Source organism: Fluviibacterium sp. S390, from assembly GCF_049800695.1.
Classification (GTDB): Bacteria; Pseudomonadota; Alphaproteobacteria; order Rhodobacterales; family Rhodobacteraceae; genus Meridianimarinicoccus.
Map to the genome: position 1 here is coordinate 57,672 of NZ_JBNAFN010000004.1, position 57,671 is coordinate 115,342.

Genomic DNA, 57,671 nt, shown 5'->3' on the forward strand with positions numbered 1-57,671 from the left:
TTCTCGGCGGCCTCTTCATTGGTGATAATGCCCGCGCGTCCCACTTCCGAGCCGGTCCCGGCGGTGGTCGGCACGGCCACGACCGGCGCAATGGCCGCGGCATCGGCGCGGGTCCACCAGTCGCCAATATCCTCGAAATCCCACAAGGGGCGGGTCTGCCCGGCCTGAAACGCAACCACCTTGCCCAGATCCAGCCCCGAGCCGCCACCAAATGCGATCACCCCGTCATGGCCCCCGGCCCTGTAGGCGGCGACCCCGGCCTCGACATTTGCCCCGGTCGGGTTGGGATCCACATCCGAGAACATGGCGCGACCCAGCCCGGCGGCCTCCATCAGGTCCAGGGTCCGGGCGGTGATCTCCAGCCCGGCCAGCCCCTTGTCGGTGACCAGCAGCGGGCGCGTGATGCCGGCGACCGCACAGGCCTCGGCGATCTCGGAGATCCGGCCGGCGCCGAAACGGATGGCAGTGGGATAGGACCAATTGGCAACCGGGCTCATGGCTCAGCCTTTCTTGAAGTGAAGGGATTTCGGGCGGGTCAGGGCGTGGAAGCCCAGCACCGACAGACCGGCACCGCATCCGGTGTCCTTGCAACCGGTCCAGCACAGCGCCGGATCAAGATAGTCGCAGCGGTTCATGAAGACCGTGCCCGATTGCAGCTGATCGGCGATACGGCCCGCCGCCTCGGCATCGGCGGTATAGATCGCCGCCGTCAACCCGTACTGGCAGTCGTTCATCAGCGCGATCGCCTCGTCGTCATTGGCCACCGGCATGATGCCGACCACGGGGCCGAAGCTTTCTTCGCGCATGATCTCCATGTCGTGGGTCACGCCGGTCAGGATCTGTGGCGACAGGTAGGCGCCGCCGTCGTCGCCCTCGAAGGGTGCCAGATGGCTCGTGGCGCCTGCGGCCACCGCATCGGCGATCTGGGCGCGCACCGTGGCGGCAAAGCGGGCATGGGCCATCGGGCCGATTGTGGTCTCGGGGTCCAGCGGGTTGCCCAGCTTGTGGGTTTTCACCAGCGCGGTGCATTTCTCGACGAAGGCATCGAACAGGCTTTCGTGGACATAGATCCGCTCGATCCCACAGCAGCATTGGCCCGAGTTGAACATCGCGCCGTCCATCAGCCCATCAACGGCCGCGTCCAGATCTGCGTCGGCCCGAACATAGCCCGGATCCTTGCCGCCCAATTCGGTGCCCACCGGGGTGAAAGTGCCTGCCGCGGCCCGCTCCATCGCGCGGCCACCGCCGACCGAGCCGGTGAAGTTCACGAAATCGAAGGCCCGCGCGGCGATCAGGCCGCTGGTGGTGTCATGATCCAGCACCACATTGACGAAAACATCCTCGGGCACGCCCGCCGCATGGAAGGCTTCGGCCAGATGCTCGCCCACCAGCAGCGTTTGTGTCGCGTGTTTCAGCACCACCACATTGCCTGCCATCAGCGCCGGCGCGATGGTGTTGATCGCGGTCATGTAGGGATAGTTCCACGGCGCCACCACCAGCACCACGCCATGCGGTTCGCGGACGATCTTGCGGGTAAAGGCGGCGCTGTCCTCGATCACCATGGGCGCCAGCGTGCTGTCGGCGATGGAGGCCATGTATTTGGCCCGTTCCTCGAACCCGCCGAATTCGCCGCCATAGCGGATTGGCCGGCCCATCTGGCGGGCCAGTTCGTCGGCCATGCGGTCGGTCTGGCTGCCGATGATCTCGACGGCCTTCAGCACCAGCGCCACGCGCTCGGCCAGCGGTCGGGCGGCCCAGGCCGGTTGCGCCGCGCGGGCACGCGCCACCGTGGCGGCAGCGGCATCGGGGGCAAGGGCGGGACGGCGCACCAGCACGGCGCCGTCGATGGGGGAAATACACTCCAGAGTGGTCACGGAGGATCCTTTTCATTTGTCGCCGGAAGGCCCGGCCTGCCAACTGCAATTGCGTACGGAAAAAGCCGCACCGCCCTTGGCGCACGGGACGTTTTCCAAATCGTTACATCCAAGCCCGCCAGCCGGTCCAGTCCTGGCGCATTGCGCAGACGCGACGGAACGTCCGGGCCTTGGGATCGTGCCTCACATGCCGGCTATCACGCACGCTCGAACCCGCGGGCAATTTCCCAATCGGTGACGGCGGCATCGAAGGCTTCCTGCTCGACCTCGGCGCAGCGGGTGTAATGGGCCACCACGTCTGCCCCGAGTGCGTCTTTCAGCATCGCCGAGCCGCGCAGCGTCTCGATCGCGGCGCGCAGGGTCTGCGGGATCTCGGGGGCCTCCTTGGCGGCATAGACATCGCCGGCGGTCTCGGACGGCAGCGGCAGCTTTTCCTCGATGCCCGCCAGACCGGCGGCCAGCAATGCGGCCTGCGCGAGATAGGGATTCAGGTCGGATCCGCCGATCCGGCATTCGACGCGCACCGCCGCCGTGCCGTCACCGCAAACCCGGAAACCCGCGGTGCGGTTGTCCACCGACCAGGCCGCCTTGGTGGGCGCGAAGGTGCCCTTCATGAACCGTTTGTAGCTGTTGACATAGGGCGCCAGGAAGAAGGTCAGATCGGCGGCATATTTCAACTGGCCAGCCATGAAGGATTGCATCGTCGCCGACATGCCATGCGGGCCGTCGGGATCGCGGAACACCGGGGTGTCGCCCTTCCACAGCGACTGGTGCAGATGCGAGGATGACCCCACCTTGTCGGCGCGCCATTTCGGCAGGAAGGTCACGGCGCGGCCCGCCTGCCAGGCGATTTCCTTTACCGCGTGCTTGGCGATGGTGTGGTGGTCGGCACAGGACAGGGCGTCGGCATAGCGGATGTTCAACTCCCCTTGCCCGGTCTCGGCCTCGCCCTTGGTGTTTTCCACCGGGATGCCCGCCGCGAACAGGTGGTTGCGGATCGGCCGCATCACGTCCTCTTCCTTGGTGGTCTGCAGGATGTGATAGTCCTGATTGTAGCCCGAGAACGGCTCCAGGTCGCGGTACCCGCCCTTGCGCAGCTCGTCGAAGCCCTTCTCGAACAGGAAGAACTCCAGCTCCGAGGCCATCATCGGGGTCAGCCCCATCGCCTCGGCGCGGGCCACCTGCCCCTTCAGGATGGCGCGCGGGTCATGCGGCACCGGCTTGTGGGTATGATGATCCAGCACATCGCACAGCACCATGGCCGTGCCCGCCAGCCAGGGCACCGGCCGCAGGGTGCTCAGGTCGGGTTGCATCACATAGTCGCCATAGCCCTGCGCCCAGCTGGTGGCTGCATAGCCGTCCGGCGTCGCCATCTCCTGATCCGTGGCCAGCAGATAGTTGCAGCAATGGGTTTCCTTGTGGCCGTGTTCGATGAAGTTCGCGGCATGGAAACGCTTGCCCATCAGCCGGCCCTGCATGTCGGTAAAGCAGACCAAAACGGTGTCGATATCGCCCTCGGCGACAGCGGTTTCCAGCGCGTGAAAGGTCAGGGGCGAGGGCATTGCGGCACTCCGGTGTTGCGGCGGCGCGCGGCCGCCAGAGGCGATTGGGACAGGACAGGCGGGCGGTGGCCGATCACGGGGCGGCGCCCTGTGCGGCCGGCAGCGCCACGGCCAGGGCGGCGGCCAGCGTGTCGGCCATGGCGGCGCATTGCGCCGGGGTTCGCAGCAAGTCGTTGCGCACTTCGATCATCACGTTCAGCCGCTCCTGTGGCAGGGCGTGAACCTCCAGCGTGTGAAGGACTCCGTCGGAAGGACCGTAGGGGGCGTTCAGCGCCGATTGCAAGCCCGAGACGTCGCGCACGGCGGCCAGCATGGCACGGGCCAGCCGATCATCGGCCCCATGCAGGAACCCAAGCTCCACCGCGCGCGGTTTGCCGTGATAGACCGGGGTGAAACTGTGGAGGGTCACCAGCACCGGCGGCACCGGATGCGCCGCCAGAACCTTGCCCAACAGGGCGTGGAACGGGGCATGAACCGCGGCCTCACGCTGGCGGCGCGCCTCGGCCGTCAGATCGCTGTTGCCCGGCACGTCGATCACTTCCGAACGTGCCGGTATCGCATCGGCCGCCCCGACCGGCCGGTTACAATCATGCACCAGCCGCGACACCCGCGACAGGACCAGAGGCGCGTCAAGACGCTGCGACAGGGCCAGCGACAGATCCCGCGCGCCAATGTCCCAGGCCGCATGCGACGTCCTGTCCGCCACCGCCAGTCCCAGACCGTTCAGGCGGGCCGGGATGGCATTGGACGCATGTTCGCAGGCCAGAACCACAGCACTGCGTCCCTTTGGCCGGTGCAGCACACAGGCCGGCCTTTCGGCGGCAGACAACAGCGGTTGGGGGTCAGGGCTTTCCATTGATCGGATTCGTTACAGAAAATATATTTCTGTCAAGATTATTTCGTAGACCCCATTCGGGCACCCCGATAAATTTTCGCCATGCACAGCACCCAGGCTTCCCAACCCATCGTCAAGGACATCCTGCAGGCACGCCATGCCACCCTGACACTGGCAGAGCGGCAAGTGGTCAGCGCCCTGTTGCAGGACTACCCGGTGGCCGGGCTGCAGTCGATCACCGAACTGGCGGACACGGCCAAGGTTTCCTCGCCAACGGTGGTGCGGCTGGCCCGCAAACTGGGGTTCGACGGGTTCACCGGGCTGCAAGACGCGCTGCGTCGCGAAATCTCCGAACAGATCCGAAAACCGGCGTCCAAGCTGGATCGTGCCCAACGGGACCATGGCGACAGCCACACCCTGTTTCGCTTCGCCGAAGCCGCGGTGCGCAACCTGCAAGGCACGCTGGACCGGATCGACACCGAGGCTTTCGACACCGTCGCGACCCTTCTGGCCGACACCGGCCGCCCGGTTTATCTGGAAGGCGGGCGCATCACCCGGTCGGTGGCCGATCACCTTTACAATCACCTGCAGATCATCCGGCCCGGCGTCACCACGCTGGGGCGCGTCCCGGCGGTCTGGCCGCAATACCTGCTGGACATGGACGCCGCCGCCATCCTGATCCTCTTCGACATCCGCCGCTACGAAAGCGACCTGTCGAAACTGGCCCGCCTGGGCCGCGAAAGCGGCGCCACCCTCGTGCTCTTCACCGACCAGTGGAATTCGCCCATCGCCCGCCACGCAGATCATGTCTTCAGCACCATGGTCGAGGCACCTTCGGGCTGGGACTCCACCCTGTCGCTGCAACTGCTGGTCGAGGCACTGGTGGCGCAGGTCCAGACCCGGCTTCCCAACCAGGGCCGCGACCGGATCGAGCGGCTGGAAAGCATGTTCACGGAAACCCGCCTGTTCCGGGACTTCAACTGATCGCGCAGCGCAACTTCTTCTTGGCCGAAATACTCCGGGGTGAATGGGCCGCAGGCCCAGAGGGGCAGCGCCCCTAGCCGGCCCAGGGTGCCGGCCGCTTTTCCAGAAACGCCGCGATCCCCGCCGCGGCCTCTGCCGTTTCCCAGGTGTCAGCCAGCGCGGTGATGCTGGTGTCGATCGCCGCCGCATCGATGGGCGGCCCAAGCTTGCGCAACAGGGCTTTTGCGGCCCCCACGGCGCCCATCGCGGTTTTCAGATAGGGCGCGATCTCGGCCTCGATCGCCGCAGGCATCGCATCCGCCGCGACCACGCGTGCCACAAGGCCCAGGTCGCGCGCTTCGGCGGCGTCGAAGATCCGGGCCGACATGAACACGCGCCGCGCCATGCCCTCGCCCAGCCGCGCGGCCACATAGGGGCCGATGGTGGCGGGGATCAGGCCCAGCCGGGTTTCGGTCAGGCCAAACGCCGTGTCCGGGTCGGCCAGTACAACGTCGCAGATGCAGGCCATCCCGACGCCGCCACCGAACGCACCGCCGTGCAACTGCCCGATCAGGGGCTTCGGCATGTCGTTCAACGCCTTCAGCATGCCGGCCAGCTTGCGCGCCTCGGACATGCGTCCCGTGCGATCGGACTCGATTTGCGCCTTCATCCACTCCAGATCGCCGCCCGCACAGAAGTGACTGCCGGCCCCGCGCAGCACCACGACGCGGGTCGTACGATCGTCCCGCATCGCTTCGGCGAAAGCCGTCAGCTCTGCGATCATCTGCGCCGACAGGGCGTTGCGCTTCTCGGGGCGGTTCAGGATCAGGGTGGTGACGCCACGGGCGTCGGTCTGGATGTCGAGGGTATCAAAGCTCATCCGGGGTCTCCGCGCAGGGATGTGGCATAGGCGGCGCATTGGGCCAGCTTGTCTGGGTCTATGCCGGTGGCATGGCCGCGCCCGTGCAACAGGTCGACCACGGCCTCGGTGGCCACGTTGCCACGCGCCCCTGGCGCATAGGGACAGCCGCCAAGCCCCCCCACCGCCGCATCGAACACCCGCAGCCCGTGACCGAGGCTGACCTCGATATTGGCCAATGCCCTGCCCTTGGTGTCGTGGAAATGCCCGGCCAGATGCCGGGCCGGCACCGCCCCTGTCACCGCGCGCAGCATCGCATCCACGGTGTCCGGCGTGCCCGCGCCGATGGTGTCGCCCAACGAGATCTCGTAGCAGCCCATGTCGCGGAGCGCCTTGGCCACATGGGCCACCTGTGCCGGGTCGGTTGGCCCGTCGAACGGGCAATCGGTCACGCAGGAGACATAGCCGCGCACCGGCACCCCGTCCGCGCGGGCCGCCGCCAGCACCGGGGCAAACCGTTCAAGGCTCTCGGCGATGGAACAGTTGATGTTGGCCCGGCTGAACCCTTCCGAGGCCGAGGCAAAGACCGCGACCTCATCGGCGCGGGCCGCCAGCGCGCCCTGAAAGCCCTTCAGGTTCGGGGTCAGCGCCGCGTAGGAAACACCGGGGCGGCGGGTGATCCCGGCCAGAACCTGCGCCGCATCGGCCATCTGCGGCACCCATTTCGGCGAGACGAAACTGGTCACCTCGATCTTGCGCAGCCCGCAATCCGACAGCAGATCGACCAGCGCGATCTTGTCGGCGGTGGCGATGCTGGCCTGTTCGTTCTGCAACCCGTCGCGCGGGCCCATCTCGAAGATCGTGACCGGATCAGCCATCGCCCGGCTCCAGCACCAACAGCACCGCGCCATCGGTGACCTGATCGCCCTCGGCCACCAGAACCTCCTGCACCGTGCCGTCGCGCGGGGCGGTCAGCGTGTGTTCCATCTTCATCGCTTCCAGCACGAACAGCGGGTCGCCCTGCGTCACCGCCGCGCCCGGCCTGGCCGCCACCAGTTTCACAAGCCCCGGCATCGGGGCGGAAATCAGGTCGCCGCCAGCCTCGGTATCCTCGATGTCGGCCAGGCTGTCGGGCAGGCCAAAGGCGTAGGCCTGGCCATCATGGAACAGCGTCAGCGTGCTGCCATTGCGCACAAGATCCAGCAGGCTGGCATGGCCATCGGTCTGCACCGCCAGCCGTCCATCCGGCCGACGCGCGACCTGCAATGTCTGTCCGCCATCGCCGAGGTTGACCCGGAACCGCCCGCCGCCAAGGGCGCGCACCTGCGCGGCAATCTCCTGCCCGCCGTGTTCCAGCGTGACGTAAAGCTTAGCGTCGCTCCAGTGCCGCCAGCCCGACAGACGGTCCCAGGGATCGGGGCCGCTGCGGTCTTCCAGCAGGCCAAGGGCGGCCAGCGCCGCGACCGAGGCCACATGCGGTGCCGGATCGGGCTGGGCCACCAGCGCCGCCTGATCCCGCGCGATCAGCCCGGTTTCCACGTCACCCGCCACGAAAGACGGGTTGCGGGTCAGCGCGGTCAGGAACGCCAGGTTGGTGGTGGTGCCCGTCACCTGCGTATCCATCAGCGCCGCGCGCAACTGGCCGATGGCCGCACCGCGCGTCGGCGCATGAACAATGACCTTGGCGATCATCGGATCGTACCACGGCGAGATCTCGTCGCCCTGCCGCACACCGCTGTCGATGCGCAGGGCCCCGGGGCCAAAGCGCGCGCCGTCGGGAAACCGCAGGTGATCCAGCGTGCCGGTCGCGGGCAGGAACCCCTTGGCCGGATCTTCGGCATAGAGCCGCGCCTCCATCGCCCAGCCATTGATCTTCAGATCCGCCTGTGTGACCGGCAGCGGCTCTCCGGCAGCGACGCGCAGTTGCAACTCGACGAAATCAAGGCCGGTGATCGCTTCCGACACCGGGTGTTCCACTTGCAGGCGGGTGTTCATCTCCATGAACCAGAACCCGTCGGCGCGCAGACCCTTCGACCCGTCTGCGATGAATTCCACCGTGCCCGCGCCCTCATAGCCGATGGCCCGGGCGGCCTCGACCGCGGCGCGGCCCATGGCGGCGCGCACGTCGTCGGGCATGCCGGGGGCCGGGGCTTCCTCGATCACCTTCTGGTGGCGGCGCTGCAAGGAACAGTCGCGTTCGAACAGATGCACCACGTTGCCATGGCCATCTGCGAAGACCTGAATCTCGACGTGGCGCGGATGGGTGATGTATTTCTCGATCAGCACGCCGGGATCGCCGAAACTGGCCTGCCCTTCACGCTGCGCCCCGGCCAGCGCCTCGGCGAACCCGGCGGGCGTTTCGACCAGCCGCATCCCCTTGCCGCCGCCGCCCGCGCGCGCCTTGATGAGCACCGGGTAGCCGATCTTGTCAGCCTGATCGGCCAGAAACTGCGGATCCTGTTCGGACCCGTGATAGCCGGGCACCACGGGCACGCCGGCGTCCTCCATCGCGGCCTTGGCGGCATCCTTCAGACCCATGGCGCGGATGGCATCGGCGGGCGGGCCGATGAAGGTCAACCCGGCGGCCTTGACCGCATCGACAAAACCGGGGTTCTCGGACAGGAAGCCATAGCCGGGGTGGATCGCCTCGGCCCCGGTACGCCTTGCGGCCTCAAGAATGCGGTCGGCGCGCAGATAGCTGTCGGCAGCGGCGGCCGGGCCGATGTGGACCGCCTCGTCGGCCAGTTCCACATGGGCAGCATTGGCGTCTGCGTCGGAATAGACGGCGACGGTGCGCACCCCCAGCCGCCGCGCGGTGGTGATGACGCGCGCCGCGATTTCGCCGCGGTTGGCGATCAGGATCTTGGTGAACATCGCTCAACTCTCCCCGGATTGCAGATCTTCGACCAGCCTGAACCGCTCGCACACAAGCATCATGTCGGCGGCATAGCCGCCATGGCGCGCGAAATAGGCCCGGTGATCGGCGGCCCAGCCCTCGCGCGTGTCGTTTTCCCCTTCGGCCAGGGCGAAGGCCTCGGGCACATCGCAAAAGCGCATGATCTTGACCGAGACGGTTTCGATCACCAGCGCCGGGGTGCCGTCCCAGTTCAGCGCGATGTCGCGCCGCCCGGCCTCGGGCATCGCCTCGCCGCCCGGGCCGAAGTCGCGCAGGGCGCCGCAGGTCGCCGTCTTGCGCCCCCTGCGCACCAGGTCCAGAAGCTGCGCCGACAGGGCGGGTCCGTCCCCGAACTTGAAGGTCTCGGCCCCCGGATAGCGCTGTTTCACGTCGTCCAATGTCATCGGCTACATCCTGTAGAGCGCAAAGCGCGCGTCCGGGATCGGCGCGTTCAGCGCCGCCGACAGGCTGAGCGCCAGCACATCGCGGCTCTTGCGCGGATCGATGATGCCGTCATCCCACAGCCGCGCCGAGGCATAGAGCGGGTGGCTCTGTTCCTCGAACATCTCGATGGTGGGACGCTTGAAGGCGGCTTCTTCCTCGGCGCTCCAGCTCTCGCCCTTGCGCTCGATGGCCTCGCGGCGCACCGTCGCCAACACCCCGGCGGCCTGCTCGCCGCCCATGACCGAGATGCGCGAATTGGGCCAGGTCCACAGAAAGCGCGGAGAATAGGCGCGCCCGCACATGCCGTAGTTGCCCGCGCCGAACGATCCGCCCACCAACATGGTGATCTTGGGCACTTGCGTCGTCGCCACCGCCGTCACCAGCTTGGCTCCGTCGCGCGCGATGCCGCCGCTTTCATAGGCGCGGCCCACCATGAAGCCGGTGATGTTCTGCAGGAACACCAACGGGATGCCGCGCTGCGAGCACAGTTCCACGAAATGCGCGCCCTTCACGGCGCTTTCGGAAAACAGCACGCCGTTGTTGGCGACGATCCCCACCGGCATTCCCATCACATGGGCAAAGCCGCAGACCAGCGTGGTGCCGTAGCGCGCCTTGAACTCGTCAAAGCGCGAGCCATCCACCAGCCGCGCGATGACCTCGCGGATGTCATAGGGGGTCTTCAGATCGGCAGGCACGACGCCCAGCATCTCGGCCGGATCATAGGCCGGATCCTCGGGCGTGCGCAGGTCCAGCGTCTGTGTCTTGGTCCGGTTCAGGTTGGCCACGGCACGCCGGGCCAGCGCCAGCGCATGGGCATCGTCACGGGCCAGATAGTCGGCCACGCCCGACAGCCGGGTGTGCACGTCGCCGCCGCCCAGATCCTCGGCACTCACCACCTCTCCGGTGGCGGCCTTGACCAGTGGCGGACCGGCCAGAAAGATCGTGCCTTGATCCTTCACGATGATCGTCACGTCGGACATGGCAGGCACATAGGCCCCCCCGGCGGTGCACGATCCCATGACCACGGCAATCTGCGGGATGCCCTTGGCCGACATGTTGGCCTGGTTGAAGAAGATGCGCCCGAAATGGTCGCGATCGGGAAACACCTCGTCCTGGTTGGGCAGATTGGCGCCGCCGCTGTCCACCAGATAGACGCACGGCAGGTTGTTCTGCTCGGCGATCTCCTGCGCGCGCAGGTGCTTTTTCACCGTCATCGGGTAATAGGTGCCGCCCTTCACGGTGGCATCGTTGCAGATGACCATGACCTCGCGGCCCTCGACCCGGCCAATGCCCGCCACCGCCCCGCCGCAAGGCGAGGCCCCGTCATAAAGCCCATGCGCCGCGAACAACCCGACCTCAAGGAAGGGGGAGCCCGGATCCAGCAGCCGCGACACCCGTTCACGCGGCAGGATCTTGCCGCGCGACAGATGGCGTTCGCGGGCCTTCTCGCCGCCGCCGGCCATGGCGACCTGTGCGGCCTCGGCGATGCGATCCATCGCCGCCTGATGTGCCGTCCGGTTGGCCGCGAACGTTTCCGACCCGGTGCGGATCTGACTGGTCAGTTTCATGAGGCCTCTCCCGACAAAAGCTGCCGCGCCATCAGCCAGCGCTGGCGGTAGGCATATCGCGCGGCGCGCGCCACATCGGCCTGAAAACTGGCATTGACGGTGGCCGCCACCGCGCCGCCCAGTACCGGCACGACCTGTCCCGCCTTGCGCCCGGCCAGCGATACCCCAAGGGCGCGGGCCACACGTTCGGCCACCTTGTCGGTGACCCAGCCGCCGGTCTTTTCCAGCACCAGCCGCCCCTCGGGCGAGGCCAGATGCCGGGCCAGCGTGTTGAGGTTGTCCAGCGTCTCGCGCCGCTTGTCACCGGCCTGCACGGTGGCCACTTCCAGCACCATCAGCCGGAACAGACGTTCGTCTTCGTTACTGCCGTCCAGCCCATAGGAAATGCCGGTCGCCCGGACATTGCGCGCGGCCAGCGTCAGCGTGGCCGGAATATCGGCGGTCATGCCCGCCATGCCGAAGAAGCCCGCGACCCCGCCCGAGGCGGCGTTCATCCCCTGCGCCCAGGCCTGCACCTTCAAGGCTGTCGCCTCGCAGGCGGCCAGATCGGCGCTGTCATGGTCGAACAGGAAGTTCGGCACCGTGGCCCCCGCCGCCCGATCCGCCAGATCCAGCGCGCGGCGCACCGCCGAGGCCGGGATCGCCTTGCCGATCAGGCTACCCAGGGGCGCAGTGAGCTGTTCGGCCCCCTGCCCCATCCGGGTCGCCCGCGCATCCTCATAGGCGCGCTGTTCGTTCAGAACACGGGTGATGGCATCGGTCAGGGTCTGGGTTGTGCCGTGGGCCACCGGTTTGCTCACCCCATGGCCCCCATCAATTCGCGCCCGATCAGCATCCGGCGGATCTCGCTGGTGCCGGCCCCGATCTCCATCAGCTTGGCATCGCGGAACATACGGCTGACGACGCTGTCGTTCAGGAAACCGGCGCCGCCCATGGCCTGCACCGCCTGATGCGCCACCTTCATGCCTTCTTCGGACGCATAGAGCACACAGCCCGCCGCATCCTGCCGGGTGACCTCGCCCCGGTCACAGGCCTTGGCGACCTCATAGGCATAGGCGCGCGAGGTGTTCAGCGCGACATACATGTCGGCGATCTTGCCCTGCATCAACTGGAAGTCGCCCACCGGCTGACCGAACTGCTTGCGGTCGCGCATGTAGGGCATGACCTCGTCCATGCAGCCGGCCATGATGCCGATGTTCACGCCCGACAGCACGACCCGTTCGAAGTCCAGCCCCGACATCAGCACGCGCACGCCCTTGCCCTCGGTGCCCAGCACGTTCTCGAAGGGCACCTCGACGTTGTCGAAAATCAGCTCGGCGGTGTTGGAGCCGCGCATCCCCAGCTTGTCGAAATGCGGCGAGGTCGAAAAGCCGGTCATCGACTTCTCGATGATGAACGCGGTGATGCCTTTCGAGCCCGCTTCGGGATCGGTCTTGGCATAGACCACCAGCGTGTCGGCGTCCGGCCCGTTGGTGATCCAGTACTTGGAGCCGTTCAGCGTGTAGTAGCCGTTCTTCTTCTCGGCGCGCAGCTTCATGCCCACCACGTCGGACCCGGCCCCGGCCTCGGACATGGCCAGCGCGCCCACGGTCTCCCCGGAAATCAGCCCCGGCAGGTATTTTGCCTTCTGATCGGGGGTGGCGTTCAGCTTGATCTGGTTCACGCACAGGTTCGAATGCGCCCCGTAGCTGAGCGAGATCGACGCCGACACCCGCGCCAGTTCCTCGACCACGATCAGATGCGCCAGATAGCCCATGCCGGACCCGCCATCGGCCTCGGGCACGGTGATGCCCAGCAGGCCCAATTCGCCCATCTCGGTCCAAAGCTCGTTCGGAAAGGTGTTGTCGCGGTCGGTGGCCGCGGCCAACGGCTTGACGCGCTCTTGTGCCCAACGGTGGACCATGTCGCGCAGCGCGGCGATATCCTCGCCCAGATCGAAACTCATGCTTGCGGTGAACATGCCGCTCCCTCCCCTTGGCGGCCGTTCGCCGGACGCTTCCTCTGATTTAATTGTACGCTTGTTTAATTCTTGGGATCAAGTCCCAAACGCACGCGCGGCATCGCATCACCGCGCGCCGCTCCGCTGGTTGGGGAAAGGAAATTGCGCCTAGCGTCCGGCCAGCAGGGCCTCGATCTCGGCCCGGTCCGGCATCGACCGCGCGGCCCCGGGACGGGTGACCGAGACACCGGCGGTGGCGACGCCGAACCGCGCGGCCTCTTCTGCCCCGGCGCCGCCAGCAAGGGCCGTGGCAAAGCCGCCGTTAAAGGCATCGCCTGCGCCGGTGGTTTCCACCACGGGACCGGCGGTGACGGCGGGGATGTGCAGGCTGCGATCCCGCCCGTGCAGCAGTACGCCGTTTTCGCCCAGCGTGACCACGACCCGGCCGACGCCCTTTTCCAACAACGCCTCGGCTGCCTTGCGCGCATCCTCGACGCTGTGCACTGCGATGCCGGTCAGCCCTTCGGCCTCGGATTCGTTGGGGGTCAGGTAGTCGCACAACGCCAGCATGTCGTCAGGCAGGGAGGCCGCGGGCGCCGGGTTCAGGATCGTCACCGCCCCGGCCTCGCGCGCCAGTTCCAGCGCCCGATAGGCGGCATCAAGCGGCTGCTCCAACTGCGTCAACAGAACCGAGGCCTGCGCGATTTCATTGCCCCAGCCATCCACGTCGCCGGCCGAGATCGTCGCCGCCGCCCCCGGCGCCACGATGATCGCATTGTTGCCCGAGGATTCCTCGACATAGATGAACGCGGCCCCGGTATAAGATTCGGCGCTTTGACTGATGACCGGTGTGACGCCTGCCCCGGTCCAGACCCCCAGCGCCATTTCGGCAAAGTCATCCTGCCCCAGCTTGGTCAGCATCCGCACGTCGCCCCCGGCCCGTGCCGCCGCCACCGCCTGGTTGGACCCCTTGCCGCCGGGGCCCAGCACGAAGCTGTTGCCCAGGATCGTTTCCCCCAGCCGGGGCATCCGTTCTGCCCGATAGGTCGTATCCGCCACGAATATTCCCAGAACCACAACGCGCGCCGTCATGCCGACCTCCCTGATCCGATCATTCCGGGCCAGCCTTGCGCAAACAACGCCCGCCCGCAACTGCAACGGCCTATGCGCCTGCGGCATTCCGGGTTTGCGCTAGCATTCATTGTGCAGGTGCAGCATTCGCCTATATTCGTATGCAGAGGCAGACAGTGCTGCCCCGACAAACAATTATGAAAGGTCACACCCATGGCTTTTACCGCAGACATCCGCACGTATGAGAACTCCATCGTCAACCGCATCGAACGCGCCCTCGACGCGTTCCGGGCCCATCGCACCCGCCGGGCAACCTATCGCGTGACGATCAACGAACTGTCGGTTCTCAGCGACCGCGATCTGAACGACCTGGGCCTTTCGCGCTCGGACATCCCTGCCGTGGCTCGTGAAGCCGCAGGCATGAAGTAAGACCCCCTCTTCGCGCAGGCCCCTGACCATTTGGGGGCCGGCGCGCCACAGGCCCTGCGGACCATGCCCAATGGGGCTGCGTCCAGCAGGTCACGGCTTTCTACCGTTCTATCAATCACATACCCGGAAAGCGCGTCCGAACCATCGGCCCTAGCGCTGCGCCGTCTGCCACTCTGGATGAATCCACGGCCTGGCATTGGACGCCGCCAACATGCCTTTTCCCAGAATGTGATCCGCCGCTTTCTCACCCGTCATGATCGACGGCCCGTTCAGGTTCCCGTTGGGAATCCGCGGGAAGATCGAACTGTCGGCCACCCGCAACCTGTCCACCCCGATCACCCGGCACGCCGGATCGACGACCGCCTTTGGATCGTCGGCGCGCCCCATGCGACAGGTGCCGCAGGGATGATAGGCGCTTTCCACATGCTCGCGCAGGAACCCGTCCAACTCGTCATCGCTCTGCAACGCCGCACCCGGTTGAATTTCGTGCTTCACGAAGGGCTTGAACGCCTCTTGCGCAAAGATCTCGCGGGTCAGGCGGATGCAGGTGCGGAAATCCTGCCAATCCTCGGGCGTGCTCATGTAGTTGAACAGGATTCGCGGCGCGGCCGCCGGATCCGATGACCCCAAGGTGATCTCGCCGCGCGAGGCCGAGCGCATCGGCCCCACATGGGCCTGAAATCCATGTCCTTCCGCCGCCGCCTGCCCGTCATAGCGCACGGCGATGGGCAGGAAATGGTACTGGATGTCGGGATAACGCACCCCGGCCCTGGATCGGATGAAGGCCGCGCTTTCAAACTGGTTCGACGCGCCAAGTCCGGTTCGGGTGAACAGCCATTGCGCGCCGATCATCGCCTTGCCCCACAGGTTCCAATGCTTGAACAGGGTAACAGGCTGGCTTGCCGCCATTTGCAGGTAGATCTCAAGGTGATCCTGCAGGTTCTGGCCAACGCCGGGCCGATCCGCCACCACCGCGATCCCATGCGCGGCCAGATGCGCCGCCGGGCCGATGCCCGACAGCATCAACAGTTTCGGCGAATTGATCGACGAGGCCGCAAGGATCACCTCGCGCTGTGCGCCGATGACCTCAATCTTTCCTCCCCGGTCGATCTCGACCCCTACGGCGCGCCCGGCCTCGACCACCACCCGGCGCGCCAGACCGCGCACCAGATCGCAAATGGGCCGTTTCAGCGCCGGTTTCAGATAGGCATTGGCCGCCGACCAACGCTGGCCCTTCCAGACCGTCTGCTCCATCGGGCCGAAACCTTCTTGCTGGCGCCCGTTGTAATCGTCGGTGACCTGATAGCCCGCCTGCCGCCCGGCCTCGACAAAGGCCGTATGCAAAGGGTTGTCGCGGGGTCCACGCGTGACATGCAGCGGCCCGCCCTGCCCGCGCCAGCCCGCGTCGCCGCCCTGACCGCGGTCGTGCCAGTCTTCCATGCGTTTGAAATAGGGCAGCACATCGGCATAGGCCCAGCCCTCGGCCCCGCTGTCGGCCCAATGGTCATAGTCCCCGGCATGGCCGCGCACATAGACCATCCCGTTGATCGACGACGATCCGCCGATGACCTTGCCGCGCGGGGTGACCAGCCGCCGCCCGCCCAGGTGCGGTTCAGGCTCGGTCTTGAACCCCCAGTCATAGCGCGACATGTTCATCGGATAGCTCAGCGCGGCGGGCATCTGGATCAGCGGCCCGGCATCGGTGCCGCCATGTTCGATGACCAGAACCGAGGCCCCGGCCTCGGACAGCCGGTAGGCCATGGCACAGCCTGCCGATCCGGCCCCGACGATCACGTAATCCGCTTGCATGGCAGGCTCCTCAGTACGGGGCTTCGACATCGCCCATGCCGACATAGACGGTCTTGAGCTGCGAATAGTGCTCGATCGCGGCCTTGGCGTTCTCGCGCCCGACACCGCTGGCCTTGACGCCGCCGAAGGGCATCTCCACCGGCGTCAGGTTGTAGGTATTGATCCAGCAGGTGCCGGCCTCGAACCCTGCCGCAACGCGATGCGCGCGGGCCAGATCGCGGGTGAAAACCCCTGCCGCCAGCCCAAAGGCGGTGGCATTGGCGCGGGCCAGAACCTCGGCCTCCTCCTCGAAATCCAGCACCGACAGCACCGGGCCGAAAATCTCCTCGCGGGCGATGGCCATCGCGTCGGTCACATCGGCAAAGATCGTCGGCGCAATGTAACAGCCGGGACGGTCCAGCCGCGTTCCGCCCAGCACCAGCCGCGCGCCTTCGGACACGCCCCTGGCGATATAGTCCAGCACGATCTGCCCCTGCGCCTCGGTCGCCATGGGGCCGAAATTGGTGGCCTCATCCAGCGGATCGCCGATCACCGCCGTGCCGACTCGGGCGGCGAGTCGGTCCAGAAACGCCTCTTTCACCCCCTTGTGCACGAACACGCGGGTGCCGTTTGAACAGATCTGGCCCGAGGAATAGAAATTCGCATTGATCGTGGCGCTGACGGCGTTTTCCAGATCCGCATCGTCGAAGATCACCAGCGGAGATTTCCCCCCCAGTTCCATCGTCACATGCTTGATCCCCGCCGCAGCAGCCGCATAGACCTTTCGACCCGTGGGGACCGAGCCTGTGAGCGACACCTTGTCGACCCGCGTATCCCCCACCAGTGCGGCCCCCACCGCGCCCATGCCCTGCACCACGTTGAACACGCCGTCGGGCAGGCCTGCCTCGGTCAGGATTTCGGCCAGTTTCAGCGCCCCCAAAGGCGTGGTTTCCGATGGCTTGAAGATCATCACATTGCCGCAGGCCAGTGCCGGGGCGGCCTTCCAGCAGGCGATCTGGGTGGGATAGTTCCAGGCGCCGATGCCGACGCAGATCCCCATCGGCTCGCGGATCGTATAGGCGAAATCGCTGCCAAGCTGGATATGCTCGCCGGTCAGGCTGCCGGCCAGCCCGCCGAAGTATTCCAGCGCGTCGGCGCCGCTGGCGGCATCGGCCACCAACGTCTCCTGAAGCGGCTTGCCCGTGTCCAGCGTTTCCAGCACCGACAGGTCGCGGTTGCGGTCGCGGATCAGGTCGGCGGCGTGGCGCAGGATGCGGCCACGCTCGGTGCCGGTCATGGCGCGCCACGCCGGCAGGGCCGCCTGCGCTGCCGCAAGTGCTTGCTCCACCACGGCGGGTGTTGCCGCGTGCAGGGTCGCGATGGGGCTGCCATCGGCGGGATAGATCACCGCGATCGGATCGCCGGCGGTGTCCTCGACAAAGGCGCCGTTGATATAGTGGCTGGCACGGGGTTGGGCGGTCTGGGGCATCGGGTCACTCTCCGCGCGGGAAGCGCTGGTTTTCTTCGACTTTGTTCAGGTCCATGTGGTTGCGCATGAACCGTTCAGAGGCTTCTTGCAGGGGCTGGAAGTCCCACGGGAAATAGCGGCCGTTGCGCAGCGCCTCATAGACGATCCAGCGGCGGGCCTGGCTTTCGCGCACCTGCACATCGAATTGCGCCAGATCCCAGCGGTCGGCGGCCAGGTCGCGGAAATGGGCCAGGGTTCCGGCATGGGCCGGGTCATCGGCAAGGTTGGTCAGCTCGTGCGGGTCGGTGTCCAGATCGAACAACTGTTCGGGGTCCAGCACGCAGTTGGTGTATTTCCAGCGCCCCGAACGCAATGCGATCAGCGGCGCGTTCGAGGCTTCGGCGGCGTATTCCATCGCCACCGGCTTGCCGCGCACATCCCCCGGCCCGACTTGCGCCAAAGACACCCCTTCGACCCAGGGGGAGACCTCCTGCAGGTCCACGCCCGCCAACTCGCACAAGGTCGGCGTCACATCCAGCGTCGAGACCGGATCGTCCACCCGACCGACCGCCATGCCCGGTGCCGCGATCATCAGCGGCACCCGCGCCGAGCCTTCATAGAAGCACATCTTGAACCACAGCCCGCGCTCGCCCAGCATGTCGCCGTGGTCGGACACGAAGACGATCACCGCCTCTTGCCGGGTGGCCTCCAGCGCCCGCAGGATCTCGCCAATCTTGTGATCCAGATACGAGATGTTGGCGAAATAGGCGCGGCGCGACCGGGCGATATCCGTTTCCGTGATGTCGAAACTGCGCCAGTCGTTGGCGTCGAAGATGCGCTTGGAATGAGCGTCCTGATCGGCATAGGGCATGGCCGGGATCTGCGGCGCCAGATGGGCGCAGCCTTCGTACAGGTCCCAGTAGTCCTTGCGCGCCACGTAAGGATCATGCGGATGGGTGAAACTGACCGTCAGGCACCACGGGCGCGGATCATGGCCGCGCGCCAGATCGCGGATCTTGGCGGTGGCGTGGAAGGCGACCTCGTCGTCGTATTCCATCTGGTTGGAGGTCTCGGCCACCCCCGCTCCGGTCACCGACCCCATGTTGTGATACCACCAGTCGATCCGCTCGCCAGGCTTGCGGTAGTCCGGCGTCCAGCCGAAATCAGCAGGGTAGATGTCGGTGGTCAGGCGTTGCTCGAACCCGTGCAACTGGTCGGGGCCGACGAAATGCATCTTGCCCGACAGGCAGGTCTGGTACCCGGCCCGGCGCAGGTGATGGGCATAGGTCGGAATGTCCGAGGTGAACTCGGCGGCATTGTCATAGACCCGCGTCCGCGACGGCAGCAGACCCGACATGAAGCTGGCCCGTCCCGGCGCGCACAGGGGCGAAGCCGTATAGGCGTTGGCATAGCGGGTCGAGCGCGCCGCCAGCGCCTTGAGGTTCGGCGCGTGCAGCCAATCGGCGGGCCCGTCGGGAAACAGCGTGCCGTTCAACTGGTCCACCATCAGGATCAGGATGTTGGGACGGGTCATGCGCGGGAACCGGCAGCGATGGCCAGATCAAGATAGGCCATGACATGGCGTACCGCCGCGTCGGCCAGCGGTCCGTCGGACTTCAGGGCCTGACGGATATAAAGGCCGTCGATCAGGGCGCCGGTGGTCTCGGCGATCTCCTCGGCCTGGGCACCGACAAGGGGGCGCAGATCGTGCACAAGATTGCTGTGCAACCGCCGCCGATAAAGCCGCAACAGCCGCAGGGTGGCGTCGGAATTCAGCGCGTGCACATAGAAGTTCAGCCAGGCCGCGACCACGCCAGGCCGGAAACTGGCCGGGGCGAAACAGGTTTGAACGATGGCCCGAAGCCGCGCCTGCGGATCGGTCTGCCCGGCCAACGCCTCCCGCGCCTCGGTGCCGAAATCGGTCAGAACGGTGCGCATGGCCGCCAGGAACAGCTTGTCCTTGCTGCCGAAATAGTGATGCGCCAGGGCACTGGACACCCCCGCCCGCCGGGCGATCTGGCTCATCGTCACCTCAAGCGACCCGGCCGCACCGATCTCGGCGATGGTGGCGGCCACCAGCGTCTGGCGGCGGATCGGCTCCATTCCCAGTTTTGGCATTTTCGACCTTACCTGTTGCAAAATTCATTCTTTCGGTTCTTAATTGACTCGTCAATCAATAAAACACGGGGAGTCCTCATGACCAAATTCCTGGCCAGCACGGCGTTGGCGCTGACCCTCACCGCCACCACCGCCGCCGCCGATTGCGGCGAAGTCAAATTTGCCGATGTCGGCTGGACCGACATCACCGCCACCACCGCGGCCACCACGGTGATCCTGGATGCGCTTGGGTATGAGACCGACGTGAAGGTCCTGTCGGTGCCGGTGACCTATACCTCGATGGCCAAGGGCGACATCGACGTGTTCCTGGGCAACTGGATGCCGACGATGGAAGCCGACATCGCGCCCTACCGCGAAGCAGGCACCGTCGACACCGTGCGCGAGAACCTTGAAGGCGCGAAATACACGCTGGCAACCAATGCCGCCGGCGCGGCGCTTGGCATCACCTCTTTCGCCTCTATCGCCGACCATGCCGACGCGCTGGATGACACCATCTATGGCATCGAGCCGGGCAATGACGGCAACCGCCTGATCATGGACATGTTCGCGGCCGACGCCTTTGGCCTGAAGGATTTCGAGGTCAAGGAAAGCTCGGAACAGGGGATGCTGGCGCAGGTGGCCCGCGCCACCCGCAAGGGCGATCCGGTGGTCTTCCTGGGCTGGGAACCGCATCCGATGAACGCCAACTTCGAGCTGACCTATCTGGAAGGCGGCGACGACTGGTTCGGCCCCGATTTTGGTGGCGCGACGGTCTATACCAACACCCGCGCCGGTTACGTGGACGAATGCCCGAATGTCGGCGCGCTGTTGAAGAACCTGAAGTTCACGCTGGCCATGGAAAACGAGATCATGGGCGCCATCCTGAACGATGGCGAAAATCCCGATGATGCGGCCGAAGCCTGGATGAAAGCCAATACCGACGTGGTGATGGGCTGGCTCGATGGCGTGACGACCAAGGATGGCGGCGACGCGCAGGCCGCGGTCGCGGCGGAACTGGCGGACTGACGATCCTGACCCTCCGGGTTCGCCCGGAGGGTTGAACCGAAAGGGGCGCCATGACCTGGCTGACTGACAACAAGATCCCGGTCGGAGACTGGGCGGAAGCCTTCTTTGACTGGTTGCAGGTGAATGGTGCCTGGGCTTTCGACGGGCTGGCCGAGGCCATGGAATGGCTGATCGAGGCGATCCTCTGGGTGCTGCAAACGCCGCATCCGCTGATCGTCGTCGCGGTGTTCGCGCTGGCGGCCTATGGGTTGCAGCGCAGCCTGAAGATCTCGGCCTTCGTGGTGCTGGGCTTCCTGTTCATCCTGAACCAGGGCTACTGGGAAGAAACCACCGAAAGCCTGACGCTGGTGCTGTCGGCCTGCGTGGTCTGCATGGGGGTCGGCGTGCCCATCGGCATCGCCGCCGCACACCGCCCGCACCTGTATCAGGCGATGCGGCCGGTGCTGGACCTGATGCAAACCCTGCCCACCTTCGTCTACCTGATCCCGGCGATCGTGTTTTTCGGCATCGGCATGGTGCCCGGCCTGATCGCCACGGTGATCTTCGTGTTGCCGGCACCGATCCGGCTGACGCAGCTGGGCGTGGCCTCGACCCCGAAACCGCTGCTTGAGGCCGCGCAGGCCTTCGGCGCCACCCCCTCGCAGACGCTTTGGAAGGTCGAATTGCCCTATGCGCTGCCGCAGATCATGACCGGGCTGAACCAGACCATCATGCTGTCGCTGTCGATGGTGGTGATCGCGGCACTGGTCGGCGCCGACGGGCTGGGCGTGCCGGTGGTACGGGCCCTGAACCAGGTCAACACCGGGCTGGGCTTTGAAAGCGGCTTCATCATCGTGGTGGTGGCCATCCTGCTGGATCGGATGCTGAGGGTGCCGGATCAATGAGCGCTGCTGTCGAGTTCGACGATGTGAACATCGTTTTCGGGGATCGCCCCGACACCGCCCTGCCGCTGATGGATGCGGGCCAGTCCCGCCCCGAGATTCAAGAGCAGACCGGCCAGGTTCTGGGCGTCCACAACGCCAGCCTGTCGGTGGCCGAGGGCGAGATCCTTGTGCTGATGGGCCTGTCGGGCTCGGGCAAATCCACGCTTCTGCGCGCGGTCAACGGGCTGAACCCGGTGGTACGCGGCGAGGTGCGCGTCAATGACGGCGACCGCATGGTCTCGGTCACCCATGCCGATGCCCGCAGCCTGCGCCACATCCGCCAGCATCGCGTCGCCATGGTGTTCCAGCAATTCGGCCTGCTGCCCTGGCGCAGCGTCCGCGAAAACGCCGGTCTGGGTCTGGAACTGGCGGGCATGAGCCTCGCCGAACGCCGCCGCAAGATCGACGAACAGCTTGAACTTGTCGGGCTGTCGGACTGGGCCGAACACAAGGTGGGCGAGCTGTCGGGCGGGATGCAGCAGCGCGTCGGGCTGGCCCGCGCCTTTGCCACCGACGCGCCGATCCTGTTGATGGACGAGCCGTTTTCGGCGCTGGATCCGCTGATCCGCAGCCGCCTTCAGGACGAGTTGATCGAGCTTCAGGGGCGGCTCCGGCGCACCATCATCTTCGTCAGTCACGATCTGGACGAAGCCTTCAAGCTGGGCGATCGCATCGCCATCATGGAAGGCGGGCGGATCGTGCAATGCGGCACCCCGCGCGACATCTTCTCGGACCCGGCGTCGGACTATGTGGCCGACTTCGTGGCCCATATGAATCCGCTGGGCGTGCTGACCGCCCGCGATGTGATGGGCCCGGCGGCCGCTTCGGATGCGCCGCGCATCGATCCTGAAACCACCGTCGCCGACGTGATGGAGCAACTGTCCGACGACGGTCAGATGCTGGTCGAGGAAAACGGCCAGATCATCGGCACCGTCACCGCCAAAACCGTGGTCGAACGCCTGAAGGGCTAGGCCCGGATTGCCGCAATTTTCAGCGCCCTGCGGCAAGGTCGATGACACTTTGACGACATTGCGCCCCAAGGACTGATTTCGATCAAGGTGCCGCTGCGTGCCATCTTATTTCTATGGGCATGACGCGCTATGGCAAGGCGCAATCATTTCACGAGGCACCGATGGTCTCCCTCTCAGGCAAGACCGCGCCGGTCGCGGGGCGCGGCACAGATCTGTCCGGCGCTTGCAGCATCACACACGCAGCCGTCTTCGCGGCGCCGGCCGGTACATGCGCACCTGGCCGACGCCAGCCGTCGCGTCGTCGGATGCGCCCGCTGGTCCTTGCCATATCGCGTGGCCAACGCTCGCTCCGTCCCAAAGCTCCACGGGGCGCCTGCCCCGGAAAGGACACCTGATGAAGATCCTGCGCAACACGCCGTTTGCCCAGCTTTCCGTTGGCATGGAAGCCGAAACCCGCCGACTGTGCGTGGCCGATGATCTCTATGTCTTTGCCCATGCCTCGGGCAATTTCAATCCGTTGCACCTGGCCTCGGAAGACGGAGATGGCGATGGCCTGCCCGAGGCGGTGGCGCCGGGCGCCTGGGTCGGGTCGCTGATCTCGGCGGTGCTGGGCAACCAGTTGCCGGGGCCGGGTACTGTCTATCTCAGCCAGACCCATCGCTTCCTGGGCCGCGCCGTCGCCGGTGACGAACTGATCGCCAAGGTGCGGCTGACCGGCAAGGGCGATGGCAACCGGGTCACCTTCGACACCTGGGTCGAACTGGCCGACGGCACCCGCATTCTGGATGGCCAGGCCGAGGTGATTGCCCCGACAGGCGACATCAGCTTCGACTCCGCCGACATGCCCGGTCTCAGCGTGCGGCGGCACAAGCATTTCGACAAGCTGCTGGCCGAGGCCGAGCCGCTGGACCCGATGCCAACCGCCGTGGTTGCGCCAGAAGAAGCCAACTCGCTGGGCGGGGCGCTTCTGGCCCATGAGCACACCATCATTCAACCGATCCTGATTGGCGACAGCGTCAAGATCGCTGCCGCCGCGCAGGAGCTTGGTGCCGACATCTCGGGGCTTGAGGTGATCCATGTGGACACCCACCGCGATGCCGCCGCCCTGGGCGTGAAACTGGTTCTGGAGGGCAAGGTGCAGGCGTTGATGAAAGGTCACCTGCACACCGACGACCTGCTGCGGCAGGTGATGAAGCGTGAGGGCGGGCTGCGCATCGGACGCCGGCTGAGCCATATCTTCGTAATGGACGTGCCCGGCCTGGAACACCTGATGTTCGTCACCGATGCGGCGATCAACATCGCGCCGGATCTGGAAACCAAGGTCGACATCGTCCAGAACGCCATCGACCTTGCCCGCGCCCTGGGGATCGAGACCCCCAAGGTGGGCGTGCTGTCGGCAGTGGAAACGGTGACCACCAAGATCCCCTCGACACTGGATGCGGCGGTGCTGTCGAAAATGGCTGATCGCGGCCAGATCCGCGGCGGCATGGTCGACGGGCCGTTGGCCATGGACAACGCCATCGACATGGGGGCGGCGCGCACCAAGGGCATCAAGTCGATGGTCGCGGGCCGCGCCGAGATCCTGATCGCGCCGAACATGGAAAGCGGCAACATGCTGGCCAAGGAATTGACGTTCGTAGCCCACGCCGAGGCTGGCGGCATCGTTGTGGGCGCCCGCTGCCCGATCATCCTGACCTCGCGCTCGGATGACGACAAGGCGCGGCTGGCCTCCTGCGCCATCGCCGCGCTCTATGCAAAAAGGACTGCCCTGTGAGCCGTATCCTGACGCTGAATTCAGGTTCCTCCTCGATCAAGTTCGCGGTGTATGCGGTGGGCGATCCCCCTGTCGAGTTGGCCGAGGGAAAAGTGGATCGGCTCGGCTCGGACGCGGCCTCGCTGACGCTGGCTTGGCAGGGCACCCGGACGACGACCCCGATCGGCCAGGACGATCATCAGGGGGTGCTTCGGGCCATTCTGGAGGCCCTGCGCCCGGTCCTGTCCGGGGCCGAGGTGGCCGGCGTGGGCCATCGCATCGTGCATGGCGGTCCGCGGTTCGACGCCCCGGCCCTGCTGGACGACGACACGATGGCGTATCTGGAAGGGTTCGCGCCCTTTGCGCCGCTGCACCAGCCGTACAATCTGACGGCCGTGCGTGGCGCCCGGCTGGCGTTTCCCGGCGCGGTGCAACTGGGGTGTTTCGACACCGCCCTGCATCGCGGGCAGCCCTGGGTCAACGAGACCTTCGCCCTGCCCCGCCGTTTCTATGACGAAGGCGTGCGCCGCTACGGGTTTCACGGGATCAGCTACACCTATGTCGCCGGCGAACTGGCCCGTCTGGATCCCGTCGCGGCACGGGGCCGAACCGTTGTGGCGCATCTGGGCAATGGCGCCTCGATGTGCGCCCTGCGCGACGGGAAATCCGTGGATTCGACCATGGGGTTCTCGGCGCTGGAAGGGCTGGCCATGGGCACGCGCTGCGGTCAGCTTGATCCCGGTGTGGTGCTCTACCTGTTGCAACAGCGCGGCATGACGCCGGAAGCGGTGACCGACCTGTTGTACAAGCAAAGCGGGCTGAAGGGGCTGTCGGGTGTTTCCAACGACATGCGCGAACTGGAAGCCGCCGATACCGAGGCGTCGCGCGCCGCCATCGCCTATTTCGTCTCGCGCATCAGGCGCGAGCTGGGAGCCCTGGCTGCGGTTCTGGGCGGGCTGGATACGCTGGTGTTTACGGCCGGCATCGGTGAAAACTCGGCGCTGGTGCGGGCCCAGGCCTGTGCCGGGATGGACTGGCTGGGGATCACGCTGGATGCGGCGGCCAATGCGCAGTCGGCGCCCGTGATCTCGACCGGGCCGGTGACCGTGCGTGTCATCCCGACCGACGAGGAACTGGTCATTGCGCGGGCGGTGAATGCGCGGATTGATGGTTGACGGACGGGCCGCGGTTTTCTTGCCTCCGGCGGGAGTATTTGTGACAAGAAAAAGACCTGGAACCGGCCTGGCGGCGGTTGCGGTGCAGGGCGGCCTCGGCCAGTCTGCGGTCATGTTGGGATGTTTGGCGCGAAGCGTGCGGTGGTGTCATCTGGTCGGGGTGCTGGTTTTCCTGGCCTGCGGCGCTGCGCGCGCGGAAGAGGTGACGGTCTTTGCCGCCGCCAGCCTGAAGACCGCGCTGGATGAGGTGGCAACCGGGTGGGAGGCCACGACCGGGCATGACCTTAGGGCGGCCTATGCGGGCAGTTCGGGACTGGCCCGCCAGATCGCCCAAGGCGCCCCTGCCGAGGTGTTCCTTTCGGCCAACACCGCCTGGATGGACTGGCTGGAGGCCGAAGGGGCGATTGATCCGGTCAGCCGCCGCGCGTTGCTGGGCAACCGTCTGGTGCTGGTCGGGCCCACCGGGGCGGCACCGCTGGACCTGTCCGGCCTGACCCGGGACCTGGGCGAAGGGCGGCTGGCGATGGCGCTGGTCGACGCCGTGCCGGCCGGTATCTATGGGCGCGCGGCGCTGGAGAACCTGGGCCTGTGGGCAGAACTTCAGTCGCAGGTGGTGGAAGCCGACAACGTGCGCGCCGCATTGGCGCTGGTGGCGCTTGGGGCGGCGCAGATGGGGATTGTCTATGGCACCGATGCGCAGGCCGAACCGCGGGTTGCGGTGCGCGCCGAGTTCGATCCGCGCAGCCATCCCCCGATCCTTTATCCCGCGGCCCTGATGCCCGACGCCTCGGCGGCGGCAGCGGCCTTTCTGACCTATCTGTCGGGACCAGAGGCCAGCGCGGTGTTCGCGCGCCATGGCTTCACGGTGATGCCATGAGCGGAGCCGGGTTTTCCCCCGAGGTCTGGCAGGCCATCACGCTGTCGCTGAAGGTGTCGTTCTGGGCGGTGGCCGCCAGCCTGCCGTTTGGGATCTTTACCGCCTATGCGCTGGCGCGCTGGCGGTTTCCGGGCAAGGGGCTGGTCAACGGGCTGGTGCATCTGCCGCTGATCCTGCCGCCGGTGGTCACCGGTTATCTGCTGCTGCTGACCTTCGGGCCGCAGGGGCCTCTTGGCCGGGGGCTGGCGGTGCTGGGCGTCGAGGTGGCCTTTCGGTGGACCGGTGCGGCCCTGGCCGCTGCGATCATGGCCTTTCCGCTGATGGTGCGCGCCATCCGCCTGGCGATCGAGGCGGTCGATCCGAAGCTGGAAGAGGCCGCTGGCACCCTGGGCGCGCCGCCGCTGTGGGTCTTTGCCACCGTGACCCTGCCGATGGCCGCACCGGGCATCCTGGCCGGTGCGGTTCTGGGCTTTGCCAAGGCCATGGGCGAGTTTGGCGCCACCATCACCTTCGTCTCGTCGATCCCCGGCGAGACCCGCACCGTACCTTCGGCCATCTATGCCTTCCTGCAGGTGCCCGGCGCGCAACCGGCGGTCTTCTGGCTGGTGGCCCTGTCGGTAACGGTGGCCATGGCGGCCCTGCTGGTGTCGGAGCTGGTGGCGGCGCGCATCGCGGCACGGGTGGGTGGGCGATGAGTGTTGCCGTCTCCCTGACCCACACCCTGCCGGGCTTTGCGCTGGACGTGCGCTTCGAGGCGCCTGACGGGGTCACCGCCCTTTTCGGGCGCTCGGGCTCGGGGAAAACCAGCGTGGTCAATGCGATGGCCGGGTTGCTGCGGCCCGACCGGGGGCGCATTTCGGTGGGTGGCGAGGTTCTTTGCGACACCGACACCGGCCTGTGGCTGCCGCCGCATCGTCGCCGCGTCGGCTATGTGTTTCAGGATGCGCGGCTGTTTCCGCATCTGAACGTGCGGGACAACCTGATCTACGGCCAGCGGTTTTCGCGACGCGGGCGGCGCTCGGGGCTCGATCATGTGGTCGGGCTGCTGGGGCTGGAGGCGCTGCTGGCCCGCCGTCCCGGTGCCCTGTCGGGGGGCGAGCGTCAGCGCGTGGCCATCGGCCGGGCGTTGCTGTCGGACCCGCGCCTGTTGTTGCTGGACGAACCTCTGGCCGCGCTGGACGAGGCCCGCAAGGCCGAGATCCTGCCGCATCTGGAACGGCTGCGCGACGACACCCGCATCCCCATCGTCTTTGTCAGCCATTCGGCCTCGGAAGTGGCGCGACTGGCGACCACCGTGGTGGCCATGGACGCGGGCCGGGTGGAGCGCGTCGGTCCGGCCGCCGAGGTGCTTTCGGATCTCTCGGCGGTGCGCACCATCGGCGTGCGCGAGGCCGGCTCGGTCCTGACCGGGCAGGTGGCGGCGCATCATGCAGACGGGTTGAGCGAGGTACGCGTCTCGGCCGGATCGCTGTTCCTACCACGGTTTCAGGCCGCCGTGGGGGCGCAGGTGCGCGTGCGGATCGAGGCACAGGACGTGATCCTTTCCCGTGGGCGGCCCGAGGGGTTGTCGGCGTTGAACATCCTGCCCGGCGAGGTCATCGAGATGCGCGGCGGCACCGGGCCTGGGGTCATGGTGCAGTTGCAGATTGGCAAAGACCGCCTGCTTGCTCGGGTCACGCGGCGGTCGGCCGAGGCGCTGGGGCTGGCGCCGGGGGCGCCCTGTCACGCGGTGGTCAAGTCGGTCTCGGTGGCGCGGCTGGACGTGGGTGTTGTGGACCCGGCCAATCCGGGCAAGGATCAAGACGCGCCCGGTACGGCGGGCCAGGATCAAGATGCGCCCGGCACAGCGGGCGACAACGGGGAGCAAACGCGATGAAGAGCCTTCTGTCGGGAATGGTGATGGCGGCCTTGGCAGGCGCGGCGGGCGCCGAGACGCTGGAAGGCCGGGCGCAGATGCCCTCGGGCGTGAAGGCGCCGGGCGGGGCCAGTTTCGAGGCGGTGCTGGAAGACATCTCGCTGGCCGATGCGCCGGCGGTCGAACTGGGCCGCAGCGCTTTTACGCCGCCGCAATCCTATGGCTGGCCCTTTGCCATCGACTATGACGCCGCCGGTCTGGATCCGCGTCACCGCTACGCTGTACGCGGCCGGGTGACAGGGGCGGCGGGGCAGCTTCTGTATGTCACCGACACGGTGGTGCCGGTACTGGACGACGGCACCGACGCCCCGGTCCTGCAACTGGTGGCCGTGGCCGGCGCTGATCAGCCGGTCATCGGGGCACATGGGCTGCGCCTGCCCGCGACCTTCACCGGCATCCTGCCCTGCGCCGATTGCGACGGCATCGCCCATCATCTGGATCTGTGGCCCGACCAGACCTATCACATGCGCCGGGTGTGGCAGGGCAAGGCGCCCCTGTTGACCCGCGACGAGGTCGGGCAATGGTATGTGGATGCGGCGCGTGGTGCACTGGTGTTGCACGGCGCTGCCGAAATGCCGCTGCAATGGGAGATCCAGGGACCGGATCGCCTGCGCGCGCTGGCCATGCAGGGCAAGGTGATCGACAGCGACCTGCCCTATGAGTTGGAAAGCACCGGCAGCCTGACGAAAACCGATTTGCAACTGCCCCTGCAGGGGCTGGTCACCACTTTGGCCGATGCCGCGCAATTCGAGGTCTGCCTGACCGGCAAGACCTATCCGGTCGAGATGTCCGGCGACTACCCGGCGCTGGAACGCGCCTATGCCGAAGCCCGCCCGGCCCCCGGCGCGCCACTGATGGCCACGGTCATGGGACGGCTGGAACTGCGCCCGGCGATGGAAGGCCCCGACCGGCGCAGCCTGATCGTGGACCGTTTCGTCAGCGTCTGGCCCGAGGGCAGCTGCGACCGGCACCGGGCTCCGGCGGCGCTTGAGAACACCTATTGGCGGATCGCGCGGCTGAACGGCGAAGCCGTCGCGGCACAGCCGGGCGGGCGCGAGCCGCATCTGTTGCTGCGCGGCGGCGCGGACAGCGCCTATCAGGCAACGGTGGGCTGCAACGGAATGGGCGGCAGCTATGCCCGTGACGGCGAGAACGGCCTGCGTTTCGAACGGGGCCTGTCGACCCTGATGGCCTGTCCCCCGCCGCTGGACGGCTGGGAACAGGCGTTCGCCCAGGTTCTGACCGCCACCCGCCATTGGGAAATCGCGGGTCAAAGCCTGATGCTGCTGGACGAAGACGGCGAAGCGCTGGCGGTGCTCGAAGCCGTCTACCTACCCTGAGCCGGCGGCCCCGACCCAGCGTGCCGCCCCGTCGCAAGATTGCGGTGGCACATCGCGGCATTTTCCGGCACCCCTGAGGGGTGCCCGCAGACCGAGGAAGACCCATGAGCGACACCCGCGCCAAACGCCGTTTCCGTTCGCAAGAGTGGTTTGACAATCCCAACAATCCCGGCATGACCGCGCTTTATATCGAGCGCTATCTGAACCAGGAATACACACGCGGCGAATTGCAAGGCGACCGCCCGGTGGTGGGCATTGCCCAGACCGGCAGCGACCTGGCCCCCTGCAACAAGATCCACGTCTTCCTGATGGATCGCATCAAGGCGGGCATCCGCGACGCGGGCGGCATCCCGATGGAATTTCCGGTGCACCCGATCCAGGAAACCGGCAAGCGGCCCACCGCCGCGCTGGATCGCAACCTGGCCTATCTGTCGCTGGTCGAGGTGCTGCACGGCTATCCCATCGACGGGGTGGTGCTGACCACAGGCTGTGACAAGACCACACCGGCGATGCTGATGGGCGCGGCCACGGCGGATCTGCCCGCCATCGCGCTGAACGGCGGGCCGATGCTGGACGGCTGGTGGGACGGCAAGCTGGCCGGGTCCGGCACCATCGTCTGGGAAAGCCGCCGCCTGCTGGCCGAAGGCGCCATCGACTACGAGGAATTCATGAGCCGGGTCTGCGCCTCGGCCCCCTCGCTGGGCCATTGCAACACCATGGGCACCGCCAGCACCATGAACGCCATGGCCGAAGCCCTTGGCATGACCCTGCCCGGCAATGCCGCCATCCCGGCCCCCTTCCGCGAACGCATGGCCATGGCCTATGAAACCGGACGGCGCGCGGTGGAAATGGTGCTGGAGGATCTCAAACCCTCCGACATCCTGACCCGTGAAAGCTTTGAAAACGCCATTCTGGTCAATGCCGCCATCGGCGGTTCCACCAACGCGCCGCCGCATCTTCAGGCCATCGCGCGCCATGCCGGGGTGGAGCTGACCGTGAAGGACTGGGAAACCGTCGGCTTCGACATTCCGCTGCTGGTCAACATGCAGCCCGCCGGCGCCTATCTGGGCGAACGGTTTTACCGCGCCGGCGGGGTGCCGGCGGTGATGGGCGAACTGCTGGCGGCAGGCCGTCTGCACGCAGACGCGCACTCGGCCACCGGCACCACCATGGCCGCGGCCCTGGGCAATGCGCGCAGCACCGACACCGAGGTGATCCGCCCCTACGACACTCCGCTGCGCGGAAACGCGGGCTTCCTTGTCTTGTCGGGCAACCTGTTCGACAGCGCCCTGATGAAGACCAGCGTGATTTCAAAGGACTTCCGCGCGCGCTTCCTGTCCGAACCGGGGCAGGAAAACATCTTCGAGGCCCGCGCCGTGGTCTTCGAAGGCCCCGAGGATTACCACGAACGGATCAACGACCCGGCGCTGGAGATTGACGACCGCACCATCCTGTTCATCCGTGGCGTCGGCTGCGTCGGCTATCCCGGCTCGGCCGAGGTGGTCAACATGCTGCCCCCCGACGCGCTGGTGCGAGCCGGCGTCAACCACCTGCCGACCGTGGGCGACGGCCGGCAATCGGGCACCTCTGAAAGCCCTTCGATCCTGAACGCCAGCCCCGAAAGCGTGGTCGGCGGCGGCCTTGCGCTGCTGCAAACCGGCGACCGGGTGCGGCTGGACCTCAACACCTCCAGCTTGAACGCGCTGGTGTCCGAGGAGGACTGGGCCGCCCGCCGCGCCGCCTGGACGCCGCCCCAACTGCATCACCAGACCCCGTGGCAAGAAATCTACCGTACCCATGTGGGCCAACTGGCCGAGGGCGGCTGCCTGGAACTGGCCACCGCCTATCACAAGGTCGCCCGCGACCTTCCACGCGACAATCACTAGACCAGCCAAGACTTCGGAGACACAGATGACCGGATCCATCCTCATCACCGGCGCGGGCCGGGGCATCGGCAAGGCCTGCGCCACCGCCTTTCTGAACGCAGGCTGGAAGGTGGGCCTCGTGGGCCGCACCGCCGCAGCCCTGGAAGGCGTGGCCGCAGGCCATGACACAGCCCTTGTCCTGCCCTGCGATGTCTCCGACGAAGAGGCCGTTGCGGCTAATTTCGCCCGCGCCCATCAGCACTGGGGCCATCTCGACGCGCTGTTCAACAATGCCGGGGTCTCGATCATCGGCACCAGCTTCGAAGATCTCTCGGTCGCCGACTTCCGCCGCCTGATCGACATCAACCTCACCGGCAGCTTCATCTGTGCCCATGCGGCCTTCCGCCTGATGAAGGACCAGACCCCGCAAGGGGGCCGGATCATCAACAACGGCTCGATCTCGGCGCATGTGCCGCGCTGGGGCTCGGCGCCCTATACCTGCTCGAAACACGCCATCACCGGGCTGACCCGGTCGATCTCGCTCGATGGCCGCCCCTACAACATCGCCTGCGGCCAGATCGACATCGGCAACGCCCGCACCGAGATGATCGCCCCCAAGGCCGGGGCCCTGAAACAGGCTGACGGGCGCACCATGGCCGAACCGCTGATGGATGTGGACAACGTCGCCCGCTCGGTGCTGCACATGGCCAGCCTGCCGCTGGACGCCAACATTCAGTTCATGACCGTCATGGCCACCGCGATGCCCTATATCGGCCGCGGCTGACCCCGGCGCCCGGCTGCGTTCGTGCGTCGACGCGCCCTTCTTCTTGGCAAAAATACTCCCGCCGGAGGCAAGAAATCCCGCCCGCAGGGCAGCTACAGGATCTTGCCGATCCGCGCCAGCGCCTCGGTGATCTGCTCCAGGCTCGCGGCATAGGAAAACCGCACGAACCCCTCTCCGAACTTGCCGAAGCTGGTGCCCGACACCGTCGCCACCCCGGCTTCGGTCAGGAACCGGTCCTGCGCCTCGCGCGCCGTCAGGCCGGTGCCTTCGATGTTGGGAAATGCATAGAACGCGCCGCCCGCATCGGCGCAGCGCACGCCGGGCAGCGCGTTCAGCCCGGCCACGATCCCCTGCCGCCGCTCGTCGAATTTCGCCACCATGTCGCGCACCGCATCCTGCGGTCCGGTCAGCGCCGCAAGCCCCGCGTATTGCGCCGCGGCATTGACGCAGGAATGGTCGTTGATGCACAGCCGTGTCACCGCGTCGACCATCGCCTTCGGCCAGACCGCGAAGCCCAGCCGCCAGCCGGTCATCGCATAGGTCTTGGACCAGCCGTCCAGCAGGATCAGCCGGTCGCGGATCTCGGGATAGCTCAGCAGGCTCACATGCGACCGGCCGCCGTACAGCATCTGGGAATAGATCTCGTCCGACATCAGCACCACGTCCGGCCAGTCCGCCAGCCCGGCGACCAGCTTGTCGATCTCGGCCTTGGGCGTCACCCCGCCGGTGGGGTTGGCGGGCGAGTTGATGATGATCAGCCGCGTTGCCGGGGTGATCTGCGCCAGCACATCTTCAGCGGAAAACGCGAAACCCTGCGACTCCTCCAGCGCGATCGGCACCGGCGTCGCGCCGGAATAGCGGATGACGCTTTCATAGATCGGAAAGCCCGGGTTGGGATACATGATCTCGACACCGGGCTCGCCCAGCAGCATCACCGCGAAGAACATGGTGGGTTTGCCGCCGGGCACCACCACCACGCAATCGGGGTCGACCTCGGCCCCATGTCGACGGTGCAGATCGGCGGCCACCGCCTCGCGCAGCACCGGCAGGCCGTTGGCCGGCGTATAGCCATGATGACCGTCGCGCAGCGCCTTGATGCCGGCCTCGACGATATGCTCGGGCGTGCGGAAATCCGGCTGGCCGATGCCGAGGTTGATGATGTCGCGCCCCTCGGCGGCCAGCTTGTTGGCCCGCGCCAGAACCTCGAAGGCCGACTCGGTGCCCAGCCGCGCCGCACTTTGTGCCAGTTTGATCATCATGCTCCCCTGTTTCCTGCCTTGCGTTTGCGCCACCAATGCCCCCTTCTGGATCAAAGGAAAAGGGGGAGATTGACCATGGCCACCATCGGCTTTCTGGGCACCGGGGAGATTGCCGCCTGCATGGTGCGCGCGCTGGCCGGCCAGGGCCATCGCCTCCGGGTCAGCGATCGCAACGCCGATGTTGCGGCGGAACTGGCCGCCCTGCCCGAAGTCTCGGTGCATCCCAATGACGAGGTCGTCGCCCAAAGCGAGGTGGTGATCCTGTGCCTGATGGCCAGGGTGGCGCGGCAGGTGCTGGCGGAGCTGCCGTGGCGCGCGGACCAGTCGGTGATCTCGGTCATGGTGGATGTGCCGCTGGCCGATCTGCACCGGCTGTGTGCGCCGGTCCCCGACATCGCCCTGACCATCCCGATGCCCTTCATCGAACAGGGCGGCTGTCCGTTGCCGGTGTATCCCGAAAGCGCGGCACTGCGTCAGATCTTCGGCCCGCGCAACCTGATCCTGCCGGTGGACAGCGAAACAGCGCTGAACGCCCATTTCGCCGCCAGCGCGCTCAGCGCCCCGCTGCTGGAACTCCTCGCCCTCGGGTCGGCCTGGCTGGCCGAGGAAACCGGCGATCCTGCCGGGGCCGAAGCCTATGTGGCCGCCCTGTTCAAGGGCTACATGTCGCCCGACGGATCGGGTCATCATTTCCTGGGCCTGCTGGAAAGCCTGGCCACCGAGGGCGGGTTGAACGCCACCCTGCGGGCGCGGATGGCGCAGGCCGGGGTGCCCGAAACCCTGATCGACGCCATGGACGGGCTGCGGCCCCGGCTGGGTCTGACCTCCCGCTAGGCGGGGCCTAGGGCAGCATCATGCCGCGCAGGGCGAAGAAGAACAGCCCGGCCAGGAAGGCCGCCACCGGCACGGTGATGATCCACGCCGACACGATCTTCAGCAGCGACGAGCGTTTGACCAGTTGCCGCTTCAGCGCCTGACGCAACTCCTTGCGCTGCGCCTTGGTGATGACGGCCTCGGCACCCATCTGCTTCAACCGGTCCAGCATGTCGGATTTGGCTTCCGGCGGCAAATTCTCGAAGTCGCGCAGAACCCGCTCGACCTCTTCGAAATTCTGGTCGCCGCGGTGCTGGGCCAAGACGTTTTCGACCACGCTGTGCATCCGCTTTTCCAGGAATTCGCGCAGGAACCCGACGCCGAACACCGCCCCCAGGGCCACATGGGTCGACGAGATCGGCATCCCCAGCTGGCTGGCGATGATGACGGTGATGGCGGCTGACAGGGCGATGCAGAAGGCGCGCGAGCGGTCCAACTCGGTGATTTCGGACCCCACCGTGCGGATCAGCTTGGGGCCGAACAGGGCCAGCCCGACCGAGATCCCCAGCGCGCCGATGCCCATGACCCACAGCGGAATGGAGACGCTGCCGCCGCCCTCGACATCGCCCTCGGTCAGAACATCCACGATCCCGGCCAGCGGACCCACCGCGTTGGCCACGTCATTGGCGCCATGGGCAAAGCTCAGCAGCGCCGCGGCGAAGATCAGCGGCAGCGTGAACAGCCGGTTCACGCCAGCACGGTCGCTGGTCAGATGTGGCGCCGCGCGCCGGATGATCGGCGTCACGATCACCCACGTCAGCAGTGCCGCCACCAGCCCCAGCATGACCGCCACCGGGAAAGAAATCGACACGATCCTGGAGATGCCCTTCAGGCACAGGTAGGTGGTGAAGGCCCAGGCCATGATGGCGATCATCACCGGCACCACGGATTTCGCCGCCTCCAGGGGATCCTTCTTGTAGAACACCAGTCGCTTGAGGGAGTAGAGCGTCAGCGCCGCGACGATGCCGCCGGTTACCGGCGAGATCACCCAGCTCAGCGCGATCTTGCCCATGGAATCCCAGTTGACGATGTCCCAGCCCGCCGCGGCAATCCCCGCGCCCATGACGCCGCCGACGATGGAATGCGTGGTCGAGACCGGGGCACCCAGCCAGGTGGCGAGGTTCAGCCAGATCGCCGCGCCCAGAAGCGCCCCCATCATCACCCAGACAAACGTGATGGAATCTGGGATGTCTTCGGGGTCGATGATGCCCTTCTTGACCGTCTTGACCACGTCGCCGCCGGCGATGATGGCGCCTGCGGCCTCGAACACCGCCGCAATGACGATGGCGCCGGTCAGGGTCAGGGCGAAGGAGCCGACCGCCGGACCGACGTTGTTGGCCACGTCGTTGGCGCCGATGTTCAGCGCCATATAGGCCCCGATCACCGCCGCGGCGACCAGCAGGTAGGATTGCTCCACATGGGCGAACTTGGTGCCGGCATAGATCATCACGGCCACGATGAAGAGGATCGCCGTGCCCAGTCGCCCCACTTCGGACCGGCTCAGATCCGCCGCGCTTTCTATCTTTAGATAGTCTCTGACCTTCACTGCCCACACCCCCGTCAGCGCCATCGCTCCGGCAGACCCTGGCAGGGCATCTGGACCGGAATCGACTCAATGCGGCGCGACCTTACGCAGACCGCTCACAAAATGGATTTGAGATGTGTCATGGCGGGCCGCGCGCGATGCCGGTTGTATCAATTATACGACACATTTGTGTCGCATTCCGGAAGTTAAGAGAGTCTTCAGAACAAGTCCCGCGGGTGCGGCTACATCTCCAGCCGCCAGAACCGGAACCGCGACTGACCGGTCACCTCGCGCACCAGTCCCAGATCCTCGAACCGCAGCATGTTGCGCTGCACCGCGGCGCGCGACGCGCCGGTTTCGCTTTCCAGCATTGGCGCCGAGACCAGCGGCCAGGCCATCAGCGCGTTGACCAGCTGTTTCGGGGTGCGGCCCGACATGCCGGCGGTGCGTTCGACAGCCAGCGCCTGCCAGCGGCTCAGCCGGTCGGCCTCCATCAACCCGCGCAGGGCGGCCTGTTCGATGCCGCGCAACCAGGCCGCCAGACGGTCGCGGGCATCGCCAACCCCGGTCAGGGCGCTGCCGCTGCCCATGGCCAGCGGCACGAATCCCAGCCCCCCCGCGCGCAGCACCTGCCCGCCCAGCCGCGCCGCCATCACCGCGCCTTCCAGTTGCGCATTTTCCCCTGACAGCCCGCGCCGCCGCCAGCCGTGCCAGGCCAGGGCCGCACGGGTCAGGGGATGCAGACCCTTGCCGCTGTCGACCTCGGTGCGCCAATCCTGCGCCAGTGCGTCGAATTCAGACCCCATGGGCCGCACGCTCAGATCGATGTCCAGACTGTCATCGCGCCGGGCGCGGCCCAGAAACCCGGGCAGATCCTCAAGATCGGCCTGCAGGTCGCCACCGCGATCCAGCCGCCGCACGGCCCAGGCGGCGCGGGCCAGAACCGAGGCATCCTCGCCCACCGCGGCCAGCCGCAGCACCAGATAAAGCGCCAGCCGGTCCACCGTCACCCGGTCTCCCAGATGCCAGCACAGTTCGGCCACTTCCGAACAGATCAGCCGTTGCCGCAACCCGCCGGGGCCGATCCGCACCCGTTCGTCCAGCGCGCCCAGGGCCAGGGCCGCCCGCGCCAGGGGGTCCGACAGATCCGCCTGCGCCTGCGCCCAGGATCCGGCGCGCAGGTCGGGGCCGGTCTGTCGCGGCGCGGCCCAGGGCATGTCGGCGGGATCTTCGTCCAGTGGCGCCGGCATGAACCACAGGTCTTCCTCCTCCGGTCCGCCCTCGTCATAGGGGCTGGTGGGGGTCAGATCGTCCGGGATCGGCGCGTCAGGATCGGGGGGCAAGGCCATGCCCTCACCTTACGACGCGGGCAGCGGAGTTCAACGCTTGCCGCGCATCGTCCCGCCAATGCGCCGGAACCAGCCCAGCGGCCACAGCAGCGCCAGCGCGCCGCCCAGCCCCAGAAGCGTCGGCGGCAGCGGCACCGGGGCGGTGATGCCCAGCCGTTGCTGCGCCACCGCCGTGCCCAGGACGGTCTGCACCACCGCGGTTCCCCCCGACAGCCCGTTGTAGCGGTTCAGCGCGAAACCGGTCACGCCCTGCGTCACCGGCAGGTTGGGCAGACCGGTCGCCGTGCCGAAATCATCATAGCGCACGCCGGTATAAGAGATCGTGGCACCGATGCCCGCCAGCAGGGCGTTATAGCCGGTCAGCACCGTCGCATTGGAAGCCTCGGCCACCACGATCACATTGCCGGTGTCGAACAGGAAATCCCGGATCGCCTCCTGCTCGGGCAACGCATAGACCAGCGCCCCGTTGTAAAAGGCGGTCAGGATCAGCAGATCGACGCCCGACAGCCGGGCCGAGGTCACCGGTCCCGCCACCACCGTCGCGGTCTGGCCCGGCTGGGCGTTGATGTGGTCCTGCAAGCGGCCCAGTTGCGCCCGCTCGCGGGCGATCACCACCGTGTTGCCGCGCCCGAGCAGATTGTCGAACATCGGCTGGTTGGCCTCGACCCCGGCATTCACATCGCCCATGACGGTCAGGGTTCCGGCCCGGGCGGACTGACCGCCCACTGTCAGGGCCAGCAGCCCCGCCGCCAGGGATGAAAGGATCCGGCCCCCGGCCGGGCGAAGAAACTGTGGCACGATTTACGCTCCCATCTGCGGTTCGGTCGGGAACCTCGATAGGACAGGCGGTCTTGCAACAGGGTTAATCCTCGGCCCCAAAGCCTGCAAAAAAAACCGCGGGGGGTCGCCCCCCGCGGTCGGAAAGGTCCGTCGATCAGACCAGCACGCTCACCGAGTCGCCGCCATTGTAGAGCGTCAGGGCATAGCCGCTGCCCGCCGCGCTGACGTCGATCCAGTCTTCGATGTCCAGCGCCAGAAGCTCGGCGTCGGAGGTCGCGAAAACCTTGGTCGGGCCATAGAAGTTGAACTGCAACCGGTCGGCCTGGCTGAAGTCCAGATCGGTGATCACATGGGAATCGCCGTCCTGCATCCGCCGGGCGTCGAAGATGAAGGTATCGGCGCCCGCGTTGCCGGTCGCGGTGTCCTGTCCGAACCGCAGGCGCACGGTGTCATCGCCTGCCCCGCCCTGCAGGGTGTCGTCCTGCCGCCAACCCGCCAGGTTCAGCGGCGCGGTATTGGCAATGGTCAGCCGCGCCACCAGCGGATCATGGTCCGAAGCCCGTGACGCGGTTTCGGCGAACTCCGAATTCACATGCACCGCATCGAACTCGGCCCCGCCATGCAGCCCGCCACTGACCAGAATGTGGTCCAGCGACTGGCTGTTGCCCTGGAAGCCATAGCTGTAGCGTTCGACCTCGGGCAGGGTTTCGGTCAGGTTGTACAGCACCTGTTCGGGCACAGTGATCGGATCCTTGGTGGGATCGCCCGCATCCAGCGTCTGGCTGCCTTCGATGATCCTCAGCGGCGACACGAACTCGAACTCGTTCATGTCGCCCAGAACCACCACATGGGCCCCCGGATCGCCCGCCAGCACGGTATCGACGAAGTCATTGACCTCTTGCGCCTGCGCCCGGCGTTCATCCAGCGAGCCGTTGACGGTGATGTCCTCCTGCCGCGCCCCGAAGTCCTGCGAGGTGCCCATGATCGGGGCCGAGCCGCCCTTGGACGACAGGTGGTTGTTCACCACGGTCACGGTTTCGCCGTTGAAGGTGAAATCCGCCGCCAGCGGCAGGCGCGCGCCGTCAAAGGTCTGCCCCGGCGCCTGACTGCCCACGGCCTGCACCGAACCCGCCACCAGATCAACCCGCGCGTCGTTGTACAGGAACGCGGTGCGGATGTTGCCACCGGGGAAGCCCCCAGACTGATCCTCGCCGATAAACGTGTTGTCGATGAAGCTGTAGGTCGGCCCGCCCGCCGCGGTGATCGCATCCACCAGCATCTGCAAGGTCACATCAGCCGAGGTCACCCCGGTGCCGGTGCCACCCAGCGTGCCGTTGTTGTCCTGCACCTCTTGCAGGCCGATGATGTCGGGTGCGGCCATGTTGGCGACGATCTGCGCCGCGATGGCGTCGAAGCGCCCGTCGGCCACATCGGCGTCGCTATCGGTGTCCTCGGGATCGAGGTTCAGCACGTTGTAGCTGGCCACCGTCAACTGGGTTTCCGATCCAGTCAGCGTCGTGGTCTCGGCGGTCAGCCCCGAGGCGGTGATCTGCGGGGTGAAATCGGCGGTCGGGTAGATCTCGAAATTGCCGAAACCATAGCCCATGACCCCGGTCACATCGCCCAGCAGCGCGCCGGTGTCGACCTGCGGGAAGGCGAAATTGAGGATGCCGCTGTCGGCGTTGATCTGGATCTTCTCGGGGTTGAAGTCATCGGCGGCGATGTTCAGCGTGTCGCGGGCGCTCAGCCCGGTGGCGCCAGCCCCCTGATCGACCACGGCGAAGATCTCTCCGAAGCGGTTGGTGCCGCTGACCGCCAGCAGATCCTGCGCGGTGACCAGCATCCCTTCAAGGCTTTCGAAGAAGTCGATGCCGTCCAGATCGGGATCGAAGCTGGTGAAGGCATCGTCGTCGATGCTGCCGGTGACCGGCACCCGTCCGCCTTGCCCGATCACCGTGGCCGCGGGCAGCCCGTTGCCGCTGCTTTGCAGGGTGATCGACGGGCTGGACAGTTGCGTCGTGGACAGGTTGCCCGAACTGCTGCCGCCCGGCGTGAATTCCGACACCGTGCCCGAGACGTTCAACTCATCGCCGACCGAGACCCCCGGCGCGCTGCCGGTAAAGACGAACAGCGCGTCCGAGGTGGCCACATCGCCATCGCCCGCCGCGTCCTGCAGGTAGAAGCCGTTGGTGTCCACCGTCGTCACGATGCCCGAGGTCATCACCGCAGTTCCCAGGATGGGAGACGTATGGGCCTTGCCCTGGATGTCATAGATCGCGGTCAGGGTCGGGCCGGTGCCGCCGCCGCCGGTAAAGCTGGGGTTGACCGCGCCGAAGCTGTTGACGGCCGAGGTCGGATCGCTGTCAAAGTCGGACCCGGACAGAACCGTGCCATCCAGCGCGATCACATTGCCGCCATCAGGGTCGTTCAGCGCGTACCAGTCATCGGTGGTGCCATCGCGGAAGATCAGCTTGGGCTCATCGCCGGTATAGGTAAAATCCGCCCCGCCCAGGGCCGCGCCCTGCACGAAGGCCTCGTCGGCGGCACTGTCGGGCATACCGATGGCGTCCAGCACATTGCCGAAGATCGACGCATTGGCCCCGGTATAGCTGTCCCCGGCATTGGCCGTGGCGGTGGCGTCGGTCAGCACCAGCGTGAAGCTGGGGTTTTCCAGATCGGGAATGCTGACGGTCAGCAGCCCGTTGCCGTCGAAGGTGCCGGAAATGGCGGCCTTGCGGTCGACCGATTGCGGCAGGCCGAAATCGGCTTCGATCGAATACAGGAACCCCGAGAAACTGGTGCCCGCCACCCCCTTGATTTCGACCGACACGGTGGCCGGGTCGCTGCCGAAAGGATTGGGCTCGATCTCGTTGATGATGGCGATACCGCCGGTGCCCTGCGTCGGGTTGGGCGCGCCGAAGGTGGTGCCGACCAGCGGGCTGACGTCGAACAGGCTGGGATCGACCGAGTTGCCGTCAATGTCGATAACTTCGCCGAAATCCGGGTCGTTGACCGCGAACCACGCGCGCGACACGCCATCGCGGAAGATCAGCTTCGGCTCATCGCCGGTATAGGCGAAATCCGCCCCGCCCAGGGCTGCGCCCTGCACGAAGGCTTCGTCGGCGGTGCTGTCGGGCATGCCGATGGCGTCCAGCACATTGCCAAAGATCGACGCATTGGCACCGGTATAGGTGTCCCCGACATTGGCCGTTGCGGTGGCGTCGCTCAGCACCAGCGTGAAGCTGGGGTTTTCCAGATCGGGGATGCTGACGCTCAACAGGCCGTTCACATCGAAGGTGCCGGAAATGGCGGCCTTGCGGTCGACCGATTGCGGCAGGCCGAAATCGGCTTCGATCGAATACAGGAAGCCGGAAAAACTGCTGCCCGGTGTGCCCAGGATCTCGACCATCACATTGGCCGGATCGGAGCCAAAGGGGTTGGGCTCAATTTCGTTGATCAGAACGGTGGACATCGTGAATCTCCTCAAGGGCAATGAAGCTGCCGGTGACATTCAATTAGTGCTGTGCCGCCATTATGAACGCAATTTTAATCTTCTGTGAAGAACATGCGTGATATTTTCCACGCAGGAAACCCGTACGGCAAAACCGCGATCAGCGGCGATAGGTGCCCACGGGCAATCCCTTGACCGGAACATCCACCGCGAACAGCCCGCCGGCCTCGGGGGTCTTGTCCAGATCGTCCGGGTTCATCCCGGATCGGGCGGTGGTGATGAACAGCCGCTGCATCTTCATGCCCCCAAGGGCGCAGCAGGTCACATTCGGCACCGGCAGCCGCACGGTCAGGTCACGGCGTCCGTCGGGCAGCCAGCGTTGCACCACACCGCCGCCGAAACAGGCGGTCCACAGGGCCCCTTCCGCATCCACGCAGGCGCCATCGGGCGCGCCCTCATCCGGCTCCAGCGTCGCGAAGATCCGGGCATCGCGTGGCATTCCGGTCACCGTGTCATAGTCATAGGCCAGAATGTCGGGGCCGCGGCTGTCGGCGAAATACATCCGCGTGCCATCGGGCGAAAAGGCGGTGGCACTGGCGCAGCCGACCTCGGTCAGGATCGGGCGCACCCGGCCCCGGCTGATCGACCAGACCGGGGTGACGGGCTCCAGTCCCGCTGTATGGATGCCGCCGATGATGAAACGGCCCTGCCGATCCAGCGCGCCATTGTTCATCCGTGTGTCGGGATTGCCGGACATGTAAGTTTCGATCACCCGGCGCACGCCGGTGCGCGGATCCAGCCAGCACAGCGCATCGGCAAAACCGGCCAGCATGTTGCCATCGGGGGTGAAGGCGAAATCGCACAAGGGGGCGTCCAGCGCCACCTGCCGCACCGACTCGCCGGTTTCGGTGGCCGACCACAGGATGTTGCCGTCGATATCGGTCCAATACACGCGGCGGGTCTGGCGATGCCATTGCACGCCCTCGCCCAGACCGGCCTTGCAGTCCACCAGAAGGCGCGCTTGCAGCGGCGCGCTCACGCCGGCCGTCCCCCGGAATGCGGTGATCCCAGGGCAGACGCCCGCGAAGTCATGATCTGCTGTCTGGCCAATCCGTTGTTCCGCGCTGTTTCCTGTGAATCAAGAATAGCCTCCTGACCCCGCGGGAACAAATACCCAGCACCAAGGCGCTGTCAACCTAGCCCCGATCCCGCCCCCTGGCCGAGAATCTTGGCAGAAGCGCCGAGAAATCAAGGCCTTGACCGCTTTCATGTGTGACAAATGCATCATAAAGCTCGGTCGCGCGCTGTCCCATGGGGGTGTCGGCGTCCACGGCCTCGGCGGCCTGTTGGCTGAGTCTGAGATCCTTCAGCATCAATTCGGCGGCGAATCCGGGCTTGTAGTCGTTGTCCGCAGGCGACTGCGGTCCCACCCCCGGCGCCGGGCAATAGGCGTTCATCGACCAGCTGTAGCCCGACGAAGTCGACACCACGTCGAACATCTTGCCCCGGTCCAGACCCAGCTTGTCGGCCAGCGCGAAGGCTTCGCAGGTCACCGCCATGGTGGCGCCCAGGATCATGTTGTTACAGATCTTGGCCGCCTGCCCGGCGCCCGAGGCGCCGCAATGCACGGCCTTCTGGCCCATGATGTCGAACAGCGGCTCGGCGATGGCGAAGGCGGCGTCGCTGCCGCCGACCATGAAGGTCAGGGTGCCGCCCGCAGCACCGCCGATGCCACCCGACACCGGCGCATCCAGCGCCAGCACGCCGCGCGCCTCGGCCTGGTCCGCCACCGCGCGGGCGCTGTCCACGTCCACGGTCGAGCAATCCAGCAGCACCGAGCCCGCCGCCATGCCCGGCAGAACCTCCTCAGCCACCGCGCGCAGGATGGCGCCGTTGGGCAGCATGGTGATGACCACCTCTTGCCCCTCGGCCGCGGCAGCCGCGGTTTCGGCCCGCGCCACGCCGTCCGGCATCTTGGCCACAAGGTCAAAGCCGGTCACCGCGTGGCCCGCCTTCATCAGATTGGCCGCCATCGGCGCACCCATGTTTCCAAGGCCAATGAACCCGATTTTCATGCCATGTCTTCCTTTTCGAATGTCAGGGCATCCTTGCCCAGCGGCATCAGCATCCGCACCACCTCCAACCCGCCCACGGCGTCGATCCCGTCATGACGCCAGCGCGGGGTGCGATCCTTGTCGATGATCGCCGCGCGGATGCCTTCGATGAAATCGCCGTGCTCCATCGCGCGATGAGTAAAGCGGTATTCCAGATCCAGCGCCCGGCGGATATCGCCCACACCGCGCAGACGATGCACCATTTCCACCGCACAGGCCACCGCCAGCGGCGAGTTGCGCGCGACCGCCCGCAGGGCCGTTGCCGCCCAGTCGCCGCCGTCGGCCACCAGCGACCGCTTGATGTCGCCGATTGTCTCGCCGCCGAAATGGGCGTTGATCTGATCCATCTGCGCGGCCAGCGCGCCTTCAGGGGCCTGCGCCACGAAACCGTCCAGCACGGTGACGTCGCCCTCTGCCAACAGGGCCGCCGTCAGATCGGGCCAGCGGTCCTGCGGCACGAAGACATCGGCAAAACCGGCAAGGATCGCATCCGCCGGTCCCATCCGCGAGGCCGTGGTGCCCAGGTATTCGCCCAACCGCCCCGGCGCATTGGCCAGGATCATCGAGCCGCCCACATCCGGCACCAGCCCGATGCCGACCTCGGGCATGGCGACCTGGCTGGTTTCGCCCACCACCCGGTGCGAGGCATGGCAGCCGACCCCGACCCCGCCGCCCATGGTAAAGCCCTGCATCAGGCTGACCACCGGCTTGGGGTATTCGTACATCTTGGCGTTCATGCGGTATTCGTCGCGCCAGAACCTGCGGCCAAAGGCGAAATCCCCGGCCCGCCCGGTGTCGTACATTTCCTGAATGTCGCCCCCGGCACAGAAGGCGCGCTCGCCCACCGCGTCGATCAGCACCAGCGCGACGGCATCATCCGCGCACCAGGCGTCCAGAGCGTCCTCGACCGCCAGACACATTTTGTAGGTCAGCGCGTTCAGCGCCTTGGGCCGGTTGAAGGTCATGCGCCCGACCTTGCCCTCGACCCGGATCTCGATGTCGGCCATCAGCCGCGTGCCTCCAGCAGTTGCCGCGCGACGATCACGCGCATGATCTCGTTGGTGCCTTCCAGGATCTGGTGCACCCGCAAATCGCGGACCAGCTTTTCAATCCCATAGTCGGCCAGGTAGCCATAGCCGCCGTGCAACTGCAGGCACTGGTCGGCCACCCGGCTTCCGGTCTCGGTCACCAGCCGCTTGGCCATGGCACAGAACTTGCTGGCATCGGGCGCGCCGGTGTCCAGCTTCCACGCCGCCTGCCGCAGGAAGGTGCGCGCCGCCTGCAACTCGATCTCCATGTCGGCCAGCCGGAACTGCAACGCCTGGAACTGGTCGATGGATTTACCAAAGGCCTTGCGCTCGCCCATATAGGCCAGCGTTGCGTCCAGCGCCGCCTGCGCACCGCCGATGCTGCAGGCCGAGATGTTCAGCCGCCCGCCGTCCAGCCCCGCCATGGCATAGCGAAAGCCCTTGCCTTCCTCGCCCAGCAGGTTGTGTGCGGGCACCGCCACGTCATCCATCTGCACCTGCCGCGTCGGCTGGCTGCGCCATCCCATCTTGTCTTCCAGCCCGCCAAAGCTCAGCCCCTCGACACCGTCTTCGATCAGCACCGTCGAGATGCCCTTCGGTCCGGCCTCGCCGGTGCGGCACATGACGATATAAGCGTCCGAATAGCCGCCGCCCGAGATGAAGGCCTTGGTGCCGGTCACCCGGTAGCCCTGATCGGTCTTCTCCGCCCGCGTCTTCAGCGCCGCGGCATCCGACCCCGATCCCGGCTCGGTCAGGCAGTAACTCAGCACGGTTTCCATGGTCAGCGCCTTGGGCAGGACCCGCGCCTTCATCTCGTCGCTGCCGAACTTGTCGATCATCGCCGCGCACATGTTGTGAATCGACAGGAAGGCCGCCACCGACGGGCAGGCCATCGACAGCGCCTCGAACACCAGCGTCGCATCCAGCCGCGTCAGGCCTGACCCGCCCTGCTCCTCCGAGACATATAGCCCGCCAAAGCCAAGGGCGGCCAGTTCCGGCCACAGGTCCTTGGGGATGGTGCCGTCGGCTTCCCAGTCCCGCGCCAGCGGCGCGATACGCTCGGCGCCGAACTCCCGCGCCATGTCGAAAATAGCCTGCTGTTCCTCGCTCAGCGAAAAATCCATGACTGCCGTCTCCCTGTGCCGTGCGCGTTTATATACAACTGTTCAATTAATCACTGTCAAACGCCTTCTTGGCGGCGAATCCCCCCGAAAGCTTGCAAATACCCCCGTCCGCGACACTTCGCGCGCCCCGCCCACGGGGCTTGCACCGGCATTGGCAAAGACCACAACGCGCGATCCGCCCGCTACGTTTGTCCCGCCCAAAGGGAAAAACCAAGGGTTTTCAAACGGCTTTCTCGGGCACCCTGTCTTAACCAGATGCCCTATGTCCTTTTACGACATGATGATGTCGTTTATGAACCTACGTAATCAGGCACCAAATGCCTGACTGCAACGATCCAACAGAGGAAAATTGATGACCCGAACCAAGACAACCCTGCTTACCCTGCTTGCTGCAACCGGGCTGGCCAGCGCGGCCCATGCAGACTGCGGCGAAGTGACGATTACCGAAATGAACTGGGCCTCCTCGGCGGTGGTGACCCATGTGTCGAAGTTCCTGATGGAACAGGGCTATGGCTGCAAGGTCACCACGGTGCCCTCCTCGACCACACCGGCACTGATCTCGGTGGCCGAAACCGGCACCCCCGAGATCGTGACCGAACTGTGGATCAACGGCACGCCCGCCTATGACGACCTTTCGGCCGAGGGCAAGATCCTGACCATCGCCGACGTGCTGTCGGATGGCGGCATCGAAGGCTGGTGGGTGCCGCAGTACCTTGTGGACGAACACCCCGATCTGGCGACCATCGAAGGCATTCTGGCCAATCCCGACCTGGTTGGCGGCCGCTTCCACCAGTGCCCGGACGGCTGGGGCTGCAAGAACACCAACCTGGCGCATATCAACGCCTGGAACGTGGAAGACGCCGGCATCGAGATCTTCCAGCATGGCTCGGGCGAGACCATGGCGACCTCGATCGCGGCCGCCTTCGAAAGCAAGGAACCCTGGCTGGGCTACTACTGGGCGCCGACCTCGGTGCTGGGCAAATACCCGATGGTCAAGGTCGACTTCGGGGTCGAGCACAAGCCCGACGTGTTCAAATGCTATGCCGATCCCGAGTGCCTGACCGACGAAAAGACCACCTACCCGGTGGGTCCGGTGAAGACCGTGGTCACCACCGATTTCGCCGAGAAGCATCCCGAACTGCATGACCTGATGTCGAAAGTGTCGTTCACCAACGCGCAGATGGGCGAGATCCTGGCCTGGGCCGAGGAGAACCAGGCCTCCAGCGAAGAGGCCGCGGTCTACTTCCTGACCACCCAGTCCGATGTCTGGTCGGGCTGGATCAGCGACGACGCCCGCGCAAAGCTGGCCGCCCTGATCAAGTAAGGCCACCGGACACCAGGGGCGCCCTCAAAGGCGCCCCTCTTCCGTCCCGGCCCCTGCCCCGGCCCTTTCGACCGCAACAAAGGACAAATCACCAATGGCATTCTATGACGGGCTGATTGACAGCCTCGGTCTGCGCGACTGGTGCGACAAGGACGCCACCGACGGTCCCATGTCGATGACCCAGCTTCTGGCGCAGGCCTCGGGCGACACTGACGCCGACGCCGCGCCCACCCCGCTTCTGGAAACCCCGTTTCCCTCGCTCGACGTGCTGCACGAAGCCTGCCCGGCAATCTCCCAGACCCGCGACATGACCACCGGCGTGGAAAACGCCTTCCTGGCCATCAAGGATCCGCTCAAGGTGGTGCTTGACCCGCTGACCCAGCCCCTGTCCTGGGCGCTGGACGGCTCGCTCGCCTTTTTCGAGGCGGTGCCCTGGTTCATCATCATCCCGGCGCTGCTGATCCTGACCTATTACGCTTGCCGCAGCCTGTCGATCACCGCCTTCGTGGCCGCATCTTTCCTGTTTCTCGCCTTCATCGACCACTACGACTACGCGATCCAGACGCTGTCCATCATCTTCGTCTGCACCATCATCAGCGTGCTCCTAGGGGTCCCCATAGGCATCCTGATGGCCCGGCATGACACCTTCCAGAAGATCAACATCCCCGTGCTGGACATGCTGCAGACGTTGCCGACCTTCGTTTACCTGATCCCGCTGATTTTCCTGTTCTCGGTAACGGAATCCAAGCTCTATGGCATCGCCATCATCCTTTATGCCATCGTCCCGGTGATCCGCCTGACCGACCTGGGCATCCGTCTTGTGGATCAGGACGTGATCGAGGCCGCCGACGCCTACGGCATGACCGACCGGCAGAAGCTGTGGGGGGTACAGATCCCGCTGGCGCTGCCCAACATCATGGCCGGCGTCAACCAGACCATCATGATGAGCCTCGCCATGGTCGTCATCGCCTCGCTGGTCTCGGCACCGGGTCTGGGCGTTCTGGTCCTGCGCGGCATCCGCAACCTGGAACTGGGCGTCGGCCTTGTGTCGGGCTTCGGGATCGTGCTGCTGGCCGTGGTCCTGGACCGCACCACCAAGGCGGCGCTCAGCCGCATCAACGCATCCACCAAGGCGTGAGGTCCAGATGACCCAAGACCCCAAGGTTTCCATCAAGGGCCTGTACAAGATCTTCGGCCCCGACCCGCAATCGGTCCTGCCCCTTGTCCTGAACGGCATGGGCAAGACCGAACTGCTGGAAGACCACGGCCATGTGCTGGGCCTGCAGGACATCAACGTCGACATGCAGCCCGGCGAGATCACCGTCATCATGGGGCTGTCCGGCTCGGGGAAATCCACCCTGATCCGGCACCTCAACCGGCTGATCGACCCCACCGCCGGCGAGGTTCTCGTCGATGGCGAGGATGTGCTGCAATACGATGAAACCCGCCTGCGCCGGTTCCGTCAGGAACAGATGTCGATGGTGTTCCAGAAGTTCGCCCTGCTGCCGCACCGCACGGTGCTGCAGAATTCGGCCATGGCCCGCATCACGCGGGGCGAGAATGAAGCCCCCGCCCAGGTCGAGGGCCAGAAGTGGCTCGAACGGGTCGGGCTGACGGGCTACGAAGGCCACTACCCGCACCAATTGTCGGGTGGCATGCAGCAGCGGGTGGGCATCGCCCGCGCACTGGCCTCCGACAGTCCGGTAATGCTGATGGACGAGGCGTTCTCGGCGCTCGATCCGCTGATCCGCACCGACATGCAGGATCTGCTGATCGAACTTCAGAAAGAGCTGCACAAGACCATCGTCTTCATCACCCACGATCTGGACGAGGCCCTGAAGCTGGCCGATCATCTGGTGATCCTGAAGGACGGCTATATCGTCCAGCAGGGGGAGCCGCAGAAGATCCTGCTCAACCCCAACGATCCCTACATCGAAGACTTCGTGTCCGACATCAACCGCGCCCGCGTGCTGCGCGTGCGTTCGGTCATGCATCCCATGGCCGAGGCAGGTGACCTTACCTTCGCCGGAGAGGTCGAACCCGATGACAACCTCGAAAAGCTGATCTCCATGTCCGAGGGCGACACCACCAAGTGCTACAAGGTCAGCAAGGATGGCCAGGACCTGGGCTTCCTCGACATGAAGGAACTGGTCCGCGCGCTGGTGCCGGCTCAACCGGGCAGCACCGGCGCCGTCCGCTAGGTCCCAACCATACCCCAGCAGCGCCGTGCAAGCGGCGCTGCCCCCCTGCCCCGGTCTCTGGCCGGGGCTTTTTCGTGTCTACAGGCAGTGGCGCACGTCCGTCCCCGTAAACGGGTGCCTTACCCGGCGCTGCCATCCCGGAATCGGGTACCTTTCAAACAAGCCCGCTGCCAGTCTTGTTCCCGCAAACGGGCACCCTAGGTTCCTGCAAGCGGGTGCCTTCACGCCCGCGACAGGGCAGGTTCCCTCGCCTGCCCTGTTTTCTGTTCCCGGATTTCGCATATATCGGGTGGTTGTACCCGCGATGACCACTATTTCTGGGGTTTTCGCGGCGAAACCCGGTCAAAAGCGTCCTTTCTGTCAGACCATGTGCGCCCTTCCCTGCGATCTGCGGGATATCGGCGCGCATTTCCCCCTGCCCTTCCCGAAAACGGATACCTTTGACGGTTTCGCATCGGCCCGAGGTGAAGAACCCGCGACAAACATCTGCAATTGCCCGATTTTTGGACCGGCCTTGTCAGGGACCCGTTTGCAGGACGCCCCCACGCCCAACAGGCACCCGTTTGCGGGACCAACCTCATCTCGGCCATGGGACCGGTATTCGGCCAGATCAGGGTTTTCAGAACTAACGCCAAATCCGCGCCCTTTCAGGGGGTCTGAAACTGTATGTGCTATATTTTGTGATTATGCTCACAACAAGAACGGGGGCCGTCTGGCCCCCGCATCCCCTCCCCTTTCAGGTTTCGCCGCGAAACCCTGGCCCTAGCGGGGCTCCAGCAGGCGCTTGACCTCGAACATCACGGCGTCGACCATATCCATGTTCACCGTCGTGCCTTCCAGTCGGATGTAATAGCCCTTGCTGTCGCTTTCCCGCCGGATCGTGATGCCATTGTCCAGACGGTAGATCCCCGGCCCATCGGCTTTCGGGCTGGCGGCCTTGCGCGGACGCCCGCCCTTCTTGCCGGGCTGGGTGTCGGCCTCGGCCTTCTCCACCAGCGGCTCCATCAGCGCCCATTCGGCCTCGGCCTCGGTGCCCTGCCCGCTCGACAGCGCCTCGCGAATCTCGCCCGCCAACCCGCCGCGCAGGGCATTGGCCAGCCGCAGCCCAGCACGCTCGGACAGTTGCTCGGGAAAGACCAGCATGTCGCCCAACTCCTCATGGACCAGTGCGAAGGATCGGATCTTCGATCGCTTGGCCTTGCTGGCCGCGTGGAACAACCCGTTCACCGCCGCCTCGACCGTGTCATAGGCCCCCTGCTGCACCGCCAGAACCGCCACCCGGCCGCGTTCATAAGGCGTCAGGCTGGCCCGGATCTCGTTCTCCTCGACCATCGCCAGATAGGCCCCGGCCACGCTTTGCGGCTGGCGCAGGATGGCACGGATGGTCTGGTATCCCGCCGCCCCGGTCTCGGACTCCAGCGCCCGGATCGCAGCCAGACGGCGATAGCCGGACAACAGACCATAGGCCGGCCCGTCACCCGGATCGGCGATCTCGAACACCTCGATGGGCAGCCGCAGCCCGCTCAGCGCGATCGAGGCTTTCAGCTCGCCCATGGCCTCCGCATCCATCACCATACGGTCGCGGGTCAGCTCGTCGGCGACGATGTCATCGGTGGCGATCTCCACCAACATCAGCCCCTCGGCCTCGGCCTCACGCAACCGTTCGGCGTCGCGTTTGTCCTTGGCGGCCTCGGCCCGCATCTCGGCGGTCATGGTCGGCGTCGGCGTCAGGGCGGCGGCCTCGGCGGCGACCTGGGCGATGGGCGGCATCATGCCCGACGGCCCCGCCGCCGACAGACCCGAGGGTTTCGCGGCGAAACCCTCTTCGATGGCGTGCAACTCCTCGGCCGAGGGCGCGGTCAGTTTTCTGCGCTTGGCCATGGGTTACTCCGCCGCTTCCGACTGCGCCATCTGCGCGTCACGCCACCACGATCCGATCAGGATCTCTTTCAGTTCGGCATAGGTCCGGTCAAACGCCTCGCGGCCCCGCACATAGGTCTCGCGGTTGAACTCGCGGTAATCGGCCTCGTAGATGCCGTTCACCTGTTCACCGGCCTGACCGACCAGCGCGGTGAATTCCTGCCGGTGGGCGTTCATGAAATCGCCGAAATAGGCCTGGATCACATTCGCCAGATCGGTCTGCTGGTTGGCGTCGAACCGGGTGATCAGCGTGCGCACCACGTCCCATTCGAACTTGACCTCATCCAGCCCGGCAGCCCGTCGCACGTTGTTTTCGCCGTCCTCGATCGAGGCGAAGGTGGAATAAAGCATGTCGAAGAAACGCCCGGTGCTGTCGAACTCAAGGAAGGACGCCCCCAGCGGCACCAGCAGGATATCGGCCGCCGCCAGCGCGTTGATGGTCAAATAGCCAAGGGCGGGCGGCGTATCCAGAAGGATGACATCGTATTGGTTCAGCAGATCCTCGTCTTCCAGGAAATTCGTCAGCGCGTCCCACAGCGCCCAGCGACGCAGGGCCATGCGCCAGACCGGGATCTGGAACTCGGCCCAGTAAAGGTTCAGCTGCGCGCCGATCAGGTCGATGTTGGGCCAATGGGTCGGCTGCACGATGTCGGCGGCATGGGTGTCCAGAGCCGCTGTCAGGGTCTCGTCCAGGGGCAGGGGGTCCTGACCCGAGGCGGTGCGCACGAGGTTCTCCTCCTGCACCTGGCGGGCATAGTCCTTGGCGATCAGCGGAAAGACGGTTTTCCATTCATCCTCGACCTGGCCGCCCATGATCGAGGTCATCGAGCCCTGGCTGTCCAGATCGACCACCAGCACCCGGTAGCCATCCAGGGCTGCCGACATCGCCAGATGCGCCGCCGTTGAGGTTTTGCCGACGCCGCCCTTGAAGTTGGCCACCGCGACGATCTTGGCGGGCAGGCCTTCGGGGCGGTAGGGCTTGTATTCCTTGGTTGAAATGCCGCCCTCGGCGAAATGGCCACGCAGGGTCATGACCTCTTCCAGGGTGAACCACTTGGAGCCGCCGGCGCCTTCGCCCTGGGGCAGGTCGGGGTTCTGCTTCAGCACCCGCCGCAAATGCGCCGGGGCCACCGGGATCAAGTAGCGGCAGATCTCCCAGGTGGAGAACTTGCGCAGGCGTTTGCGGCCGTCGGGAGCATAGCCGCGCTTGGCCAGATCCTCGCGCCCGCGGGCGGCGAAAGCGGCGGCCTTGGCGAATCGGGCGGTGTCGCTGGGGTGCGGAAGACGGGCGGCCGCTGCCTGGGGATCGAGGTTGAAATAGGGTGGGGGCGGGAGTTCTGATTTTTTCGACATGGGTGCGCCTGTATGAAGATGTGCTCGGATTATTGTGATTTTCGGTGACTATCGCACATCGCATGGGCTGTGTGAATTCCCGATGAAGGGCCGCACATTGGGAATTCTGGTGCAGGTTTCGCCGCGAAACCCCTATTTTCAAAGAAAAATCAACGCAAGCCACCCTCCTTATAGCTTGTAGGAATCTTTCAGGTCTTTAGGGTATTTGGGACAAGAAAAAGACGTAATAACAATACATTACATGGCTTTGGGTTGCCATATACGGGATGAAGGGTGCCGCGATACGGGGGCAGGGGGGCCTGTCTTCGGGACAACGGGGATATGTTTGCGGGCCAATGGGGGTCTGCACACAGGATTGGCGGATTTGGCCCGGATTAGAAGGTCAGCAGGCGGGCAGGAGGTCGCGTTGTGGGCTGTGGCAGCGGGGCCGGGGGGCTGAAGGTGCCTGTTTGCAGGACGATCTGAAACCTCTCCCGTAGAAGGGTACCTTTGAAATTCTTGAGTTCGGGCACCTTCTGTGCCACGGTTTCGACCAAGCGGCACAGACCGCAGATGAGGCATATTCCAGGCAGGATCACGACCATGTCCCACGAGACCATGGCGGGAGAGATCCCACGCGACAAGCTGACCGGACCGCTGCGGCGGGACTCGGTCAAGAAAAACGTGGCCGCGATCCACGTGTCGGGCAAGCTGACGCTGTTGCAGCGCAAGCTGTCCAATGTGCTGCTGCTGAACGCCTATGACGCCCTGGCGAGCCAACCCACCCACAAGATCGACGCGCGGACCCTGTGCCTGATGATCGGGTACAATTCCAACGACATGGACACGCTGAAAACCTCGCTGCGGGGGCTGGCTGAAACGGTGGCGGAATGGGACATGCTGGGCGAGGATGGCGAGCATGAGTGGGGGGTTTCGGCGCTGCTGAGCTATGCCAAGCTGAAAGGCGGGGTCTGCGAATACGCCTATTCCCCGGCGCTGGCGGCCAAGCTGCATGATCCCAAGGTCTTTGCCCTGATCAACCTGAACATCCAGCGGCGGTTCACCAGCGGCCATGCGCTGGCCCTGTACGAGAATTGCTATCGCTTCGTGCGCACCGGCAGCACCGGTTGGTGGGATCTGGACCTGTTCCGGCGGCTGATGGGCGTGGAAGGGTCGAATTACTATGAGGTGTTCAAGCATCTGAACGCCAAGATCATCAAGCCGGCGGTGGCAGAGGTGAACCGGACCTCGAACATCCTGCTGGAACCGGAGACGCGAAAGATGGGGCGGGCGGTCTCGGCCATCCGGTTCCGGATCAAGGACAACCCGCAGCTGGCGATGCTGGACATGGACGATGGCGCCGGGCTGCGCCAGAGCGGGGTTTACGACCGGTTGAGCGCACTGGGGGTCAGCGACCGTCTGGCGCGGCAATGGATCGGCGAGCATGGCGAGGCCTATGTGGCCGAGAAGCTGGACTATGTGGGGCGGCAGTCCGGGGTGAAAAGCCCTGTGCGATATTTGTCGGCGGCGATCCGGCAAGGGTTCGGGGCAACCGAAGAGGCAGAGACCGCGCCGGTACCGGTGGCGCCCGAGGTGATGCAGGCCGCCGCCCAGCGGCAGATCGAGACCGAGATCCGCGCCGCCGCGCAGGAGGCGCGGGAGGCGGCGGTGGCGGGAGAGCGCAAGGCAAGGGCCGTGCGGATGGCCCGCGTGCGCGAGGTGGCCGAGGCGCGGCGACCGACCCAGCGGGACGCGGACAAGCGGTTGTTCCTGTCGGCGGTGAAGGACCCGCTGGAGCGTGAGGATTTCACCCGGCTCGGCTGGGCCTCGGCGCTGAACGCCCGCGCGATCTGTGCCTTCTGGGAAGAGTTGGAGCCGGACATCTTCGCGGATCTGCCCGAGATCTGACGCGGGGCAGGGGCCCCCGGCGGACCCGGTTGGGCCCGCGCGGGGAAGTTCGGCAGGGCAGGGGCCTCAGACGAAATCGAAGTCCGAAGCGGTCAGTACGGTGGCCAGGGTATCGGCCAGCGTGATCTGGTCGGCACCCCCGGCGCTGAGGGTCATGATCACATGGGCGCCCGATTGGCTGATGGACAGGTCGGCCAGTTTGGTGACGCCGCTGTGGGTGGTGAAATCCAGCCGGTCGAGGCCATCGGTGTAATCCTTGACCACGTCACGGCCAAAGCCGTCGGACCAGGCGAAACTGTCGGATCCGGCGCCGCCAAGGTAGAAATCCCCGCCCGCGCCGCCGTCCAGCCGGTCGTTGCCCGCCGCCCCGATCAGCGCATCGGCCCCGCCCGCGCCCAGCAGCGTGTCATTGCCGGTACCGGCAAAGATCACATCGCCCGCCGAACCGCCGGTCACAACGTCATTGCCCGCGCCCGAGGCGATGGTCACCCCGGTGGCCAGCCCGGTGGCGTCGATGGTGTCATTGCCGGTCAGCCCGTTGATGCGTTCGACCCCGGCCCAGCTGCCAACCGACAGCGTCAGGCCCGCGGCGTTGGAGACCACGGCCTTGTCGAAGCCCGCGCCGCCGTCGAACACCACGTCGCCGTTCTCGCCGATGTAAAGGATGTCGTTGCCGGCGCCGCCGTCGAAAGTGTCATTGCCCGCGTTGCCCAGCAGCACGTCGTTGCCGCCCATGCCCGACAGGGTGTCGTCGCCGTTGCCGCCGATCAGCACGTCATTGCCCGCCCCGCCGGTCAGGGTGTCGTCGCCATCGTCGCCGAACAGCAGCAGGCCGGTGGTTTGGCTGGAGCCGTCTATGGTGTCGTCGCCGGTGAAGCCGTTGATCCGCTCGACCCCGCTCCAGCCGGTGAGGGTGACCGAGGTGCCGCCGGCGTCGTTGATCTGGGCCTTGTCGAAGCCGCGCGTGCCGCTGTCGGTGATCGTGTCGAACCCGTCGATGACATAGAAGTCGGATTCGTCGCCGCCATCCATCCGGTCGGCGCCCGAGCCACCGAACAGCTGGTCGGTGGAGGCCCCGCCCGTGATCGTGTCGTTGCCCGAACCGCCGAACAGCAGATCGTTGGCAAAGCCGCCCGAGATCGTGTCGTTGCCCTCGCGCCCGAAGAGGGTGAGGGCGGTGAGGACGGATGCGCCGTCGAGCGTGTCGTCGCCGGCCTCGGCCGAAACCTCCTCGACCGAATTCCAGAGCGCGAGGTTCAGCGCCAGCCCGAGCGTGGTCTCGAAGCGGACCCGGTCGGTGCCGGTGCCGCCGTCCACCACGTCGCCGGCGCTGTCGACGAAGATCTGGTCGTTGCCGGCGCCGCCATTGAGCTTGTCATCGCCCTTGCCGCCGAACAGCATGTCGTCGTCATCGCCGCCGCTGAGCGCGTCGATTTCGGTGCCGCCGAACAGCATGTCGGCCCCGGTGCCGCCGGACAGAAGGTTGGTGCCGGCGATGCCGTAGATCTCGTCATCCCCGGCACCGCCGAAGAAGACATTGTCGCCGGTGGTGCCGAACAGGCGGTCGGTCTGGTCGGTGCCGATGGCGGATTCGATCGAATCCAGCCGGTCGATGTTGCCGTGGCTGTCGCGGGCCAGCGGGCCGGTTTGCCCGGTCACCAGTCCCGCCGCGCCGGAAAGATCCACCAGCACCCCGGCGCCGCCGGTCTCAAGGCTGTAATCGGCGGTGTCGCGGCCATCGCCGCCGCGCAGGATGTCGGCGCCGTCGCGGCCTGTCAGGAAGTCGTCGCCGCCGCTGCCGTCCAGCGTGTCGTCGGCTGCGGTGCCGCGCAGGGCGTCGGCGTGATCGGTCAGCACGACAATCTCGATACCCGTCAGATCGGCGAGGTTGCGCAGCGGGCCAAGCGTCGGATCGAGGGTCGCGGCGTCGCGGGTGCGCACTTCGATGGCCGCGGCGAGGTCCAGTTCCACCGCTGCCCCGAAGCGCGAGAAATCGGCGGTGTCGATGCCGCCCGCGCCGTCGATCAGGTCGAACCCGCCTTGCCCGGCGGCGCCCGCGATGAAGAAGGTCTGGTCGGCGCTGTCGCCGGTCAGGCTGTCGGACGCCAGCCCGCTGACCACCGCCTCGAACCCGGTCAGGGTGTCGGTGCCGATGTCGGCGCCCGTGGCGGTGCCGCCGGTGGCGGTGAGCGAGACGGTGATGGATTGTGTCGCCGTGGAATAGTCGACGATGTCGAACCCGTCCTGCGGATCGGCGCTTTCCAGATCGCCGAACAGATCGTCGTCGCCGCCGCCGCCGGTGATTATGTCGTTGCCGAAGTCGCCCAGCAGGCGGTCGTTGCCGCCGCCGCCGTGGATGTGATTCACGCCGGTGTGGCCATAGACCTCGTCATCGCCCGATCCAGTGCGGACGGCATCGAAGCCGCTGATGGTGTCGATGCCGACCTGGGTGCTGTTGGTATCCTCGGCCACGTCGAACAGCAGGTCGACAAACATGTTGGTGGTGGCCCCGGTGTAGTTCAGCAGATCGAAACCGTTGCCGCCGTGATAGGTGTCGTCGCTGCCATCCAGACCGGCCACGACTTCATCATTGCCGTCGCCCGCGTTGACGGTGTCGGACCCGTCGCCGTCAATAAAGATCGTGTCGCCCGCATCGCCGGTGAGCGAGTCGTCGAAGGCGGTGGCGATGATGCGTTCGATGCCACTGATGGTGTCAGTATCCCCGGTCTGGTCGATCACCAGTCCGGCGGACAGATCGACGCTGATCCCCTGCGCGGCTGCGGTGGGGGCGGAGAGGTCGAGCGTGTCACGCCCGGCACCGCCGAACACCGTCTGGCTTCCCGCGCCCAGCACGAACAGATCGTCGCCCGCGCCGCCGCCCAGCGTCAGCCCGTCGCCGGTGATCTCGAACCGGTCATCGAAAGCGCTGCCGACGAATTGCTCGGTGTTGGAGACTGTCAGGATCTCTTCGTCCAGCGCCCCGGTGATGGTGGTGTCCCGATCGGTGCGGATGCCGTCGGCGGTGCCGAAGCCCTGGGTCACGCGGATGGCATGTTCGAAG

The 57,671-nt window shown here is 66.2% G+C and carries 46 protein-coding genes (2 of these 46 cut by a window edge); 18 read left to right on the forward strand and 28 right to left on the reverse strand.

All coding sequences use genetic code 11. The annotated features are described in order from the left end of the window. From ACP15K_RS04610 to ACP15K_RS04625, 4 genes are all read right to left on the reverse strand, one after another. On the reverse strand, positions 1 to 497 hold the 5' end (the start) of the coding sequence (locus ACP15K_RS04610; RefSeq protein ID WP_193141499.1) for an iron-containing alcohol dehydrogenase. The gene continues 649 nt to the left of window position 1, outside the view; 497 of the gene's 1,146 nt are visible here — the first part of the coding sequence; the start codon lies at positions 495 to 497; the stop codon falls past the left edge of the window. Positions 498 to 500: 3 nt separating this feature from the next. Continuing rightward, the gene (locus ACP15K_RS04615) at positions 501 to 1,874 is read right to left on the reverse strand and encodes an aldehyde dehydrogenase family protein (RefSeq protein ID WP_424989930.1); all 1,374 of its coding nucleotides are present in this window, start codon (positions 1,872 to 1,874) and stop codon (positions 501 to 503) included. Positions 1,875 to 2,071: 197 nt separating this feature from the next. Further along, on the reverse strand, positions 2,072 to 3,436 hold the full coding sequence (locus ACP15K_RS04620) for a glutamine synthetase family protein (protein ID WP_424989931.1): 1,365 nt from the start codon (positions 3,434 to 3,436) through the stop codon (positions 2,072 to 2,074). Between the two features lie 73 nt (positions 3,437 to 3,509). Continuing rightward, a complete protein-coding gene (locus tag ACP15K_RS04625; protein ID WP_424989932.1) occupies positions 3,510 to 4,292 on the reverse strand; it encodes an N-formylglutamate amidohydrolase in 783 nt (260 codons plus the stop codon). An 81-nt stretch (positions 4,293 to 4,373) separates the two neighbouring features. Between ACP15K_RS04625 and ACP15K_RS04630 the strand changes: the two genes are divergently transcribed. Continuing rightward, positions 4,374 to 5,255: a MurR/RpiR family transcriptional regulator gene (locus ACP15K_RS04630; RefSeq protein ID WP_424989933.1), complete on the forward strand. Its 882-nt coding sequence runs from the start codon at positions 4,374 to 4,376 to the stop codon at positions 5,253 to 5,255. Positions 5,256 to 5,328: 73 nt separating this feature from the next. Here the strand turns inward: ACP15K_RS04630 and ACP15K_RS04635 are convergent, their stop codons facing one another. From ACP15K_RS04635 to rbsK, 8 genes are all read right to left on the reverse strand, one after another. After that, positions 5,329 to 6,114: a crotonase/enoyl-CoA hydratase family protein gene (locus ACP15K_RS04635; RefSeq protein ID WP_424989934.1), complete on the reverse strand. Its 786-nt coding sequence runs from the start codon at positions 6,112 to 6,114 to the stop codon at positions 5,329 to 5,331. Then, complete coding sequence (locus ACP15K_RS04640) at positions 6,111 to 6,971, reverse strand: hydroxymethylglutaryl-CoA lyase (RefSeq protein ID WP_424989935.1); 861 nt, start codon at positions 6,969 to 6,971, stop codon at positions 6,111 to 6,113. The genes ACP15K_RS04635 and ACP15K_RS04640 overlap by 4 nt, the downstream gene beginning before the upstream one ends. After that, positions 6,964 to 8,967, reverse strand: a complete 2,004-nt coding sequence (locus ACP15K_RS04645; RefSeq protein WP_424989936.1) for a biotin carboxylase N-terminal domain-containing protein — start codon at positions 8,965 to 8,967, stop codon at positions 6,964 to 6,966. The genes ACP15K_RS04640 and ACP15K_RS04645 overlap by 8 nt, the downstream gene beginning before the upstream one ends. 3 nt (positions 8,968 to 8,970) lie before the next feature. Beyond that, positions 8,971 to 9,393 (reverse strand): ASCH domain-containing protein, encoded by a 423-nt coding sequence (locus ACP15K_RS04650; RefSeq protein WP_193141491.1) that lies wholly within the window; start codon positions 9,391 to 9,393, stop codon positions 8,971 to 8,973. A 3-nt stretch (positions 9,394 to 9,396) separates the two neighbouring features. After that, a complete protein-coding gene (locus ACP15K_RS04655) occupies positions 9,397 to 11,001 on the reverse strand; it encodes a carboxyl transferase domain-containing protein (protein ID WP_193141490.1) in 1,605 nt (534 codons plus the stop codon). Continuing rightward, the gene (locus ACP15K_RS04660) at positions 10,998 to 11,801 is read right to left on the reverse strand and encodes an EcsC family protein (RefSeq protein ID WP_424989937.1); all 804 of its coding nucleotides are present in this window, start codon (positions 11,799 to 11,801) and stop codon (positions 10,998 to 11,000) included. Before ACP15K_RS04660 ends, ACP15K_RS04655 begins: the two co-directional genes overlap by 4 nt. Then, positions 11,798 to 12,961: an acyl-CoA dehydrogenase family protein gene (locus ACP15K_RS04665; RefSeq protein ID WP_193141488.1), complete on the reverse strand. Its 1,164-nt coding sequence runs from the start codon at positions 12,959 to 12,961 to the stop codon at positions 11,798 to 11,800. The genes ACP15K_RS04660 and ACP15K_RS04665 overlap by 4 nt, the downstream gene beginning before the upstream one ends. 147 nt (positions 12,962 to 13,108) lie before the next feature. Beyond that, the gene (gene rbsK, locus ACP15K_RS04670) at positions 13,109 to 14,032 is read right to left on the reverse strand and encodes a ribokinase (protein WP_424989938.1); all 924 of its coding nucleotides are present in this window, start codon (positions 14,030 to 14,032) and stop codon (positions 13,109 to 13,111) included. A gap of 192 nt (positions 14,033 to 14,224) precedes the next feature. Between rbsK and ACP15K_RS04675 the strand changes: the two genes are divergently transcribed. After that, the gene (locus ACP15K_RS04675; RefSeq protein WP_193141486.1) at positions 14,225 to 14,440 is read left to right on the forward strand and encodes a DUF1127 domain-containing protein; all 216 of its coding nucleotides are present in this window, start codon (positions 14,225 to 14,227) and stop codon (positions 14,438 to 14,440) included. A 150-nt stretch (positions 14,441 to 14,590) separates the two neighbouring features. On the opposite strand, the gene betA is transcribed toward ACP15K_RS04675, so the two are convergent. Genes betA through betI form a run of 4 tightly spaced genes read right to left on the reverse strand, consistent with a single transcriptional unit; the run spans position 14,591 to position 19,814 of the window. After that, positions 14,591 to 16,249, reverse strand: coding sequence for a choline dehydrogenase (gene betA, locus ACP15K_RS04680; protein ID WP_424989939.1), 1,659 nt, complete (start codon positions 16,247 to 16,249; stop codon positions 14,591 to 14,593). Positions 16,250 to 16,259: 10 nt separating this feature from the next. Then, positions 16,260 to 17,717, reverse strand: a complete 1,458-nt coding sequence (gene betB, locus ACP15K_RS04685) for a betaine-aldehyde dehydrogenase (protein ID WP_193141484.1) — start codon at positions 17,715 to 17,717, stop codon at positions 16,260 to 16,262. A 4-nt stretch (positions 17,718 to 17,721) separates the two neighbouring features. Then, on the reverse strand, positions 17,722 to 19,230 hold the full coding sequence (betC, locus tag ACP15K_RS04690) for a choline-sulfatase (protein WP_424989940.1): 1,509 nt from the start codon (positions 19,228 to 19,230) through the stop codon (positions 17,722 to 17,724). After that, on the reverse strand, positions 19,227 to 19,814 hold the full coding sequence (gene betI / locus ACP15K_RS04695) for a choline-binding transcriptional repressor BetI (RefSeq protein WP_193141482.1): 588 nt from the start codon (positions 19,812 to 19,814) through the stop codon (positions 19,227 to 19,229). Before betI ends, betC begins: the two co-directional genes overlap by 4 nt. A 78-nt stretch (positions 19,815 to 19,892) precedes the next feature. Here betI and choX point away from each other — a divergent pair, with 78 nt between their 5' ends. The 11 genes from choX to ACP15K_RS04750 all read left to right on the forward strand — a co-directional run bounded on the left by choX (position 19,893) and on the right by ACP15K_RS04750 (position 32,422). Then, on the forward strand, positions 19,893 to 20,819 hold the full coding sequence (gene choX / locus ACP15K_RS04700) for a choline ABC transporter substrate-binding protein (RefSeq protein WP_193141481.1): 927 nt from the start codon (positions 19,893 to 19,895) through the stop codon (positions 20,817 to 20,819). Positions 20,820 to 20,869: 50 nt separating this feature from the next. Continuing rightward, positions 20,870 to 21,703 carry a choline ABC transporter permease subunit gene (gene choW, locus ACP15K_RS04705; RefSeq protein WP_193141480.1) on the forward strand — a complete coding sequence of 278 codons (834 nt, stop codon included), beginning with the start codon at positions 20,870 to 20,872 and terminating at the stop codon, positions 21,701 to 21,703. Continuing rightward, entirely contained in the window at positions 21,700 to 22,713 is a 1,014-nt protein-coding gene (gene choV, locus ACP15K_RS04710; RefSeq protein ID WP_424989941.1) for a choline ABC transporter ATP-binding protein, read from the forward strand. The genes choW and choV overlap by 4 nt, the downstream gene beginning before the upstream one ends. 394 nt (positions 22,714 to 23,107) lie before the next feature. Continuing rightward, positions 23,108 to 24,487, forward strand: coding sequence for a bifunctional enoyl-CoA hydratase/phosphate acetyltransferase (locus tag ACP15K_RS04715; protein WP_424989942.1), 1,380 nt, complete (start codon positions 23,108 to 23,110; stop codon positions 24,485 to 24,487). Beyond that, positions 24,484 to 25,641, forward strand: coding sequence for an acetate/propionate family kinase (locus ACP15K_RS04720; RefSeq protein ID WP_193141477.1), 1,158 nt, complete (start codon positions 24,484 to 24,486; stop codon positions 25,639 to 25,641). The genes ACP15K_RS04715 and ACP15K_RS04720 overlap by 4 nt, the downstream gene beginning before the upstream one ends. A gap of 112 nt (positions 25,642 to 25,753) precedes the next feature. Continuing rightward, on the forward strand, positions 25,754 to 26,518 hold the full coding sequence (gene modA / locus ACP15K_RS04725) for a molybdate ABC transporter substrate-binding protein (RefSeq protein WP_193141476.1): 765 nt from the start codon (positions 25,754 to 25,756) through the stop codon (positions 26,516 to 26,518). Beyond that, entirely contained in the window at positions 26,515 to 27,213 is a 699-nt protein-coding gene (gene modB / locus ACP15K_RS04730; protein WP_424989943.1) for a molybdate ABC transporter permease subunit, read from the forward strand. The genes modA and modB overlap by 4 nt, the downstream gene beginning before the upstream one ends. After that, the gene (modC, locus tag ACP15K_RS04735) at positions 27,210 to 28,394 is read left to right on the forward strand and encodes a molybdenum ABC transporter ATP-binding protein (protein ID WP_424989944.1); all 1,185 of its coding nucleotides are present in this window, start codon (positions 27,210 to 27,212) and stop codon (positions 28,392 to 28,394) included. The genes modB and modC overlap by 4 nt, the downstream gene beginning before the upstream one ends. Continuing rightward, positions 28,391 to 29,773 carry an META domain-containing protein gene (locus ACP15K_RS04740; protein WP_424989945.1) on the forward strand — a complete coding sequence of 461 codons (1,383 nt, stop codon included), beginning with the start codon at positions 28,391 to 28,393 and terminating at the stop codon, positions 29,771 to 29,773. The genes modC and ACP15K_RS04740 overlap by 4 nt, the downstream gene beginning before the upstream one ends. Before the next feature lie 104 nt (positions 29,774 to 29,877). After that, on the forward strand, positions 29,878 to 31,659 hold the full coding sequence (locus tag ACP15K_RS04745) for an IlvD/Edd family dehydratase (RefSeq protein ID WP_424989946.1): 1,782 nt from the start codon (positions 29,878 to 29,880) through the stop codon (positions 31,657 to 31,659). 25 nt (positions 31,660 to 31,684) lie between these two features. After that, complete coding sequence (locus ACP15K_RS04750) at positions 31,685 to 32,422, forward strand: SDR family oxidoreductase (protein ID WP_424989947.1); 738 nt, start codon at positions 31,685 to 31,687, stop codon at positions 32,420 to 32,422. Positions 32,423 to 32,514: 92 nt separating this feature from the next. On the opposite strand, the gene ACP15K_RS04755 is transcribed toward ACP15K_RS04750, so the two are convergent. Next, entirely contained in the window at positions 32,515 to 33,678 is a 1,164-nt protein-coding gene (locus ACP15K_RS04755) for a pyridoxal phosphate-dependent aminotransferase (protein ID WP_424989948.1), read from the reverse strand. Between the two features lie 78 nt (positions 33,679 to 33,756). Between ACP15K_RS04755 and ACP15K_RS04760 the strand changes: the two genes are divergently transcribed. After that, positions 33,757 to 34,515: an NAD(P)-binding domain-containing protein gene (locus tag ACP15K_RS04760; protein WP_424989949.1), complete on the forward strand. Its 759-nt coding sequence runs from the start codon at positions 33,757 to 33,759 to the stop codon at positions 34,513 to 34,515. A gap of 7 nt (positions 34,516 to 34,522) precedes the next feature. On the opposite strand, the gene ACP15K_RS04765 is transcribed toward ACP15K_RS04760, so the two are convergent. The 8 genes from ACP15K_RS04765 to ACP15K_RS04800 form a co-directional block, all read right to left on the reverse strand. Beyond that, positions 34,523 to 36,100 carry an inorganic phosphate transporter gene (locus ACP15K_RS04765; protein ID WP_319022460.1) on the reverse strand — a complete coding sequence of 526 codons (1,578 nt, stop codon included), beginning with the start codon at positions 36,098 to 36,100 and terminating at the stop codon, positions 34,523 to 34,525. 221 nt (positions 36,101 to 36,321) lie between these two features. Further along, positions 36,322 to 37,428 carry a helix-turn-helix domain-containing protein gene (locus ACP15K_RS04770; protein WP_424989950.1) on the reverse strand — a complete coding sequence of 369 codons (1,107 nt, stop codon included), beginning with the start codon at positions 37,426 to 37,428 and terminating at the stop codon, positions 36,322 to 36,324. Positions 37,429 to 37,458: 30 nt separating this feature from the next. After that, complete coding sequence (locus ACP15K_RS04775; protein ID WP_424989951.1) at positions 37,459 to 38,226, reverse strand: hypothetical protein; 768 nt, start codon at positions 38,224 to 38,226, stop codon at positions 37,459 to 37,461. A 136-nt stretch (positions 38,227 to 38,362) separates the two neighbouring features. Beyond that, entirely contained in the window at positions 38,363 to 41,680 is a 3,318-nt protein-coding gene (locus ACP15K_RS04780) for an endonuclease/exonuclease/phosphatase family protein (RefSeq protein WP_424989952.1), read from the reverse strand. A gap of 139 nt (positions 41,681 to 41,819) precedes the next feature. Further along, positions 41,820 to 42,698 (reverse strand): SMP-30/gluconolactonase/LRE family protein, encoded by an 879-nt coding sequence (locus ACP15K_RS04785; RefSeq protein WP_193141464.1) that lies wholly within the window; start codon positions 42,696 to 42,698, stop codon positions 41,820 to 41,822. A 157-nt stretch (positions 42,699 to 42,855) separates the two neighbouring features. After that, on the reverse strand, positions 42,856 to 43,734 hold the full coding sequence (mmsB, locus tag ACP15K_RS04790) for a 3-hydroxyisobutyrate dehydrogenase (RefSeq protein ID WP_193141463.1): 879 nt from the start codon (positions 43,732 to 43,734) through the stop codon (positions 42,856 to 42,858). Beyond that, a complete protein-coding gene (locus tag ACP15K_RS04795) occupies positions 43,731 to 44,780 on the reverse strand; it encodes an enoyl-CoA hydratase/isomerase family protein (protein WP_424989953.1) in 1,050 nt (349 codons plus the stop codon). Before ACP15K_RS04795 ends, mmsB begins: the two co-directional genes overlap by 4 nt. Then, positions 44,780 to 45,925 carry an acyl-CoA dehydrogenase family protein gene (locus ACP15K_RS04800; protein ID WP_193141461.1) on the reverse strand — a complete coding sequence of 382 codons (1,146 nt, stop codon included), beginning with the start codon at positions 45,923 to 45,925 and terminating at the stop codon, positions 44,780 to 44,782. The genes ACP15K_RS04795 and ACP15K_RS04800 overlap by 1 nt, the downstream gene beginning before the upstream one ends. A 352-nt stretch (positions 45,926 to 46,277) precedes the next feature. On the opposite strand from ACP15K_RS04800, the gene ACP15K_RS04805 reads away from it, so the two are divergent. The 3 genes from ACP15K_RS04805 (at position 46,278) to ACP15K_RS04815 (ending at position 49,450) form a co-directional block, all read left to right on the forward strand. Beyond that, a complete protein-coding gene (locus tag ACP15K_RS04805; protein WP_193141460.1) occupies positions 46,278 to 47,249 on the forward strand; it encodes a glycine betaine ABC transporter substrate-binding protein in 972 nt (323 codons plus the stop codon). 94 nt (positions 47,250 to 47,343) lie between these two features. Further along, the gene (locus ACP15K_RS04810; RefSeq protein WP_193141459.1) at positions 47,344 to 48,387 is read left to right on the forward strand and encodes an ABC transporter permease; all 1,044 of its coding nucleotides are present in this window, start codon (positions 47,344 to 47,346) and stop codon (positions 48,385 to 48,387) included. 7 nt (positions 48,388 to 48,394) lie between these two features. Then, positions 48,395 to 49,450: a quaternary amine ABC transporter ATP-binding protein gene (locus tag ACP15K_RS04815; protein WP_424989954.1), complete on the forward strand. Its 1,056-nt coding sequence runs from the start codon at positions 48,395 to 48,397 to the stop codon at positions 49,448 to 49,450. Between the two features lie 762 nt (positions 49,451 to 50,212). Here the strand turns inward: ACP15K_RS04815 and ACP15K_RS04820 are convergent. Both ACP15K_RS04820 and ACP15K_RS04825 read right to left on the reverse strand, forming a co-directional pair. Then, complete coding sequence (locus ACP15K_RS04820; protein ID WP_424989955.1) at positions 50,213 to 51,331, reverse strand: ParB/RepB/Spo0J family partition protein; 1,119 nt, start codon at positions 51,329 to 51,331, stop codon at positions 50,213 to 50,215. A gap of 3 nt (positions 51,332 to 51,334) precedes the next feature. Next, positions 51,335 to 52,723 carry an AAA family ATPase gene (locus ACP15K_RS04825; RefSeq protein WP_193141456.1) on the reverse strand — a complete coding sequence of 463 codons (1,389 nt, stop codon included), beginning with the start codon at positions 52,721 to 52,723 and terminating at the stop codon, positions 51,335 to 51,337. Positions 52,724 to 53,305: 582 nt separating this feature from the next. On the opposite strand from ACP15K_RS04825, the gene ACP15K_RS04830 reads away from it, so the two are divergent. Next, complete coding sequence (locus tag ACP15K_RS04830; RefSeq protein WP_424989956.1) at positions 53,306 to 54,610, forward strand: replication initiation protein; 1,305 nt, start codon at positions 53,306 to 53,308, stop codon at positions 54,608 to 54,610. Positions 54,611 to 54,676: 66 nt separating this feature from the next. Here the strand turns inward: ACP15K_RS04830 and ACP15K_RS04835 are convergent, their stop codons facing one another. After that, positions 54,677 to 57,671: the final stretch of a hypothetical protein gene (locus ACP15K_RS04835; RefSeq protein ID WP_424989957.1), read on the reverse strand. Its footprint extends 5,876 nt past the window's final position; the window shows 2,995 of its 8,871 coding nt (coding positions 5,877-8,871); its start codon lies off the right edge, out of view; it ends in the stop codon at positions 54,677 to 54,679.

Bases quoted from the DNA above. Each gene is read 5' to 3' on its own strand.
- ACP15K_RS04620 (WP_424989931.1), bottom strand. From the start codon at position 3,436: ATGCCCTCGCCCCTGACCTTTCACGCGCTGGAAACCGCTGTCGCCGAG.
- ACP15K_RS04625 (WP_424989932.1), bottom strand. From the start codon at position 4,292: ATGGAAAGCCCTGACCCCCAACCGCTGTTGTCTGCCGCCGAAAGGCCG.
- ACP15K_RS04630 (WP_424989933.1), top strand. From the start codon at position 4,374: ATGCACAGCACCCAGGCTTCCCAACCCATCGTCAAGGACATCCTGCAG.
- ACP15K_RS04635 (WP_424989934.1), bottom strand. From the start codon at position 6,114: ATGAGCTTTGATACCCTCGACATCCAGACCGACGCCCGTGGCGTCACC.
- ACP15K_RS04640 (WP_424989935.1), bottom strand. From the start codon at position 6,971: ATGGCTGATCCGGTCACGATCTTCGAGATGGGCCCGCGCGACGGGTTG.
- ACP15K_RS04645 (WP_424989936.1), bottom strand. From the start codon at position 8,967: ATGTTCACCAAGATCCTGATCGCCAACCGCGGCGAAATCGCGGCGCGC.
- ACP15K_RS04650 (WP_193141491.1), bottom strand. From the start codon at position 9,393: ATGACATTGGACGACGTGAAACAGCGCTATCCGGGGGCCGAGACCTTC.
- ACP15K_RS04655 (WP_193141490.1), bottom strand. From the start codon at position 11,001: ATGAAACTGACCAGTCAGATCCGCACCGGGTCGGAAACGTTCGCGGCC.
- ACP15K_RS04665 (WP_193141488.1), bottom strand. From the start codon at position 12,961: ATGTTCACCGCAAGCATGAGTTTCGATCTGGGCGAGGATATCGCCGCG.
- rbsK (WP_424989938.1), bottom strand. From the start codon at position 14,032: ATGACGGCGCGCGTTGTGGTTCTGGGAATATTCGTGGCGGATACGACC.
- ACP15K_RS04675 (WP_193141486.1), top strand. From the start codon at position 14,225: ATGGCTTTTACCGCAGACATCCGCACGTATGAGAACTCCATCGTCAAC.
- betA (WP_424989939.1), bottom strand. From the start codon at position 16,249: ATGCAAGCGGATTACGTGATCGTCGGGGCCGGATCGGCAGGCTGTGCC.
- betB (WP_193141484.1), bottom strand. From the start codon at position 17,717: ATGCCCCAGACCGCCCAACCCCGTGCCAGCCACTATATCAACGGCGCC.
- betC (WP_424989940.1), bottom strand. From the start codon at position 19,230: ATGACCCGTCCCAACATCCTGATCCTGATGGTGGACCAGTTGAACGGC.
- betI (WP_193141482.1), bottom strand. From the start codon at position 19,814: ATGCCAAAACTGGGAATGGAGCCGATCCGCCGCCAGACGCTGGTGGCC.
- choX (WP_193141481.1), top strand. From the start codon at position 19,893: ATGACCAAATTCCTGGCCAGCACGGCGTTGGCGCTGACCCTCACCGCC.
- choW (WP_193141480.1), top strand. From the start codon at position 20,870: ATGACCTGGCTGACTGACAACAAGATCCCGGTCGGAGACTGGGCGGAA.
- choV (WP_424989941.1), top strand. From the start codon at position 21,700: ATGAGCGCTGCTGTCGAGTTCGACGATGTGAACATCGTTTTCGGGGAT.
- ACP15K_RS04715 (WP_424989942.1), top strand. From the start codon at position 23,108: ATGAAGATCCTGCGCAACACGCCGTTTGCCCAGCTTTCCGTTGGCATG.
- modA (WP_193141476.1), top strand. From the start codon at position 25,754: ATGTTGGGATGTTTGGCGCGAAGCGTGCGGTGGTGTCATCTGGTCGGG.
- modB (WP_424989943.1), top strand. From the start codon at position 26,515: ATGAGCGGAGCCGGGTTTTCCCCCGAGGTCTGGCAGGCCATCACGCTG.
- modC (WP_424989944.1), top strand. From the start codon at position 27,210: ATGAGTGTTGCCGTCTCCCTGACCCACACCCTGCCGGGCTTTGCGCTG.
- ACP15K_RS04740 (WP_424989945.1), top strand. From the start codon at position 28,391: ATGAAGAGCCTTCTGTCGGGAATGGTGATGGCGGCCTTGGCAGGCGCG.
- ACP15K_RS04745 (WP_424989946.1), top strand. From the start codon at position 29,878: ATGAGCGACACCCGCGCCAAACGCCGTTTCCGTTCGCAAGAGTGGTTT.
- ACP15K_RS04750 (WP_424989947.1), top strand. From the start codon at position 31,685: ATGACCGGATCCATCCTCATCACCGGCGCGGGCCGGGGCATCGGCAAG.
- ACP15K_RS04755 (WP_424989948.1), bottom strand. From the start codon at position 33,678: ATGATCAAACTGGCACAAAGTGCGGCGCGGCTGGGCACCGAGTCGGCC.
- ACP15K_RS04760 (WP_424989949.1), top strand. From the start codon at position 33,757: ATGGCCACCATCGGCTTTCTGGGCACCGGGGAGATTGCCGCCTGCATG.
- ACP15K_RS04770 (WP_424989950.1), bottom strand. From the start codon at position 37,428: ATGGCCTTGCCCCCCGATCCTGACGCGCCGATCCCGGACGATCTGACC.
- ACP15K_RS04780 (WP_424989952.1), bottom strand. From the start codon at position 41,680: ATGTCCACCGTTCTGATCAACGAAATTGAGCCCAACCCCTTTGGCTCC.
- mmsB (WP_193141463.1), bottom strand. From the start codon at position 43,734: ATGAAAATCGGGTTCATTGGCCTTGGAAACATGGGTGCGCCGATGGCG.
- ACP15K_RS04795 (WP_424989953.1), bottom strand. From the start codon at position 44,780: ATGGCCGACATCGAGATCCGGGTCGAGGGCAAGGTCGGGCGCATGACC.
- ACP15K_RS04800 (WP_193141461.1), bottom strand. From the start codon at position 45,925: ATGGATTTTTCGCTGAGCGAGGAACAGCAGGCTATTTTCGACATGGCG.
- ACP15K_RS04805 (WP_193141460.1), top strand. From the start codon at position 46,278: ATGACCCGAACCAAGACAACCCTGCTTACCCTGCTTGCTGCAACCGGG.
- ACP15K_RS04810 (WP_193141459.1), top strand. From the start codon at position 47,344: ATGGCATTCTATGACGGGCTGATTGACAGCCTCGGTCTGCGCGACTGG.
- ACP15K_RS04815 (WP_424989954.1), top strand. From the start codon at position 48,395: ATGACCCAAGACCCCAAGGTTTCCATCAAGGGCCTGTACAAGATCTTC.
- ACP15K_RS04820 (WP_424989955.1), bottom strand. From the start codon at position 51,331: ATGGCCAAGCGCAGAAAACTGACCGCGCCCTCGGCCGAGGAGTTGCAC.
- ACP15K_RS04825 (WP_193141456.1), bottom strand. From the start codon at position 52,723: ATGTCGAAAAAATCAGAACTCCCGCCCCCACCCTATTTCAACCTCGAT.
- ACP15K_RS04830 (WP_424989956.1), top strand. From the start codon at position 53,306: ATGTCCCACGAGACCATGGCGGGAGAGATCCCACGCGACAAGCTGACC.